This is a genomic window from Stenotrophomonas sp. INTA L402-1, from assembly GCF_059295135.1.
This window is the reverse complement of sequence record NZ_JCAFWP010000017.1, coordinates 1-51,909: the sequence shown is the minus strand read 5'-3', so window position 1 is coordinate 51,909 and position 51,909 is coordinate 1. Positions and strand designations below refer to the sequence as shown.

Genomic DNA, 51,909 nt, shown 5'->3' with positions numbered 1-51,909 from the left:
ACATTCATGGGCGGGTTACTCGATTGGAGACGGGGCGGCGACGGCGGCGCACCATCTGCGCCATGGACGAAATCAACTCAGGGAAGAAAGGGGCCGCTCTCCAGCTCCGGGCCCGCGGTCACCACACGCGCGGGATGGTTGGAGAGCGGCCGGGACCGAGATCACGCTGCCGCCTCTCGCCGGTCGTCGTTGGCCGCCGGTGGGCCGAAGACGTCCGGGCGCAGCAGATGGCGGGATACCCCCGTCGCTGCCTCGATGGCGAGGACGTGCTCTGCAGGGACCTTCCCGCGCTTGCGCCAGTTGCTGACCACGTTCTGGGCGACGCCAATGGAGGCTGCGAGCTTTCCGACGCCTCCAGCTGCTTCGACTGCCTGGGTTAGTGTGTTCATGTCCGGCACTATCACATATCGTGATCCTTCAATCAACACGCATCGTGTTAGACGGGTATCACGCCCCGTGAAGAATGGCCGCATGGCCTTCTCCGACAACCTCAAACGTCTGCGCCTGGCGCGCGGAATGACCCAAGAACAGCTGGCCCTTGCCTGTGGCTGGTCTGGCCAGAGCCGCATTGCGAACTACGAGTCGTCAGCGGCCAGCGCCCGCGAACCGAAAGTTTCTGAAGTGCCATTGATCGCTTCTGCCCTCGGCGTTCCCGTCGCAGAACTGTTCGGAGAGTCCGCTGCCACGTCTCAGGTTCAGCGACTGGACTTTGAAAGGATCTCAGCCGCGGTCACTGTGCTACGGACCTACCTGGAGCTGATGGGCAAGCCCATCTCCATGGTCGAGGACCCGCTGCTACTGGAGATCGCGCATGAGGTGGTTCAGGAGTTCGGAGGGAACAACCCGGCGGACAACGTTCTGGACCTGACAAAGGTGCTTGCCGAGAGGATGAGGGGTGATGGGATTGAGCAACGATCGATTCGGAGAGCTGGCGCGACGTCTGGCCGCTAGGACTGCAGAAATTGAATCCCAACACGTGGCTAGGCCTCGCCTGCAAATCGTGAAGCGCCATCCCACGCCGGGGATGGACGCGATAACCAGGGAGTCACATTGCAAGATGATCCGTCACCTGCGGCGACGCTGGGGTTTCCCGATGCAGGTCATCATCGACCAAGCTACCTTTGGCCTTTCTTCCATTGATGCTTTGGAGGACGACGCACTGATGCAGCTACACCGTGACTTGGAAAGAGCGCAGGACTGCATGCGCGAGGGCATCAGCTTCGAAGACGCGGGCCTGCTGCGTTCGCAGTTCGGCTAGGAGGACACACGGATGAAACTCAAGCTTTTGCTATGCACTGCGCTACTCACTGGCTGCACCAGCTCGCATGAACCACCCGCGCCGGAAGCAATCAACGAGAGTTCAGCTCACGACATCCTCGGGATCAAGCTCGGTGCAGATGTCCAGGCCATCGCAGAGTGCAGCAGGCACCGCGAAGGGGGATTCAATGTGTACTCGATACCCTACGGTCCGCGCCCATGCACGGCGAATTCACACCTATCTCTGAACGCGCCGAACCCTCCCGAGGCTGATCCGAGTATCAAAGCAGGCGCATCAGAGATCGAGGTCCAGATCGCACCGCCCTTCGGAGTGAAATCCCAGGCTAAAGTCAGCGTAGTTGACGGTCGTGTCGAGCGGGTCCTGATTTCGACGGCGCCGGTCGACGCACAGCGAAACGTGCTCGATGCCCTTACTGAGAAGTACGGTAAGCCAACCTCCTTGCAAGTAAGGCCGATGCAGAACGCGTTCGGTGCGAAGCTGGATTCCATTGAGGCAAGCTGGAATCTACCGATCATTGAGATCTCCTTCATTGGCGCAGTTAGCTTGGATGAAGGCGTGATAGTCGCCGCCATTCCAGGTAGGCCTTCTCCTTCGAATCCCGCGAAGTTCTAACCTCTGGCCCCCCCCTTCCCGGGGCCCCTCTTCCGCGCTGTAGAACCTGCGCCCCAGCCGCACCCAGACCGCCTGCAAAGAAACATCACATACCGTGTTGACACACAGCATCACGCTATGTGATTCTAGCCCCGTCGCCCAGCAACCCGTGCTGGACCGCCGGAGCCCGAGATGGACCACACCGCCCTCAATTCAGCTTCCCACCGTGCCCAGGCAACCTGGGAAAACCGCGAAGACCCGCGAATCGCCGCTGAGGCTGCCGTCGACAGCACGGCGCTGGAGGCCCTTCGTGCCGCTCCGACCATGCTGGAGCAGACCTTCGGCTTCCAGTCTCCGGCCTTCTGGGCCAAGGCTGCCCGCCTTCTCGATTCCTGCCAGGACGCTGCCTTCGCGGCCCTAATCCGCGATGCCCGCGACGCCTACGTCAACGAGGAAGTCGAGGACACGGCCGACGACAAGGGCCTTTCCGCCAACGGTGCAATCGACCATCTGCTGGCGCAGGTGGCGGCATGAGCGCCCCTGTCGATGTGCTGGCGGTGCTGGACACCCTTTGTGAACGGGCGGCATCCGGTGACCCAGCCGAGTATCGCGAGGTCAACTCGCTGCGCTATGCCGTATCCGAGCTGATGGAGGCCGCTCAGCGCCTGCGTGACCGTGCTGAGTTCGAGTCATTTGGACGCGATGCGTCAGCCGAGTTGGAGGCAGTAAGTGCCGCCCTCGCCCGCGTCAAAGGCGGTGCCGCATGAGCCCCGTCCTCCAGATCCTCGACGACGAAATCGAGGTCATCAGCCAAAGCCTCTCCCGCCACCGCAGCCGTGCTGACCGCACCGCCGCACGTAAGGGCGAGCGCGACATCCACGCCGACCGGGTCTGCGATTGGGCGGAGTACCGCCGCGACCGGTTGCGCGCCGCACGGGCCGAAGTTGCCCGCCTCATCGCCAGCAACCAGCACGCACCCGAAGGAGCAACCGCATGAACACCAACGTTCGCCAGATCCGCGAGTTCCAGGCCGTGCGCGATGCGATCGCCTGCACTGGCCTGAGCCCGGCGCCGCTGTACCAGCGCCTCAACGAGGCACAGCGGCGGGGCCTGCGCGGTCTGTACGTGATCGACAACGCGCTGAAGCTGCACCGCCAGTTTCAGGACGAATTCGCCAACCAGCCAGACCCGGAGGCCGCATGAGCTTCGAACAGGCCATCCGGAAGGAGACGGTGCGCATGTCGCTGGAGTTCATCGCCTATGGCGCGTTGATCGGCTTCATCGTCGGCGCGGCCGCCGTGCTGATCTTCCAGGACATGTTGCAGGCGGTGATGTCGTGAGCCGGCGACTGACCTACATCCTCGCGCCGCTGGCCATGTGGGCGCTGATCTGCGGCTTTGCGGCAGCAGGCGCTGGCCTGGCGGTTGTGCATGGCAACTACCTCTCACTGCTGATGGCGCGCGCCGTGTTGGCCGGTGCCGTCTACCAGACCGCACTGGAGTGGTTCCACGCCGAGAAAGCGCTTGCCGAACGCCGCAGCAGCATCCAGTCCCCGACCTCCGCCATGCCGGTACCGGCGGAAGACCTGCAGTAACCCACTGCCGGCCCGGCCGGCTCAACCGACGAGGTCGCAATGTTCAAGATCGAAAAGAAGGTCGCCACGATCACCAACCTCAACGTGCGCATCGAGAAGCACGGCGAGGAGAGGAATCTGGCGGTCGACATCAGCTTCTCCGTCAGCACCAGCAACCAGGTGCTGGACTACTTCGACAAGGACCTGCGCAAGTCGCTGTTCCGCAAGGCCGCCAAAGGCGAACAGCAGTCCCTGCCGACCATCGGCGAGCCCCTGACCGAGATCAAGCATCCCGGCTTGGAGCCCATCAAGCTCAGCCACGAATACAAGGGCTACGAGCTGCAGCTGGACGGTGAACTCGACGGCACCCAGCCGATCTTCCTCACCGACATGAAGGTCAAGAAGTTCGGGGTGGCGGCAAAGGAAGGCGGCAGCGTGGACCTGACCTTCAAGGCCTCCGGAAACGTCACGCCCGACGAAGTCGCCGAGCTGACCGAGGCGCTGATCCGCCAGTCCGTGGTGCTGACCCTGCAGCAGGGCCAGGCAAACGAAGCCACGCAGCAGGACGACCTCGCCGCCTGATCCCCCTGCCCTGCGCCTTCCCCCTGTGGCGCAGGGCTGACAGCCCGGAAAGCACGGGCACCTCTCTACCCGCCCAGGAGAACACCCATGACCCGCACCATGCCGGAACGGAATCACATCGCGCTGTACGACGTGCAGTCGAGCCAGATCCACAGCATCGGCCACGACGCCGACACCAACACCCTCGCCATCCGCTTCACCAGGGGCTATGGCGACAAGCGCGGCCCCGGCTCGCTTTACCACTACGCCAACTTCAGCGCTGAGGAGTTCCTGGCGTTCAAGGACGCCGACTCGCTGGGCAAGCACTTCGGCGCGTACATCAAGCCGTTCCCGGAGAAGTACCCGTACCACAAGGTCGCCGAGCAGCAGCAGGCGGCCTGACCGAATTCTGGGCGGGTTGTGGGCTCCTGCAGCGGAACAAAACGCGGAGAGAACCCTCAGTGCTGGCATGCCCTCACAGCATGCCCGGAAGCCGACGCCGTGACGGAGGCCCCAGCGCAAGCTCATGGGTAAACGAGTGGTGCGGATGCAACGCCGCTGACAGTCGGGAAAGACCGGCACTGAACTCATCGCGCAGGGATCGATCGTTCCCTCCGTGGCCCCGGGATGACGGGGCACCCCATTCCCACATCGCCGGCCATGCCGGCCGGAGACTTCATTCCATGAATGCCCAGGTACAGGAAGGCCAGCTCGTCCCCGAGGAAGGCATGGCCGCGATGATCAACCGCTCGGAAATCGAGCAGCAGATCAGCACCGCCCGCCGCTTCCCCCGCTCGCTGAAGAAGTTCCGCGACGAAGCCATCCAGATGGTCACGCTGAGCCAGAGCATCGCTGAGCAGTGTGTCTATGCCCTGCCGCGCGACGGCAAAACTATCGAAGGCCCTTCCGCCCGCTTCGCCGAGGTGATCGCCTCTGCGTGGGGCAACAACCGCGCCGGCGCCCGCGTCATCGATGACAAGGGCGAGTTCATCATCGCCCAGGGCGTGTTCCACGACCTGGAGCGGAATGTCGCCATCACCTACGAGGTGCAGCGCCGGATCGTGGACCGGCAGGGGCGCCGCTTCAAGCCCGACATGATCGGCGTGACCGCCAATGCTGCCTGCTCCATCGCGCTGCGCAACGCGGTGCTGAAGGGCGTACCCAAGGCCTTCTGGGAGGACATGTACGTCGAAGCCCGGAAGGTGATCATGGGCGACATCAAGACGCTGGCCAACCGTCGAGCCGATGCGCTGGCACTGTTCCAGCGGTTCGGAATCTCTGCCGAACAGGTGTGCGCAAAGCTCGGTGTGGCCGGCGTGGAAGACATCGGCCTGGAGAACCTGGTGGTGCTGCGCGGCATCGTCACCGCAATCAAGGAAGGCGACACCACGCCGGAAGATGCCTTTGCCACCGAAGGCGCGCCGACCGCCCAGAAGAAGACTCCGGCGGCCTACACCGATGAAGCGTTCGCCGCAGCGCTGCCGCAGTGGGAAGCCGCCATCAAGGCAGGCAAGAAGACGCCCGAGGCCATCATCACGATGGCGCAGACGAAGGGCACGCTCAACGACGCGCAGAAGAAGCAGATCCTCGGCTTGGGCGAAAAGCCCGAAGGTGCGCAGCAGACCGGCCCGGCCGTGGCTGAGGAGGTTACCGAATGATCACCGTCGACTACATCCAGGGCACGCAGGAATGGCATGCGCACCGCGCGCAGCACCTCAATGCCAGCGACGCGCCGGCGATGCTCGGTGCCTCCACGAACCACTCACGCACCGACCTGATCCGCGAGCTGGCCGCAGGCGTGCCGCGCGAGTTCAGCGACTTCGTGCAGGAGCGCGTCATCGACCCGGGCCATGAGTTTGAGGCACAGGCCCGTGCTATTGCCGAGGAGCTGATTGGCCAGGAGCTGTACCCGGTCACCGGCGTCTCGGGGAAGTACTCGGCCAGCTTCGACGGTCTGACGCTCCTCGAGGACATCGCCTGGGAGCACAAGCGCCTGAACCAGACGCTGCGCGATGCCATGTTCGACGGCTGCACCGGTACCGACCTGCCGCTGATGTACCAGATCCAGATGGAGCACCAGTCGATGGTCTCCGAAAGCGAGCGCGTGTTCTTCATGGCTTCCGAGTGGCGCCAGAGCTCTGGCGGATGGCAGCTGGTGGAGGAGCGGCACTGCTGGTACACGCCGAACCCGGAGCTGCGCGCGCGCATCGTCGCAGGCTGGGCCCAGCTGGAAGCCGACGTGGCATCTTTCGAGCCCGGCCCGGCGAGCGAACCTGCGCCGGTTGGCCGCGCTCCGGAGACGCTGCCCGCGCTGAGCATCCAGGTCACGGGCATGGTGACCGCTTCCAACCTGGCTGAGTTCAAGGAGAACGCACTGGCGGTGCTGGGCTCGATCAACCGGGAGCTGCAGTCCGATGAGGACTTCGCCAATGCCGAGAAGACGGTCACCTGGTGCAAGGGCGTCGAGGAACGGATCGAGGCCACGAAGCAGCAGGTGCTGGGCCAGACGGCAGATATCGATGCGGTGTTCCGCACGATGGACGATGTGGCCGCCGAAACGCGCAAGATCCGCTTGGAGCTGGACAAGCTGGTGGCGAAGCGGAAGGAAGAACGGCGCACGGAAATCGGCAACACCGCCCGCCGCGGGGTGATCGACCACATCCACGCGATCAACGAGACGCTGGGTGCGCACGCTGTCCCGATGCCCGCGACGCTGATCGCAGATCTGCAGGCCGCGATCAAGGGCAAGCGCTCCTTCTCCAGCATGCAGGACGCCGTCGATACGGTCGCCAACAACGCAAAGATCTCCGCCAGCCAGGCGGCCGACCGCATCCGGGCAAACATCCGGGTCATGGACCTGGAGATGGGCAGCTATGCGGCCCTGTTCCCGGACGCAGTGCAGCTGTGCTCCACGAAGTCGCCGGAAGACCTTCGGAACCTGATGGACGTGCGCATCACCCAGCACAAGAAGGCCGAGCAGGACCGTCTGGACGTCGAGCGCGAGCGGATCCGCAAGGAGGAAGAGGCCCGCGCACAGAAGAAGGCGGCCGACGACGCAGCGGCAGCTGCAGCTGAGCAGGCCGCCCAGGCACCTCAGGTGGTACAGCCGGCAGCGGCCGAGCAGCAGACCGGGCCGGAGGCAGCCGCGGCGGCAGCGGCAGCGGCAGCGGCGCCGGTGCGCACCGCGCCGACGGCAGTGGCCAGCTCGCCGGCACCGGCCGCCGCGCCGTGGGAGGTGGTCAAGATCAAGCTCGGCGACATCAACGCGCGCATCGCCCCGCTCTCTATCAGCGCCGACGGGCTGGCCCTGCTGGGGTTCAAGCCGATCAACGCCACCGGCGCGGCCAAGCTGTACGACCAGGCGCAGTTCCCGGCCATGTGCCGGGCCATGATCGACGGCCTGCAGGACGCGGCCAACAGCTACCCGCTGGCCGCCTGATGGAACTCTGGCGCACCAGCGAACTGCGGGTTCTGCGCCAGATGGAAGGCCGCGACGCGATGACCGTCGCGGCTGCCCTCGGGCGCTCGCCCCGCGCGGTCCAGGACATGGCCCGCTGCCAAGGGATGCAGGTACCGCGCCAGCCTCACGCCCGGTACTGGCCGGTCACAACCAAACGCCGCGCCCGGCAGCTCCGGGCCAGCGGCAACACCGTCAACCAGATCAGCGCCGCGCTGGGTGTCCCGTTCGGGACGGTGCGCCGCTGGGTCTACGAAGGAGCAGCAGCATGACCAGCATCCACGTGAAGCCCGTCTTCAGTGGCGCGACCGACCGCGAGAAGGACTTGGCCCGGCAGAAGCTGGCCAGCGACATGGCGCGCTTTGCCGCCGCTGGCGGGCAGGTCCAGGTTCTCGGCACCACCGGCATCGACAAGAGCACCATCAGCCGCCGGCAGGTGGTCGAAGGTGGCCACGGCCGCCGCGCTGGGAAAAAGGCGGCCTGACAATGCGAATTCAAACCATCGCCGCCACGGTCTACCTGGCACCCACCAAGGGCCGCCGCTACCTGTCGAAGCGCTCAGCAGTGCGGGCTGAAGCGCGTGCACTGCTGGACCGTAAATACCCCGCTGAAACGGGTGACGAGTCGGATGGCTTCCACAGCTGGCATTGGTCTAACGATGAGCACCTGCAGCGGGTCTATGAGCGGCTGGCGCGGTTCATCGGTGCTGCCGGTCGCCGAGAGGTGCAGTCATGAGCCGTCACATCGCCCGTCGCGCGCCCAAGGAGACCTTGGGCTTCGCCTGGGGCCGGTTCCCGACCACGGACGGCAGCGCCGTTACCTGGCGCCTGTACCGCCGCGACCACCGCCGTGCGCTGCACATGCACGTGCTGACCTTTTTCGCGCATGAGGACCGCCCGGTGATCGCTGCCCACCTGCGCCGCGCACGGCGCTACCTGCGGGAGAAGGTGGACGACATCGACCTGTTGGCGATGGGGGTGGCCGCGTGACGCCTCTACATCACGCCGCCAAACACCTCGCGTTCGGGATCAGCTGCGGTGAGCCCCGTCAGCTTGGCGACATTCTCTTCCGCCTGCACGAGGTACTGCCTCAGCGACTCCAGACCAGCCCGAAATTGGCGCACATGGCCGGCATTCAGCCCAACTGCTTCGTAGTCGCCGCGCAGCGCTTTGAGGATCGGCAGCTTCTGCAGTTGGCGAGCGATCCAGATCGCATCAGCGATGGGTGCAGCCCCATCGCCCAGGTCATGGAGCTGGTCGTACAGCGCAAGAAGATCGTCCGGCACGGAAACATGGCTGACCGAACTGGCGGACCTTTCGCCCTCGTCGTCGTCTTCGCACAGCAGGAAATAGAGATCCGGATCACTCGCACGGCACGCAAATGTCACGCGGCCACGCCAGGCAGCAAGAACCTGTCGCAGCTCGAGCGCAACCCATCGCGCACGCGATCTCTGTGCTGCGTTGTCCTTCTTTCCTTGCCGACTGGCGAGCACAAGAGACACGACGACCGCGCCCACCGTTCCAACGGCAGACAGAGCCTCCCAAATCAAGGCCATTTCTCACCCCCTATCAATGCCATGGAGCTGATTCTGCCATGACCTATATCCATCCGAACGACCGGGTCTACGCGCTGGAGCGCGCTCTGGCCGCCGCAGTCGCCCAAGGCGAGGACCGCAAGGTGCAGGACGACCTGCGCGAGATCCTGGCCGAAGCCCGCCGCGAGGCCCGGGGGTGAGCGGCCTGGTGCTGGTGCCGGCGCCGGAGGTCCCGGGCATCCCCGCCCGGATGCGGCAGCCGACGAAGGACGCCTATCGCCAGTGGCTGACCCAGGCCAACGACCGCATCGAGCAGCTGCAGGCCGAGGTGGCCGAGCTGCGCGCCGGCGGCGGCACCAGCACCACGCGGCCGGCCCTGGTCGATGACCTGGTCACCGCGGCCACCGCCCTCGGGCACCACGAAACGCTGCGCAGCAGCAGCGACGACACCATCGACTACTGGCGCACGCGCGTTGAGCAGCTGCGCGCCGAACTGACAGGAGCATCCCATGACTGATACCGCACCCATCAAGATCTTCGCCGTCACCGAGTCCGAATGGTGGATGGGCACTGACCTCGCTTCCGTGGTGAAGGCCGCCCAGGAGGAGTATGGGCTGGACGATGAAGACGTGGCCAATGCCATCGAACTGGTCGATGCCGACCTCGACTCGCTGAACTTCTCCGATAGCGATGAAGACGGCCAGCCGACTGGCCAGAAGCGCACCTTCCGCGAGCAGCTGGCTATCGAGGTGGCCGCCGGCGGCGCCTTCCCGCGACTGTTCGCCATGGAGGACTTCTAATGGCTGACGGCTCCCGTTCCTTCAACTTCCCCGCGCCGCAGCGCTCACGCCTGCGCCAAGGCGAAATCGTGGTCGACCTGTTCGCCGGCGGCGGCGGCGCCAGCGAAGCCATCAAGAAGGCGACAGGCGTCGATCCGCACCTCGCGTACAACCACGACGAGCTGGCTATCGGCATGCACGCTGCCAATCATCCGCTGACCCAGCACCACCGCGAGGACATTTGGCACGCCGACCCACGCGTGGACGTGGCCGGTCGTCCCATCGGCTGGTTCCATGCTTCACCGGACTGCACGCACTTCAGCCAGGCCAAGGGCGGCCAGCCGCGCAGCAGGAAGACGCGCGCCCTGTCGTGGGTGGTGCTGAAGTGGGTGGGCCAGCTGCTGCGCGCTGATCGCCTGCACGGCACCAACACCGCGCCGCGCATCATTTCCATGGAGAACGTCTGGCAGATCCTGACCTGGGGCCCGCTGGTCGCGAAGCGCTGCAAGAACACCGGCCGCGTCATCAAGATGGATGGCACCGTTGCAGCGCGCGGCGAGCGCGTGCCGGTCGAGAACCAGCAGCTGGTGCCGGACAAGCGCCACAGCGGTCGCACCTGGCAGCAGTTCGTGGCAGCGCTGCGTGCGCTGGGCTACGCGGTCGAGTGGCGCAAGTTGGTGGCCAGCGACTACGGCGCCGGCACCAGCCGCGAACGCCTGTTCCTACTCGGCCGCCGCGATGGGCAAGCCATCGTGTGGCCCAAGCCGAGCCACGGCTCTGCTCCGGGGCAGAAGCCGCGCGTGACCGCCGCCGACTGTCTCGACTTCAGCGATCTCGGCCGCTCCATCTTCGGGCGCAAGAAGGACTTGGCAGACGCGACGATGCGCCGCATCGCCAAGGGCGTAAAACGCCATGTGATCGATTCGGCCTCTCCGTTCATCGTGCCGGTCACGCATCAGGGTAGCGACCGCGTGCACAGCGTCCACGATCCGCTGCGTACCATCACCGCCGCCAACCGCGGCGAGCTGATGCTGGCCATGCCCGAGCTGGCGCCCTTCATCGCAGAGCATGCGAACGCCAGCAATCAGCGGACCATGCCTGCTGACGAGCCGCTGCGCACAGTCTGCGCCGGCGTGAAGGGTGGCCACTTCTCTATGGTGACCCCGATTCTCGCCGGGGTTGGTGGCCGCGCCGGACAGTCTGAACCGCGATCTGGCGCCGATCCCCTGTACACGATGACCACCAAGGCCGATACGGCACTGATCGCACCGGTGCTGGTCCAGACCGGGTACGGCGAGCGCGAGGGCCAGGCTCCGCGTGCACTGGACCTGCAGCAGCCGCTGGGCACGATTGTCGCGGGCGGCGTGAAGCACGCTGTGGCCGTGCCGCACCTGGTGAAGTTCCGCGGCGACAGCATCGGCACGGCAGTCACCGAGCCATTGCCGACGATTACTTCTGGTGCTGGTGCGTCGAGGCCGGCCGGTGCTGCGCATGCGCTCGGCGTAGCGACCGCATTCCTTGAACAGGCCAACGGCGGGTTCTACCAGGGCGACGGCAACGATGCCCGCGCCCCGGTCAGCACTATCACTGCCAGTGGCAGCCAGCAGCGGTTGGTGAGCGCAGACCTTGCACAGCTGTCGCCCGACCAGGAGGCCGGCGCACTTCGCGTGGCTGCTTTCCTAATCAAGTACTACGGCACAGGGACCAACGCTCCCAGCCTCACCGCCCCCGTGGACACGATCACCACCAAGGACCGGTTGGCCCTGGTCACGGTGGTCGTCCAAGGCACTCCCTACGTCATCGTGGATATCCGGCTGCGCATGCTCAAGCCGCCGGAGCTGTTCCGTGCGCAGGGCTTCCCGGTGACCTACATCATCGACCGAACCGCTGACGGCACAGTGCTGAAGGTCACAGCGCAGGTCCGCATGTGCGGGAACAGCGTCAGCCCGCCACCGTTCTACGCCCTCATCGATGCCAATCTGGACCCAGTGGCAATGCCGCTGGCGGAGGCGGCATGAGCATCCGACGCCAGCACGCCAACAACGGCATGGCCGCCGGCGGCCGTCCGATCCGCATTCCCCGGTCGATCGACAGCGTGCGCTCGCACCTGAAGCGCCACCTGCTGGAGGAAGGCAAGCGCATGCAGGACCTAGCCGACGTGTGGGGATGCTCGAAGCACAACGTCTACGACCTGTTTTACCGCGACCGGCCCATCTCCCCGCAGCACATCGAGCTCGCCGCGAAGCTGCTCGGCCTAGACGAGTTCGACACCAACGAACTGCGCCTGCTCGGGGCCCGCGAGGCCGGTTGGCAGATCGACCCCAACTTCCTTCTGGAGAAGAACGCATGAGCACCAACAACAAGACCATGGCGGACGTGCAGCCCGGTGGGAGGGTGAGGCTGGGGGGTCAGGCCGAGCGGGCGCGGTTTGAGGCGTGGTGCGCGTCCCAGCGGTTTCCGTTGGGTACGAGTCGAATGCCTACCGACAGCAACGAGTATCGCAGCCTGAAAACCCGCGAGGCGTGGCGAGTATGGCAAGCCGCCCTCGCAGCCCAGCCCTCCCCGGCCGGTCAGGGGGATGCGCTGCAGCTGGCGAACGAGTGGAGGCACGTGTTCAGCGGTGACGGCCACGACATGGCAGGCGCCAACAAGAACACCATGCGACGGTTCATCAAGGCAATCGAATACCTCGCCGCCCGCCAGCCGGTGGGGGAGCAATGAACAAGATCCCTATCGAGCGTCTTCGCCAGTTCGTGCGCCTTGATCCGGCGACCGGCCTTATTCACTGGGTCGTTGATAGGCGGCGCGGAGCACGATCTGGAGATGTGGCGGGATCAATTTGCGGGAATCGGTACATCCGGCTGGAGGTTGATGGCGCCAGGCTTGCTGCCCACAGAGTCGTGTGGGCACTGCACACCGGCTACTGGCCGCCAGATGACATGCAAATTGATCACATCAACGGAATCAAGACCGACAACCGACCGGAAAACCTGCGGTTGGCTAACAACAGCGAGAACCAAAGTAGCGCTAGGTCTCGTCCGGGTCGGTCCGGATTGCGTGGGGTCTATTGGGTTCCTCAGATGGGTCGATGGAGGGCAAAGATCATGAAGGGCAAGCGCACGATCCATGTCGGCTACTTCCACGACAAGAACGAAGCCCACGCAGCCTACTGTCAGGCAGCTGCCGAGATCCATGGCCCGTTCCGTAACACCGAGTCACGGAAGGTAGATAGCCAGGCGGTGGGCAAATGAGCCGCGTCCCTGTCGTCTACCGCACCATGCGCTGCTCGATCCCCGAGGGGGGCGAGGTGGTGCTGCATGTGCCCGAGCATATCGGCGTCGAGTCTCTAGACATGGCAGCCGAATGCATTGCGCTGCAGATGCGCATCTTCAAGCGGCACGCCGAGATGGCCCAGCCGGATCCGTCGCAGGAGCCCGAAGCCCATGGCTGACCAGCTGCTCACCGCTGCAATGGAGGACCGCCGCCCGAGCGCCGACATGCTGCAGGGCACCGACGCGCCCGACTTCCGCGAGGTGGGCCACGTCCTGGCCAGCCTGTCGGGCGTAGACCTCGGCAAGGCCAGCAAGGCCGCCGTGCGCGCGTGGGAGGCCCGGGGCCTGGCCCTGATCGAACTGTCCCGAGGGGACCGGGCCGAAGCCGAGCGGATCATGGCTCCCGTATCGAAACGCCGCCACCGCGGCACCAATCTGGCCGCCACCGGCGTGCCGAAGGAGGAAGTATGAGCGACAACATCCTGGCGAGCCCGACCCCGCTCGTCTTCATTCGGATGCCGGAGGTTCGGCGCCGCACTGGCTTGAGCAAGACCACCATCTACAAGCGGATCCATGAACGGACGTTCCCGGCTGCGGTTCCTCTCGGAGAGGGCATGGTCGCCTGGGTCGAAGCGGAGGTGGACGCCTGGCAGGCCGAGCGTCTGGCAGAGCGGTCCCCGCCCGACCCGGAGGAATCGAACCTGTTAAAGGCGGCGTAGGCGGGGGCATCATTGGGGGCATGAGTCTTCAGCGACGTACCAAACCACTTTCCCTATCAACAACTTGCGGGCTTCGTGGGATAGAGCCCACCTCCACCAACGAACGGTTCGTCAAGGACCGGATAAGCCCGGAAACCCCCGAATCACAAGGGTTTCCGGGCTTTTTTATTGTCCGCAGCAGACCGGGGCAATCCGTTTCAATCCATGAGACGGTGGGGGTATATCAAGGGGTATCCGACCGCACCCACTGAAGCGATACCCCCAATGCCTCTGACCGACGCAGCCATCAGGCGCGCCAAGCCGCAGAAGATCACCGACGGCGGCGGCCTGTACCTGTACCTCTACCTCACCCCGACCGATGCACGCAGCGGGCGCTGGAAGTACCGCATCGCGGGCAAGGAGAAGCTGCCGTCGATTGGCCTGTAGCCGGACCAATTTCTGAATCGGTTGCCCGCCTCCAGCTGGTCAATCCCTACGACCATTGCACCAGCATCGGTCGCTCTCACGCACCCTCCCACTTCACGCCCGGCGGGAGGTCTGCACTTCGTTAGCCGGGAAGATCCAGTACCCGACCCCGTCGTTGTACACCACGGCATAGTTCAGCTCGAAAGTGACGTCTTTGGCCCAGACTGGCCGGACAATGTCGCTGAAACTCATGATCTCCGATATCAATTCTGACCCAAGGCGCGCCTACTAATTGGGCTGCAGAACAATTTGGTGTCGCCTTCAACCACATCCACCCTGCCGCCCAAACGAGGATTCAGCACTAAAGTCGCTGCATCTCGAATTCCATCGAGCATCGTAGAACTGGAACTCGCCCCATGTTCTGAAGCCATCGCTGCGGAGATTTCAGATCATTTTCTTGGCGAAGTTAACGTCTCGGCGGCGGCGCTGCGAGAAACGAAATCTCACAACACGGTTGACAAGTCCAGAGGGGGCTCGCAAGGATGACCACCCCAACAACGGGGAAACAAGGATTCCATATGCGTGATCTAAATAGAACTGAAGTTGCAGAGATTTCGGGTGGTTCGGGTAGCATTCAATTCCAGATTGGTCAGAGCAACGGCACTCACGTGCGTGGAAACTTCCGCGACATCGGAGAGATGGCGTATCGCTATGGAAGAATCGCGCCCTTTAGCGGAGTCGGCGCCGCAGGCATGATCTGGAAGCACATCATGATGAGGTAATGAAACAGCCCCGGCCAAGGCTTTCGCCTGGGCCGGGGTATAGGAGAACGAAATCTGTGCTCAATAGAATGACTCGCTGGAAGCCCCGCCCCGTCGCAGAAAACAAAATATTCGCGGCGGCGATCGCAATAGTTAGCGTCGGTGCGGCGCAAGGAATTCTAAACCATTTCGACGTTTTCGGCTCGAAAGCCATGACCGAACTGCTTGCCTTCCTTGTCTGCGTTTGGCTTTTCCCAAATGAGCCCGGGAGAAAATGGACATTCCCCCTTGGATTGAGCTTGATGACTATCGGGCTATTGGGGGGGGCAATTTGGATTTTCTTCATTGGATTTCCCCAGAGGCACGAAACCAACTTCCCCCACCTATCGGACGTGCCCTTGAAGTTCTATATCCTCGGTCTAGTGACAAGCTGCATCGTAGCTCCACTATTTGAGGAGAAGACTGTGAGGCATCTCCTTTGGGATGGAGCCTCCCACTACTTTGGGAGACTGGCAGCCACCATCGGCGTAAGCGCGCTATTTGCAGCGGTTCATGTCGATGGAATGATTTCGGCCTTCCTCGTCTCGTTAACCCTCTGCATCGGAACGCAATTCTTCAATCTCAACTCAGCGCAGCGATCAATAATTCACGGCATCATCAATTTATCTATGCTGCATTGGGTTCTTCTGTATCCGACACTCCGTGAATTTATTCAGTCAACTTTTGGTTCGTCATCGTAACCGCAGGAGCGGGGTTGGCGCATTTTTAGAGTAATTTAACGCTAACGCTTGGGGAACGGGAACCAACAATTGCCCTCCCTGCTTCTGCCCGCTTGGCGATTCTGACAGCACCATCGCTTTGCGTCTCCGCTGCCTTCTCTTTCCATCCCAAGATCACATTATTGAGGGCCTAGCCCATTGAAGTCGTGATTCAATCCGAGGCAGCTGAATGCGGACTCGCCTGCCTGGCCATGGTCGCCTCGCATCATGGCAACAACATCGGACTCCGGGAGCTTCGCCGCCGCCATGCACTTTCCCTCAAAGGTGCCACCCTCGCCCAAATAGTAGAGATCGGGGGAAATCTCGGATTCCGTTGCCGGCCCCTGCGCTTGGACCTGAAGCACCTGAGCCAACTTCAGTTGCCGTGCGTCGCGCACTGGGATCTCAACCACTTTGTTGTAATCAGCAAAGTTCATCGCAACGGCGTCACCGTTCTGGATCCCGCTTTTGGCAAACGCAGGCTTTCCCTGGACGAGGTCTCACATCACTTCACCGGGATTGCTCTGGAGTTGCATCCAACTGCCGAGTTCCAAGTAACCCCTCGCCCGCCAGCAGTCTCGCTTGCACAGCTGACAGGCAGGATCGAGGGGCTTTGGCGGGCTCTTGGGCTACTGCTGCTCTTGTCCGTGGCACTTCAGGTATTCGTCCTGATAGCACCGTTCTTCATGCAGTGGACCGTGGATCAAGCCCTCGTCGCATATGACAGAGATTTGCTGACTGTGCTGGGCGCTGGATTCGCCTTGGCGCTTCTGCTGCAGGTATGTATTGTGCAGATTCGAGGCAGGGCGGTCATCTATCTGTCAAACCGGCTCAACCTGCAATGGACCGGCAACGTCTTCCGCCACCTCCTGCATTTGCCCTTGAACTATTTCGAGAAGCGCCATCTAGGTGATGTCACGTCACGGATGGGAAGCATCCAGGCCATCCAGAGAACACTGACAACCAGCTTCGTAGAAGCACTCATTGACGGCCTCATGGCGGTTGTGACCCTGGGAATGATGCTGCTGTACAGCTGGAAGCTGGCGCTGGTCACGCTGTTTGCGGTTGCCCTGTATGCAATTGCACGCGCCTGCGCATTCGCGCCCCTCAGGCGAGGCACGGAGAAGCAGCTGATTGCCGGGGCACGACAGGAGAGCCATCTTCTTGAGTCGATTCGGGGAGTTCAGTCGGTGAAAGTCGCTGGCCGCGAATCAGTTCGTCAGGCGGGCTACTTCAACCTCATGAACGAGACCGTCAATCAAGACATTTGGCTCTCGAAGTTCGGGCTGAGCTTCGGTGGTGCGAATCAGCTGCTGTTTGGCCTGGAGCGCATTGCGGTCATCTGGCTGGGGGCACTACTGGCCATGGACAATGTGTTCTCCGTTGGCATGCTGATTGCTTACCTTGCCTACAAGGACCAGTTCTCGCAGCGCGTCGGAGCGTTGATCGATAAGTGGATAGAGTTCCGCATGCTTCGCCTTCACGGCGAGCGACTCTCCGACATTGTTCTCTCCGAGCCAGAGGACAACACCTACAACGGGAACGCCCTGTTGCCAGACGGGCTTCGCATTGAGGTCGAAGATCTTGGCTTCCGCTACTCCCCTGGGGAGCCATGGGTGCTGAAGAACTGCAGCTTTGTGGTGGACGCCGGTGAGTCGGTCGCAATCATTGGCCCTTCGGGCTGCGGGAAGACTACGCTTGTCAAGATACTCCTTGGGCTCCTACAGCCGACCGAGGGTCAGATCCGCATTGGCGGCGTACCCCTATCAAGGATCAGCATAGGCGACTACCGCCGCATGATCGGAGCGGTGATGCAGGATGACCAGCTTTTCGCAGGGAGTGTCAGTGACAACATTGCATTTGAGGACAATCATCACGACGAGGAACGAGTGCGTGAAGCCGCGGAGTTGGCCGCCGTGCATGACGACATCGCGGCCATGCCCATGGGCTACAACAGCCTGATCGGCGATATGGGAACGACCCTCTCTGGAGGCCAGAAACAACGGGTGATCCTCGCTCGCGCCCTGTATCGCAAACCTCAATTACTCTTCCTCGACGAGGCAACCAGCCACCTTGATGTGGAGCGCGAAAGACTGGTGAATGAGGCCGTAAAACAGCTTGAACTTACTCGGGTGATCATCGCCCATCGGCCGGAAACCATCGCCAGCGCCGACCGCGTGCTGATCATGCATGCGGGAGGAGTAGCGCACGTGCTGCCCCAGAATACATCCAGCTCCCTGGCGCCGGAGCGAGGTGGTGCAGCGGAGCTCACTGCATGAGCGGCCTCTTCCGCAAGGAGGCGATTGATGCCCAGCGGCGAAGCTGGCTGGGCGGGATATCCCTCGTACAGCCACTCCGGTTCTGGCTTCTGGCGGTGTTCACAGCGATAGCGGCCGTAGGCATCGTCAGCTTCTTCTGTATCGGCGAGTATTCGCGTAGATCGCGAGTTACTGGTGAGCTTGTGCCCGACCTCGGGCTTTCCACGGTCGTCGCCCCATCCGCTGGAGTGGTCGCAAGACTGGACGTCGAAGAGGGTGATCATGTGCAACGCCAGGACGGGCTGCTGACGATCAACGTGCCTCGAGTAACGTCCTCGGGCCAGGATGCCGTATCAACATTGCTCGACGCACAACGCTCCCGCATAGCCAGCGTGGATGCGATGAGCGAATCTCAAGATAGACAGCTGGCAGCTCAACAGGATGGCGCCGAGACCCAGCGCGCTGCGATGTGGCAGGAGCTTTCGCAGATCGCCGCGGAGATCCGTACCCGCGGCGAGCAGGTGAGAATCGGACGCGAGACCCTCGCCCGCTATCGGAGCGTCGAGGATGAGCGCTACGTAAGCCTGATTCAGATCAACCAACAAGAGCAATCGATGCTTGAGGCGGTCAATGCGCAACAAGCCCTTCAACGCCAAGCGACCTCGATTCGGCGGAACCTGGCCGAACTTGAGCAGCGGCTTGCAGAAATTCCCCATCAAAGGCTATCCGCCAAGGCAGTGTCTGAGCGTGACCTTGCCGCGTTGAATCAGGAATTTATCCGGATGGAGGCCGACGGAGAGCTGCTCCTTCGAGCCCCGGTAACTGGACTGGTGGCAAATCGACTCGTTGAGGCTGGCCAGGCGGTGCAGCCTGGCCAACCCATTCTCAGTCTGCTTCCCAAGGGGTCCGAGCTTCGAGCACAGCTGCTGGTGCCCAGCTCGGCCATAGGATTCGTTAAATCAGGCGACAGGGTTCTGCTGCGATACCAGGCCTATCCCCATCAGAAATTTGGAGCCCACGAAGGAACGGTCATCCGCATCTCTCGCAGCGCCTTGACGGGGAACCAGAAGGACGGCGACACGAAGCAGTCTCTATATCGAGTCCTGGTCTCGTTGGATCAGCAGGGAGTGCTGGCATACGGGAGGATGGAGCCGCTTCGCCCTGGCATGCAACTCGAGGCAGATATCATGGGGGAGCGTCGCAAGCTTTATGAATGGCTGCTGGAACCGCTCTATTCTGTGTCCGGAAGGCTGAAGGGCTAGTACGCGATGGCTCGATTGGACCGGCAGCAGTAAACGGTTCGTCACGAACCGAAGAAGCCCTGAAATTCCACCAGTGTGGGTTTCCGGGCTTTTTCATTTCCCGACCAGCTTCGCTGTGAAACTCCCTGAAAAGGCACCACATAGATCGAAGTCCGACAGGACATGTCGGCAACCGCCATCTTCTCTCGCTTTCGACATCACTAAACCACTTCAGAAATTTCCCACCCTCTCCTTGGGGGGGATGTGTCCGCGAAGCCGTTCGTCCTTGGTCGCCATCAAAAGGAGACCACGGGACACCTGCACCCTTCACATCCAAGCCGAGCCCGAAGGGCACGGCCTGTTCGACACATCTTCCACAAAGGAACTGTATCCATGCGTACGTCGCTTCGGGTTTCCCTTGCCAGCGCCATCACCCTGGTCCTGGCCAGCGCCCCCGCCTTCGCCCAACCCACCGAACGGGTATGGACGCGAGGCATGGCCAGCAACGAGCAGTACAGCAGTTTCATCGTCAAGTACCGGGACGGCAGCAGCAAGCGCGTCTCCGCCACCACCGCGCAGGATGCGCTGAAGAAGCGCCTCGGCGTCCAGCAGCGCAGCAAGCGTTCGATCGGCAACGCACCGCCAGCAGCCGCGTCCGTAACCCATCAACGCCGCATGGGCGGCGGGGCCGACGTGGTCACCACGGACAAGCCACTGGACCTCCCGGAAGCGCAGATCCTGATGCAGCGCATCGCCGACGATCCGGACGTCGAGTATGTGCAGCCGAACTACATGATGAGCGCATTCGCCACACCGAACGACCCACGCTACGGCGAGCAGTGGCACTACAGCAATCCGACCAGTGGTGCGCGCCTGCCCGGCGCGTGGGATCGCTCCACTGGCCAGGGCGTGGTGGTGGCTGTGGTCGATTCGGGCTACCTCAACAACAACGACCTGCAGGCCAACCTGCTGCCGGGCTACGACATGATCTCGTCGACCCGTCCGTTCAGTGATTGGCAATGCATCATCGGCGGAATGAATCCCGGCTGTGGCGGCTCCGACGATGGCGATGGACGCGACGCGGATGCCTTCGATGCCTCGGGCATCGCACACGGCACCCACGTCGCTGGAACGGTCGCTGCGGTGACCAACAACCAGATCGGCGTGGCCGGCGTGGCCTACAACGCGAAGGTCGTGCCGGTGCGCGTACTCGGCAACCAGGGCAATGGCGGTTCCGCCGACATCATCGATGGCATGCTCTGGAGTGCCGGTATCAACGTGCCCAACGTCCCGGCCAATGCGAACCCGGCCGAAGTCATCAATCTCAGCCTGGGCGGCCGCCGTGCCTGCTCGCCGGCCGAGCAGGATGCAATCGACGACATCACCGCGCAGGGCACCATCGTGGTGGTCGCCGCCGGCAACAGCAATCTGGATGTGTCCGAGTTTGCTCCGGCGAACTGCAAGGGCGTGATCGCGGTGGCTGCCAACGATCAGGGCGGGCGACGCGCGTTCTACTCCAACTATGGCGCAGGCATCCATATCACCGCACCCGGTGGTGAAACCTGGTCCTGCCGCGCGTCCGTCGGCGAGTTCCTGCCGCTGGCCACGCCGCCTAGCCAGGCCAACTGCGCCCCGACCCGTCAGCATCCGGCGCAGGGCATCCTGTCCACGGTGGGTAACAACGCCTTCGACTTCATGTCCGGCACTTCGATGGCGGCGCCTCACGTCGCTGGCATCGTCGCGCTGATGCAAGCGGTGGCGCCGGTGCCAAAGACCACCGACCAGGTCAAGGACATCCTGCGTCGCACTGCGCACCCGATCGCCGCAGCGAACTGCCCGGGTGGCTGCGGGCCAGGCATCATTGACGCGGCCGAAGCCGTGAAGGCAGCCAGCAACTGATGGCATGGCGCAGCGGCCCGGCAAGGTCGCTGCGCCCTCCTCCGTTCCTCAGTTCACGTCTGCCGGAAAGCGGCATCGCTTCACCAGCAGCATGCCCAGCATCGGCGCCAGCGCGAAGGTGGCAAACAGCCACCGGGCCGCACGCGCGGTTCCCTCGGCCCCGCCCGGCTCGATCAGTCCCGCTGCATTGGCGACCATCCCGGCAAGCGCTGCCCCGGCCGCGGTGGCGAACAGCTGGATGGTGGTGATCGACGCACCGGCGCGCTCCTGTTCCTCCGGCGGTGCAGAGGTCAGAACACGTGTCAGCAGGTGAGGCCAAGCCAGACCCACGCCGATCCCGATGACGGCCAGCGCCACGCAGATCGGCACCATCTGCAACCACGTACCGCTGCCCGCAGCCGGCACCCGCAGCGCCAGCCCGATCATGCCCACCCACCCCAGCGCCGGGCCGATCATCAACGCCCGGTCAACGGCGCGCCCGCTGAAGCCGGAGCCGACCAACGACCCGAGCGTCCAACCGGCCGCCATCAGCGCCGCGAGGTAGCCCGCAGCAAGCGGTGATTGCTGATGCAGCACCTGCAGGAACAGTGGCACGAAGACCTCGCCGCTGGTGATCATCACCACCAGCAGCGACATCAGCCCATACAACGCGGCCAGCCGCGAGCGGAGCCGGAGAGCGCCGGAAGGAAGCAGCGTCTGCTTCGCTCGGGACTCGATCCTCACCAGCACCACTGCGAGGAACACGGCCATCACGATGCCGATGAAATTGTTGACTGCGCTCGAGGATGTACTGCCAAGGGAGACGCTGATGACGGCCAGGGTCAGCAGCAGGATCTGCAGCCACGGGACCGAAGACCTGGCCGCAGCTGAAGACGATGCCTCCCTCTGCGGAAGGACGTTCGACGCCAGCAGCGCGAACAACACGGCAACCGCGGTGACCGACCAGAATGCGGCCCGCCATACGCCCCATTCGGCGAAGACGCCGCCCACCGCAGGTCCGATCAACGTCGCCACGCCCCACATCCCCGAAACCAGGGCCATCGCGCGGGGCCAGAGCGGCTCTTCGAACGCGAGCCGGATCATGGCGTAGGCCAGTGCGAACAGGAAGCCGCCGCCGACACCCTGCACCAGCCGCCCCACCAGCATCATCGGCATCGAGGTCGCGAGCGCGCAGATCACGGCACCGGCTGCGAAGATGAGCGTCGCCATTGCATAGCTTCCACGAGGCCCGGCACGTTCAAGCAGCTTGATCGACAGTGCCGACCCCAGGATGGACGCGACCACGAAGAGCGTGGTGTTCCATGCGTAGAGATCCAGGCCACCGATGTCCTCCACCACGGTTGGCAACATGGTGGTGGCGATGTAGACGTTGACCGCATGCAGTGCGACCCCGCCCGCCAGGGCAAGTGAGCGCACTGCATTGCGGCCGGACAGGAGATCGCCCCAGCGGGTGCCGGGGACGGCGATGCCTTGCTGTTCCATTTTCGTTCAAACCTATGATTCATGACCTGCAGCCCAGGGTTCACATGCAGGAAAAAGGGAACTGCCTTATAAAACCTCATGTATTGATGAGGTCAAGGAACCCCGGCCATGAAGATCGATGTCAGCGTTCCGCTTTCCGTGGGCGAAGTCGCGCGTCGCAGCGGGGTCAGCATTGCCACCGTCCACTTCTATGAAGCCAAGGGACTGATCCATGGCTGGCGCAACAACGGCAACCAGCGCCGCTACCGCCGCGACGTGCTGCGGCGCATTGCCGTGATCAAGGTCGCACAGCGTGCAGGCGTTCCCTTGGCCACGATCAAGATCGCGCTGGATGATCTTCCAGCCGAACGGGCGCCCAGTTCGAAGGACTGGGCAAGGCTGTCCAGCAACTGGCGCGACATGCTGAACGAGCGCATCCGCAGCCTGGTCCAGCTGCGCGACCAGCTTGACGGCTGCATCGGCTGTGGTTGCCTGTCACTGAAGGACTGTCCGTTGCGAAACCCTGGCGACCAGTTGTCACAACGCGGCGACGGCGCCGTCTTGCTTGAATCGGACGACGGCAGCCGGAATGGGTCATGATCCATTGCTGCACGCGGCACTGACTGGAACATCGCACAATGAGGCGGCATCCTCCGTCCGTGTTGCTGCCCACTACCTACAGAAGGACCTGCGATGAGAATCGTGATCATCACCTCTGCCCTGCTCCTGGCTGCTTGTGCCGCGACCCCGGCTGCGCACGCGGCTGCACCCGCCATCGCGCCGCCCGGCACCGCAACACTCGAAGCCCTGCTGGCCTGCAAGGCAGGCTCGACCTTCAGCGAAGCCGAGGCCATCGATGCCCTGCAGGCAGCCGGCCTGGCCAGGAAGCCTGGTGGCACGTTCGAGCCGGAAACCACGCCGGTCGCCCTGTTCGGCGGTACCGTCACCCATGCCGACGTGAATGTCGCCGAGGGCGAGAAGAGCATCTTCGTCTACTTGAACGGTGTCGACCCCAAGCGCCTGGCCAAGACCTGGTCGGTGACCACGGTCAACGAATACGCCAACACCGAAGCACCGTCCTACGTGAAGCGCATCGACAAGCACCACACCCTGCACGTGATTGCCGGTGATGATTACGAAGGCTATTCCGCTGCCGTGAAGTGCCAGATCACACCGTGACGGCCTGACCCGCGCTAGAGCCAGCGCCGTATCCGCTGGCGGAAGGCTGCGTATGCCTCGGGAAAGCGGGCCGACAGTGCCCGCTCTTCCGGCATGATCTGCCATCGGTTGATGTACAGCACGAACAACGGCACGGCCAGCAGTGCGGTCAGGTTCTGCAGGTACAGCATGGCACCTGCCAGGACAGTGGCCTGGCCCAGGTACATCGGGTTGCGCGTATAGCGGTACACGCCGTGCGTGACCAGCATGCTCGACGTCGCTGGCCGCAGGGGGTTGACCGTGGTGCCCACGCGCCGGAAGGCCAGCTTCGGCAGCAGGTTCAATACCACGCCGAAGGCCATCACCAGACCCGCAAGCAACTCCGGCACGGGTAGCTGCAGCGCCCCGCCCGGCTGCCATCGGCTGCCCATGTAGCCGATGGCGGCGCACAACAGCATCACAAGAGGCGGAGGAACACGGGTCTCAAGCCATCGCATCGCAGCCCCGCATTCATCCTGTTCACCCCAGTGTCACACGGGAATGCCTGAATCGCCCGGTTGGCGGCATTTCCGCGCTCCAAACCGACCGCCCGGTATCTTCCGCTTTGACATGCCGACCGCTAGAGTGGCGCCACCGCGCAGGAGGATCGTATGGCAACCACGGGCTTGGGCTTCATCGGCCGCACGACCCTCATCATCACCGTGCTGCTCACCCTGGGCGGCTGCGCGACGTTGCGCCAGTTCGGGCCGTCGGTGCAGGTGGCCTCGGTCACCCCCGGCCAGTACATCGCCCTGAAACGCGGCGACATCCTGACCACCGGCAAGCTCAGTTCGGCCACCATGGAGACGCTGCGCGTCGCCGGCCTCGACGAAGGCGTCTGCGCCAAGCCAGGCCTGCCCTGCATCGAGGCGATGGAAGGCAGCATCGTGGTGCGCGAGGAGGACAAGCGCTCAAGCCTGGCCGAACTGTGGCTGCAGTATGCGATGACCTTGCCCGCGCCCAAGCGCGAGTACTCCACGTCAGGCCGTGCCAAGAGCGCGATCACCGAACTGGATGCGGACTTCCAGCCGCGCCTGGACGCGTGGATGCAGGTCGCGCGGCAGGCCTACGCCTACCTGTTCTTCACCGAGCGCACGGCCAACCAGCGCGGTTTCGAAGACCGCCAGACCCAGGTGCGCGACTACTACAACCTGGCCGTGCAGGAAGCCTCGGTACAGTTGTACAACGCCTATGCCACCGGGCGCGTGCATGGTGAAGCCAGCCACTTCCAGCTGGGCCGCTGGACGTTCGTGCTGGCGCCGTCGGGCCAAGCATCACCGCTGGATACGCGTACGCCCACCGAACTGGTACCGGCAGCCTCGCTGTCGTTCACCGGCACGCTGCGCAGCGTGCATCGCCGCGATGGCTTCGGTGCCGAACTGGTGGCCGTGATGGATGATCCAGCCGCCACTACGGCCACCACAGCCGCCGCGCAGGCCACCACGCCCGTCACGCAGAGCTGGAGCGAGATGCCGTCGCCATCGATGACGGTGCTGCTGCGCTTCTCCGGAAAGAACCTGTGGGAAGTACTGCACGACGACGAGCCGGAACTGGAGATCCACGATCCCTACCAGGTCACGGAAGTCACCCTGCATGGGCAGCAGGTGCCATTGGCCGCGAACTTCACCGCAGGCTACGCACTGTGGCTGGCGCGCTCCAATTTCAGCCACCAATCGCTGCGTTCGCTGTTCGGTGGCAAGGGCGGCATCGACACGCCGCATCTATACATGATGCAGCCCTACGACCCGAACCGCCGCGTGCTGCTGATGATCCATGGCCTGGCCAGCAGCCCGGAAGCCTGGGTCAACGTCGCCAACGAGCTGATGCGCGACGACGAGATCCGCCAGGACTTCCAGGTCTGGCAGTTCTACTACCCGACAAACATGCCCATCGCGATGAGCCACGATGCGATGCGCCATACGCTGGATGAGGTGTTCAAGCACTTCGACCCCAGCGGCAAGGCGCAGGCCTCTCATGACATGGTGCTGGTCGGGCACAGCATGGGTGGGGTGATCTCACGGCTGATGGTGTCTTCTTCCGGCGACCACCTGGTAGAGACCCTGCTGGCGACCGCACAGATGACGCCTGCGCAGCAGGAGCTGCTGCGCACCAAGGGCGCGCCGGTGCTGACCTTCCTGCCGGAACCGGAAGTATCGCGCGTGGTATTCATTGCCACGCCGCACCGCGGTACCGATGTGGCGAGCACCCGCCTCGGCCGCTGGATCGGCCGCCTGGTACGGCTGCCACTGACCGTCCTGGAGGACGTGGCCACCATCGCCAACGACGGCAAGATCGATCGCAACGACGGCAAGCATGGCTACCAGATGAACAGCATCCAGAACCTGGACAAGGACGATCCCTTCGTGCGCGCCGTGGCCGACCTGCCGATGGCACCGAAGGTGCGTTACCACTCGATCATCGCGCGCGCCAAGGCAGATGGTCCGCTGGAAAAGACCGACGACGGGCTGGTGCCCTACTGGAGCTCGCACCTTCCGCACGCGGATTCGGAGAAGGTGATCGTGTCCGGGCACAGCGTGCAGGAAGCCACGCCGGCCATCGTCGAACTGCGGCGGATCCTGCATGAAGACATGCAGGAGCACGACCGGCAGAACAAGTAACGCAAGCGTGGCGGCATCACGGCAGCAGTGCTCTGGCGGGCCGGGACACCGCCACTGAGGCATGACCGGCGTACTCAGCCTTGTCCGTGGGCCGCAGCGTCGGTGATCAGTTCGGCCACCGCTACCGGCTGCGATGCCAACGAAGCATGACTGGCGTCCAGCGTAATGCTGGCACGTGGCTGCATGCGGGCCGCCATGCGCCGCTGGTTGTCAGGGTGGATCATGTGGTCAGCGCTGGAGACCTGGTACCAGCTCGGCTTGTGTCGCCACGCCGGGTCACTGACGGCATCACCGAACGTGCTCGCCATCGGCGCCTTCTGCGTGACCGCCATCACCCGCGCCTCGTCGGCCTGCAGGTCCTGGCAGAAACTCTCGTGAAATTTGCCGGGCTGCAGCCACAGATAGCCGTCGCTGTCCGGCGCCAGATTGGCCGCCGCCTGCGGCAGCTGTTGCTCGGTAATGCCACCGGGACTCTCACCCGCATCCGGCGCGAACGCGGCGATGAACACCAGGCCGGTCACGTTGGGTTCGTTTCCGGCTTCGGAGATCACCGCGCCACCATAGGAATGACCGACCAGCAGCACCGGCCCCGGGATCTGGCGGATCATGCGCCGGGTTCGCTCTGCGTCGTCGGCCAGCGACGTCAATGGCAGTTCCACGGCATGCAGGTCGTGGAAACCCCGGCGATCGAGCTCCAGGATCACCTTGGACCAATGCGCGGCGCCACCCCAAAAACCATGAACCAGAACGATGCTTGGCTTGCTCATCTTGCAGAACTCCTCACTTGGATGGGATCGTTGCCCGACAGCCACCAGCGCTGCCTGAAGCCACCCGACCAGACTACGGATCGCCACTGCCAGCGGCGATGCACGGACTCCTGAAAACCATGCCAAGGCTCCACACCACCGAATCGCTCCAGGCCGGATCCGATGCCTTGTTTGCGATCTTCCAGTCCTCGCGCATGCACGGCGGCGACATCACCCGCCACGTCGTGCAGCCCGATGGAACCCGCATCATTGCCGAGGGGCGCGGCTGCTTCCATTTCATCGAACAGGGCACGGCACGTCTGCATGCGGATGCAGCGGTCGTGCCACTGCAGGCCGGCGAGCTGCTGTTGATGCCGCATGGCCGGACACATCGCATCGACTGTGCCGGCGAAGCTCTGCGGCCCGTCCATCTGACCACGGCATCCTTTGGATTTGACGGCCCAGGCAGCCAGTTGCTGCTTGATGCCCTGCCCGGCTGGCTGCATGTCCCCGGGGTGGACCGGATGCCAAACGGATTTCCCGCCAGCTCGGCCGATTGGGTGGCGGTTACCCTGGGCGCGATCCAGGTTGAAGCGGCCCGGCCCACCCTGGGCAGTGGGCTTATGCTGTCACGCCTGCTCGACCTGTTGTTTGTCTGGACGCTGCGCTACTGGCTGGGAACCTCCAGTCCACACAACTGCCAGCGTCTGCATGCGCTGGCCGACCCATTGATCGGGCGGGCACTGGCGTTGATGCAGGCACACCCCGCACAGGCATGGACGGTCGAGTCTCTGGCGGCAAGCCTGAATCAATCGCGCTCGAATTTCGCGCAGCGGTTCAGCCTGGCCACTGGCATGTCACCCATGCGCTATCTCGCTGGATCGCGGCTGCAACTGGCCGCAGAGCTGCTGCGCAGCGGAAACCGGCGGGTTTCTCAGATCGCCGGAGACGTCGGGTATCTCTCCGAACCGGCATTCAGTCGTGCTTTCCGCCGCGCCTTCGGTATGAGCCCGAATGCCTGGCGCCAACAGGTGGCAACGTCGCGCGAATGAGGGGAAAACCCTCATCGCCTGTACGCATCCGCCCTTCTATGCTGGCTCCACTACCCCACTGGAGGTCCGCATGAACACGCAAGAGCCCAGCCGCCACCCCAGCCCCGATCCGGCCGAGCGCGACGCCTTCTTCCCGTCGCCGTACTCGCTGTCACAGTTCACATCGGCGAAGAGCGACCTGTCCGGCGCCGACTATCCCGACGCGCGCCGCGATGGCCGCTGGAAGGTGCTGATGATCGCTGCGGACGAACGCTATCTGCCCACCGCCAACGGCCACCTGTTCTCCACCGGCAACCATCCGGTGGAAACCCTGCTGCCGATGTACCACCTGGACAAGGCCGGCTTCGACATCGATGTGGCCACGCTGTCCGGCAACGCCGCCAAGTTCGAGTGGTGGGCGTTCCCGCATGAGGACAAGGAGATCGGCGGACTGTACGACCGCTACGAAGCCCGCTTCCGCCAGCCACTGCCGTTGGATGAGGTGGTGGCAGGCCTCGATGCCGCGTCGGACTATGCAGCCGTGTTCATTCCCGGTGGCCACGGCGCCCTCATCGGACTGCCGCAGAGTCGCGCGGTAAAGGCAGCCCTGCACTGGGCGATGGCCGAGCAACGTCACATCATCACCCTCTGCCACGGCCCGGCCGCATTGCTGGCCACAGGCGTTGACGAGGCCGACGGTGGTTCGCTGTTCCGCGGCTACCGCATCTGTGCCTTCCCCGATGCGATGGACCGGCAGACGCCGGAGATCGGCTACATGCCCGGGCAGCTGCCGTGGTTCTTCGGTGAGCGCCTGGCGCAGCAGGGCGTGCAGATCGTCAACGACGGCATCGATGGCAGCGTGCTGCAGGACCGCCTGTTGCTGACCGGCGACAGCCCGCTGGCCGGCAATGCGCTGGGCAAGCTGGCCGCGCGCACGCTGCTGGACGCATTGGCCGGGCGCTGACTGGCGTGAGCGATCTGGTGCAGGCGTTGCTGGAACTGGATCGCGCCCGCTCACTGAGTGCGGTGGGCGCGGTACTGCGCGGCATCTTTGCACCGCTGGGCTACGACCGCGTGCTGGTGTTCGCCACCGGCACGGGGTTGGAACGCGGTACCCAGCGCGTGTACTGGATCGAGGGCGACTGGTTCGGCGACGGCAGCACTACCGACCTCGCGCGCTACCTGCACGCCTGTCCGGTCAATCGCCACGTTCTGGACAGTGACGCGCCGTTCTTCTGGAGCAAGCGCCAGGGCGTTCGCGGCGAACGCTATCAGGTGGTAAAGCAGCCACGTGGTGAAGGCCTGCACGGTCTGCAGGTGCCGGTGTTCGGCACCACAGGGCTGGAAGGCGCGATCAGTTTTGCCGGGACAGCGATCGATGCATCGGCCAGCGCGCGACTGCTGCTGGATGCTGCTGCAGCTGCAGCATTCCGTGCCGCACGCCGGCTTTCCGAGACGCCCACCGAGCTTTCCGGAAGTGCGTTGAGCACGCGCGAACGCGAGGTGCTGCGCTGGGTCGCCGCCGGCCGTCGCCAGGCGGAAATCGCGGCCACGCTGGGGCTTTCCGCCCGTACAGTGGAGAATCATCTGCGACGCGCGCGCCAGCGCCTGGGCGTGGCAACCACCGCGCAGGCGGTGCGTGCTGCCAGTCGGCGCGGCGAGATCGAGGACTGATCCGGGCAAGACACTTCCGGCGCTCTGGTTCGCGTGTTACACACGCCATGCGCATGTGCGCGATTGCAGAAAGCAAGGACGATGCTTATGAAACTGCAACTGGCCGCGATGGCCGCGTTGGTGATGGCAACGGCAACCCTGGCTCCGGTGGCGGACGCCAATGCCGGGGGACCGAAAGAAAATGTTTCGTGCGTGCCGGTGAAAGTGGACCACAACCGGGTCCACCAGCACTGCACGGAAACCTACACCGATGAGTTCGGCAACGTGTACGAAGCCGAGTACTGGATCGACGAGTACGGCAACCCTTACCTGCGCGACTGAGCCGGCAGGGGACTGCGCCGGGCCGCCCGCCGGGCCGGCGCGCATGCAGCAGCTGACGCTCGGGCGCATGCTCTACCCGGGGGTAGTTGCACGACACCGCGCAGATGCGCGATTGCAGACACAAGGATGATGCCCATGAAACTGCACCTGGCCTCGATGGCCGCACTGATGTTTGCCGTGGGAGCTCTCTCCACGCCGTCCCAGGCCACCGCCGGCGGTGGTGGCGGTGGTCCGGAGAACACGAACTGCGTCCGGGTCAAGATGGGGCCCTATTACCATCAACGTTGCGAAGTGACGTACTTCGACGAGGACGGCACTCCCTACATCCAGGTGTACTGGATTGACCAGAATGGCCAGTGGTACCTGCCTGCCGACTGAGCACCCATGACCTTCTGATCGCGCCCTCGCGATCCGCCGGGCGGGACCTTCACCGCCCGCCCGGCATCTTCCATCCGCCCATCCCGGCATATCGCCGACCCCACCGTCCATGGCATGCTTCATGAAACCGTTTTCATGGAATGGAGGGATTCCACGATGTTGTCGCGTTTCCGTCGCCCTGCGCTGTGTGCGCTGCTGGCGCTTGCTCTGCCCGCCGTCGCCTGGGCTGCTGCGCCGGCGCCACTGAAAGTGATGTCGTTCAATGTCCGTACCCCGGCCGATACCGAACCGGGCAAGCGCTGGCCGGACCGTCGCGATGCCATGGTCAAGGTCATCCTCGATGCACACCCGGCCGTGATCGGCACGCAGGAGCTGGTGAAGGAACAGGCCGACTTCCTGTCCGGGCATCTGCCCGGCTACCGCTGGTTCGGTGAAGGCCGCCGCGGTGGCAGCGGCGATGAACACATGGGCGTGTTCTACGACAGCAAGGTGCTGGCCATCGAGGAATCCGGCAACTTCTGGTTATCCGATACGCCCGAAGTACCCGGCAGCATCACCTGGGGCAACCTGTACCCGCGCATGGTCACCTGGGCCCTGTTCCGGCGCCTGGACGATGGCCGCCGTTTCTACTTCATGAATACCCACCTGCCCTACCGCGACGAGGACGAACCGCGCAGGGTGAAGGGTGCCGAGCTGATCGGCAAGCGCCTGCAAGCCCTGCCTGCCGACCTACCGGTGGTCCTGACCGGTGACTTCAACAGCGAGCCCGGCGGTGACACCTACAAGGCGTTCACCCGCCTGCTGCAGGACACACGCACGCAGGTGAAGGCACCGCAGGGACCACGCCTGACCTTCCACGACTTCACCGGCAAGGCCACCGTGCAGCTGGACTGGGTGCTGGTGCGGGGCTTCCATGCCCGCAGTTTCCTCACCGATGACCGCCGCATCGACGGCGTGCTGCCGTCGGATCACTTCCCGCTGGTGGTCGAGCTGGACTGGCCGACGCACTGAATCTCTGCGGCAGCCGTGGCTACCGCGGCGGCTGCCGCGACAACAGCCGGTACAATGCCAGGTGCTGGTTGCGCGCCTGGCAGATGCGGGCGCCGACAGCAAGGAACACGGCAACGCCGATCAGGCCCAGCCCCAGCATCGGATCAGGCAGTCGCAGGAAACCGATCGCAGCGGCCATCGTCGCCAGCACCAGCAGCACAACGACCGCCACCGAAAGGCCCGCGCCGGGTGGCCCCGGGTCGCCAAACAGCATGCGCTGGGTATCCCGCCTGTCATCACTCATCGTCTTTACTCCCTGGAATCTGCCCCACTAGTTACACGGCGGACACGGCTTCCGGCAGAGTCAGAAACGTCACGACTGTGACAACGTCCACAGCACACACCGCGCTACCCTGCCCCCGTTCCCGAACTGTGGAGAAAGGCATGGCACACCAGAGCCGCCTGGCCGGTTTCATCATCGATTGCGAGGGCATTCCCGCCGACGAAGGTGCCCGCTTCTGGTCCGCCGCGCTCGGCCTGCAGGCGCAGCCCGCCTATGCCGAAGACGGCGCCGAGTACGCCGACCTGCAGGGCGCGCCCGCAGGCCTGAACGTGGAGGTGCAACGCGTCAATCACCCTTCACGGGTGCACCTGGACATCGAGAGTGACGACATCGACGCCGAGGCCGACCGCCTGGAGAAGCTCGGCGCGCGGCGGATAGGCTTCGTCAAACGCTGGTGGGTGATGGAAGCACCGACCGGCCATCGCTTCTGCATCGTGCGCATGCGCGAGCGCGAGGTACCGGCCAATCGCTGGCCCTGAAAGAAGAAAGGGACGGAAGCCACTGCTTCCGTCCCCTGCGGTTACTGCACCTGCGCCACACTCGCCGGCTGCGGTGATTGACCCCAACCACCCAGCGCCTTGTACACCCCCACCACGCTGACGTTGACCTCGGACTCGGCCGCGGCCAACGCATCATCGGCTGCCAGCTGCGTACGCTGCGCATCCAGCAGGGTCAGGAAGTCCTCCGAGCCCTCGCGATAGCGGATCTGCGCCAGCGACTCGGCACGGCGTGCCGCCTGCGCCTGCTCGACCACGATCGCCAGCCGCGCCTGCTGCTTGGAATAGCGGGTCAGCGCGTTCTCGGTGTCTTCCAGTGCCAGCAGCACCGTCTGCTCATACTGTGCAGCCACGCCTTCGGCCTCGGCCTTGCTGGCACGCAGGCGTGCACGTACGGTGCCGAAATCGAAGGCCGCCCAGCTCAGCGACGGCGTCAGCGACCAGGCCTTGTTGTTGCCATTGACCAGGCCACTGGCATCGCCACCGAGGAAGCCGACGAATCCGGACAGCGACAGCCGCGGGAACAGATCCGCCGTGGCCACGCCCACCCGCGCGGTAGCGGCGGCAAGACGACGCTCGGCCACGCGCACGTCGGCGCGTTGGCGCAGCAGCTCGCGGGTATCGCCCAGCGGCAGCGCCTTGGCGAATGCCGGCACTTCGTGCGGCGCAAGCATGGCGGTCAGCGTTTCCGGACGCTGGCCCAGCAGAACCGCCAGGCGGTTGCGCGACTGCGTTTCGGCCACTTCCAGCAGCGGAATGTCGGCCTCGATCGCCTTCAGCCGCGCACGACTGCTCTGCACGTCCAGCTCGCTGCCGGCGCCCAGCTCCCAGCGTGCCTCGGTCAGCTTCTGCGTCTCGCGCAGATTGACCAGGGTGTGCTGGGCCACAGCGATGCGCTTCTGCGTGCCGCGCAGCTCGAAGTAGTTGCGTGCCACTTCGGCGGCGATCAGTACCTGTGCGTCGGCCAGGTTGGCCTGCTCGGCGTCGAGGTCGGCGCGTGCGGCTTCTGCAGCACGGCGCTTGCGGCCGAACAGATCCAGCTCCCAGCCCGCATCGAAGCCGAGCTGGTAGCTTTCACTGAACACCCGCTGCCCACCCAGCTGCGGATCGGGTTGCTTGCGGCGATCGTAGCTGCCGCCTGCGGTGACATGCGGGGCCTGGTCGAAGCGGCTCTCGACGAACACCGCACGGGCCTGGCTGACGCGGGCCACGGCCACGCGCAGGTCCAGGTTGTCCGACAGTGCGCCGTGCACCAGCTCTTCCAGCACCGGATCATCGAACTGCGCCCACCAGCTGGCCACCGGCGAGGTGGTGCTGAACACCGGCTGCTGCGCACCCTGCAGCACCACCGGATCCTGCACCGGCGCCTTGTAGTTCGGGCCGACGCTGACACAGCCTGCCAGCACCAGGCTGGAGACGGCCATCGCCAACGTGCGGATCACCATGGCAGCACCTCGCCCAGGTAGGTGAAGCTGCCGTTCGGACCTTCATGGCCGATCAGTGCCATCTGCACGCTGGAGCGCGCGCCTTCGCTGATCTCAATCTCGCCGTGGCCGCCGTTCATATCGGTTTTCACGTAACCCGGATGCACGGTATTGACCTTGATCTGGGTGCTGCGCAGTTCATGCGCCAGCGCCAGCGTCCAGCTGTTCACCGCTGCCTTGGAGGCGTTGTACGCGGGAATCTTGAAATCGTAGATGCCCGAGGTCGGATCAGCGTGCAGGGTCTGCGAGCCGAGCATGCTCGAAACGTTGACGATGCGCCCGGACTTGGCCTGCCTGACCAGTGGCAGGAAGGCCTGGGTCACCGCAACCAGTGCGTACACGTTGGTGTCGAAAGTGCGCTTCCAGGTATCCAGCGACTGTTCGGACGGCGCTTGCGCCGGGTTCTCGATCATGATGCCGGCGTTGTTGACCAGGATGTCCAGGCGCCCATGACGCTGGCGTACCTGCTCGACCGCTTCGGCGATGCTGGCGGCATCGGTCACGTCCAGCTGGATGGCTTCCACCGGCAGGCCCTCGGCCTGCAGCTTCAGCGCCTGCTCTACGGCGGTCTCGCGCTTGCGGCCGGCCAGCAGCGTATGCACGCCGGCCTGGGCCAGCTGGCGCACGGTCTCGGCGCCGATGCCGCGGGTGGCGCCGGTGACCAGCGCGATCTTGTTCTGATGAGAGTTCATGGATTCTTGCCTCGTGAGGGGGAAGCCGCCGCCGGCCAGTGACCGGCGGCGACGGGGTTCCATGTCAGTGGTGGATGGTCGGCTCGCCGTGCTGCACCAGCTGGCCACCACCGTTGCGGGTGACGAACTTGCGCAGGGCCACGTAGAACACCGGGGTGAGGAACAGGCCGAACAGGGTCACGCCCAGCATGCCGGCGAACACGGTGATACCGGTCACCGAGCGCACCTCGGCACCTGCACCGTGCGACAGCACCAGCGGTACGGTGCCGGCGATGAACGCGATGGAGGTCATCACGATCGGGCGCAGGCGCAGGCGGCAGGCTTCCAGCGCAGCTTCAACGATGCCCTTGCCGCCCATCTCCAGCTCTCTGGCAAATTCGACGATCAGGATCGCGTTCTTGCACGCCAGGCCCATCAGCACCACCAGGCCGACCTGCACGAACACGTTGTTGTCACCACCGGTCAGCCACACGCCGAACAGCGCGGACAGCAGGGTCATCGGCACGATCAGGATCACCGCCAGCGGCAGCGACCAGCTTTCGTACAGCGCGGCCAGCACCAGGAAGGCCAGCATGATCGCCACCGGGAACACGATGAAGGCGGCCTTGCCCTGGGTTGCCTGCTGGTAGCTCAGGTCGGTCCATTCGGTGGTCATGCCCACCGGCAGCACCTTGCCGGCGATCTCGGTCAGCTTGTTCATCGCCTCGGCCGAAGACAGCAGGCGCGGGTCGGCTTCACCGGCCAGATCCGCCGCCGGATAGCCATTGAAGCGCAGCACCGGGTCCGGGCCGAAGGTCTGCTTGATGGTGACCATCGAACCGATCGGCACCATCTCGCCGCGGTCATTGCGGGTACGAAGCTTGCCGATGTCCTCGACCGTTTCGCGGTACGGACCGTCCGCCTGCGCGATGACCTGCCAGGTACGGCCGAACTGGTTGAAGTCGTTGACGTAGGCCGAGCCGAGGTAGGTCTGCAGCGTGTCGAACAGTTCGGTGAGCTGCACGCCCTGTGCCTTGGCCTTGACGCGGTCGACCTCGGCATCCAGCTGCGGCACATTGGCCTGGTAGCTGGAAATCGGGAAGGCCATGCCCGGCGTCTGCGCAACGGTGCCCTGCATTGCCTGTACAGCATTCTGCAGTGCGCCGTAACCCAGGTTGCCACGGTCCTCGATGAACATCTGGTAGCCGTTGCCGTTGCCCAGGCCGAGGATCGGCGGCGGCATCATCGAGAAGGCGAAGCCTTCCTGCAGGCCGGCGATCTTCTGGTTGATCTCGGCGTTGATCTGCGCGGCGGTACGGCCATGGCGCTCGGCGAACGGCTTGAGCGGAATGAACGCCACACCGGTGTTCGGCGTGTTGGTGAACTGCAGCGCGTTCAAACCCGGGAACGAGATGGTGTGGGCCACGCCATCGGTTTCCTGGGCGATCTTGGCGACCTTGCGCAGCATTTCATCGGTACGCGCGATCGACGAACCTTCCGGCAGCTTCACACCGGCAATCAGGTACAGCTTGTCCTGGGTCGGGATGAAGCCCGGCGGCACCAGCTTGAAGATCACACCGGTACCGACCAGCAGGATCGCGTAGACCACGAACACCGCACCACGACGGCCGAGGATGCGGGCCACGCCACGCTCGTACTTCTCCGAACTGGACTTGAAGAAGCGGTTGAACGGACGGAACACCCAGCCGAACAGGCGGTCGATCAAGCGGCTCGGGCCGTCCTTCGGCGCACCATGGGCCTTCAGCAGGCGCGCGGCCAGGGCCGGCGACAGGGTCAGCGAGTTGATCGCCGAGATCACCGTGGAGATGGCGATGGTGACCGCGAACTGCTTGTAGAACTGGCCAGTGACACCCGACAGGAAGGCCATCGGCACGAACACGGCACACAGCACCAGCGCGATCGCGATGATCGGGCCGGATACCTCACGCATGGCCTGGTGGGCCGCGGCGGTGGGCGACAGGCCTTCTTCGATGTTGCGCTCGACGTTCTCCACCACCACGATCGCGTCATCCACCACGATGCCGATCGCCAGCACCAGGCCGAACAGGCTCAGCGTGTTGATCGAGAAGCCCAGCAGGTACAGCGCGGCGAAAGTACCGACCACCGACACCGGCACCGCGATCAGCGGAATGATCGACGCACGCCAGGTCTGCAGGAACAGGATCACCACCAGCACCACCAGCGCGATCGCTTCCAGCAGCGTGGAGACCACGGCCTTGATCGAGTCGCGCACGAAGATGGTGGTGTCATACACGGCTTCGTACTTCACGTCGGCCGGCATGGTCTTCTGCATCTCGTCCATCGTCGAGATGACCTGGTCGCGGATCTCCAGTGCATTGGCACCCGGCGACTGGAAGATACCGATACCCACCGCGTTCTTGCCGTCCAGCTGCGAACGCAGGGTGTAGTCACCGGCACCCAGTTCCAGGCGGGCCACATCGGCCAGGCGCACGATCTCGCCATCAACACCGCTCTTGAGCACGATGTCGCCGAATTCCTTTTCAGTCTTCAAGCGGCCCTGGGCATTGATCAGGGTCAGGAACTGGCTGTTCGGCAGTGGTTCGGCACCGAGCTGGCCGGCCGAGACCTGCACGTTCTGCTCACGCATGGCGCGCACTACGTCACTGGCGGTCAGGCCGCGCGAGGCGACCTTGTCCGGGTCCAGCCAGGCGCGCATGGCGTAGTCACCACCACCGAAGATCTGCGCGTCACCCACGCCCGGAATACGCGCCAGCGCATCCTTGACGTGCAGACGGGCGTAGTTGCGCAGGTACAGGGTGTCGTACTTGCCGTTCGGCGAGGTCAGGTGCACCACCATCAGGAAGGTCGGTGACTGCTTCTGCGTGGTCACGCCCTGCCGGCGCACGTCCTCGGGCAGGCGCGCCTGCGCCTGCGCCACGCGGTTCTGCACCTTCACCGCCGCCGCATCCGGGTCGGTGCCCGGGCGGAAGGTGACGGTCATCTGCAGCACACCGTCCGAGCCGGCGACCGACTTCAGGTACATCATGCCTTCGACGCCGTTGATCGCCTCTTCAAGCGGCGTGGCGACGGTCTCGGCAATGACCTTGGGGTTGGCGCCCGGATACACCGTGCGCACGACCACCGACGGCGGCACCACTTCCGGGTACTCGCTGATCGGCAGGATTGGAATCGTGATCAGGCCTGCGGCGAAGATCACGATCGACAGCACCGCCGCGAAGATCGGCCTGTCGATGAAGAAACGGGAAAAGTCCATGGAGGAATTCCTGGGAAAGGCGTTCGGCGGGCAACAGCCTCCCCGCCCCTCGCCGAGATGACGAAGGCAGGGAAGGCTGCTGCTGGCGCCGGCAGCTAAGCGGGGACGCGGATCAGGAGACGGCGGATCAGTGGTTCAGCGCGGCGGTGGCATCGCGGCCCGGTGCCGGCGGCGCAGCCTGCGGCTGCATCGCCACGGCCTTGGCCTGCACCGGCATGCCCGGCATGAAGACCTTCTGCACGCCGTCGATGATCACCTTGTCGCCGGCCGCCAGGCCATGCTCGACAATACGCAGGCCGTCGGCGGTGCGGCCGAGCTGGATGTCACGGCGCTGGGCCTTGCCATCCTTGTCGACCACGTACACGTACTTGCGATCCTGGTCGGTCAGAACAGCCTTCTCGTCGATCAGCAGGGCCTGGAACTGGCCGCTGCCGAGCAGCTGCACGCGGGCGAACAGGCCCGGCGTGAACTGGCGGTCGGCGTTGTCCAGCAGCGCGCGGACACGGATGGTGCCGGTGCTGCGCGCCACCTGGTTGTCGAGGAAGTCGACCTTGCCGGAGTGCGGGTAGCCCTCTTCACCGGACAGGCCAACCTTCACCGGCAGGTCGCTGTCACGCTCGCTCGGCCGCTCGCCCTTGCGCGCCATCTGTGCATAGCGCAGGAAGGTGCTTTCATCGGCATCGAAGTAGACGAACACGGTATCCAGCGAGACCAGCGTGGTCAGCACGCTGGCGCTGTCGCCGGCGGTGACCAGGTTGCCGGCGGTGACCATCGCGCGGCCGGCGCGGCCGTCGATCGGCGCACGCACCTTGGTGAACTCCAGGTTGAGGCGGGCCGCATCCAGCGCAGCCTGGGCCGCCTGTACGGCGGCACCGGACTGGTCAGCCGCAGCGCGACGCTGCTCGGCCGTCTCGGTGGAAATGGCCTGCTGCTCGGACAAGCGCTTGGCACGCTCGGATTCACTGCGGGCCAGCGTGGCCTGGGTGCGGGCGCGGGCCAGTTCGGCAGCGGCGCGATCGTACTCGGCCTGGTAGCTGCGCGCGTCGATGGTGAAGAGCACTTCGCCCTTCTTCACTTCCTGGCCTTCGACGTAGTTGACCTTGTCGATGTAGCCGGACACGCGCGGGCGCAGTTCAACGCTCTGTACCGCTTCGACGCGGCCGCTGAACTCGTCCCACTGGCTGACCTGCTTGACCAGCACCGGTGCAGCACTGACCTGCGGCGGCGGCGGTGCACCGGCTTCTTCGGCGTGGCCGCCGCTGCAGGCCGCCAGCACGGCTGCGGCGAGGATCGACACGCCGACCATCGCGATGCGATGGCCGAAACGATGTGGGGTGGAATTGGGGGAAGTCATGGCATGCATCCGTACGGAGGGGTGGTACAGCTAGATGAGAACGTGTTGCAAAAACAGGCGGCGTATCCTGCGACCTCAACCATGGTCGAGGTCAAGCGACGCCTGCGGTATCGCGCCACAGGGGAGGAACGTCCAGGTGCAGCAGGCCGCGCGGCAGTTCGGCATCACTGCTGTCGCAGCGGACGATGGCGCGGTTGTCGCGGCAGCCATCAAGCAGGGAGACCACGCGACGGCCGACCAGCAGTGAGCTGGGCCACTCGATGCAGGCATTGGCCGCGTTGGCCGGCGTACACACCGGGCTGCAGACTTCCAGCATCTGCGCGCGCACGCCCAATGCCTGGGCTTCCTGGTGCACCACCTGCGCGTACATGCGCAGCGCCGCAGTGGTGATCGAGGTTTCGCCGTAGCCCGCCCATGGCTTGGCATTGGCCGGGCTGCCGATCATCACGTAGCGGCGCGCATGCACGTTGTCCTGCAGCAGCGGCAGCAGATGACGCACTGCGTGCACGTGCGGCATCAGATCGGCCTGCATCGCGCCCAGCAGTTCATCGCCGTTGCGGTCAGTCACCCGGCCGCGACGGTAAGGGCCGCCCATTGCGGCGATCACTGCCGCCAGCGGACGCGGGCGATGCGCGATGCGTTCGGCCAGTGCGCGCGCCGAGCCGTCATCGCTGAGCGAACCCAGCAGCGTCTCCAGGCCCGGCTCATCGGCGAACTGCTCATGCAGCGCCGCCAGCCGGCCCGGGTCGCGACCGACTACCAGCACCGGGCTGCCGGCTTCCAGCAGTGCGCCAACCACGCCCTGGCCGACGGCACCGGTGCCGCCGAGGACCAGGACTTCGGGCGTCAGCATCCCATTCACGGGACATTTCCTCCCAAATCCGGGATAGTCCCGATTCGACGCAGCCGGTCGCCCTTGTGCGGGGCCAGGCGGATGGCACCGCCACGCTGCTGACGCATCGGCGCGGTAAACTCACGGAAGTCCTTGTGTACCAAGGAACTCGGGCGGACTTCAACGGTCATTGCCAGGTCCAGGGTGCTCTGGCCGGCGTTCCGGAGACGGGCAAGAATGTTGCGCAGGCTCATGGCGGACGGGCTCCAAATAACGAATGGCGCCACGATAGACCTCAAACCTTTACTTGATTAGTCCTGATTAAGGGGAATAATCATCCCGCTCCCGGTCCAATCGTTCTGTCACGATTGTCCCATCCCCGACGTCCAGGATCCCAGACCATGTCCCACGATCTCAACGAGACGCTGATCTTCGTCAAAGTGGTCGAGCAAGGCAGTTTCATTGCCGCTGCGAAATCGCTCGGCCTGCCCAAGACCACGGTCAGCCGCAAAGTGCAGGAGCTGGAAACGCGCCTCGGTGCGCGCCTGCTGCACCGGACCACCCGCCGCCTCGGCCTGACCGAAGCGGGTTCGATCTACCACGAACATTGCCAGCGCATCGCGCGCGAGCTGGAAGAAGCCGAGAGCGCGGTGAGCCAGCTGCAGTCCGGTCCGCGCGGCTGGCTGCGCTTCACCGTGCCCTACTCGATCGGCATCACCTGGATTGCACCGCTGCTGGGCCAGTTCCATGCGCAGTACCCGGAGATCCGGCTGGACATGCACATGGGCAACGAGAAGCTGGACCTGATTGCAGGTGAGGCGGACCTGGCCCTGCGCGTGGGTGCCCTGCCCGATTCCAACCTGGTGGCACGCAAGCTGGGCAGCCTGCGCACGCAGGTGTTCGCCAGCCCGGCCTACATCGAACGCTATGGTGAGCCGCTGCACCCGGAAGAGCTGCAGTTCCATCGCATCCTGGCGATGCGCAAGCCGTACCACACCGGCAACTCGCCGCGCTTCACCTGGCAGCTGGGCGAGAACGGCGGCGAGCTGCGTGACTTCCCGGTCACCCCGCTGATGACCGCCAACGACATGTCTGCGTTGAATGGTGCATTGGTGTGCGGCGAAGGCCTGCTGCTGACCGGCGATGTGATGGCCAAGCCGTTCGTCGAGTCGGGCATGGTGCGCCGCGTGCTGGCTGGCTGGACCGGGCCGGAAGTGGACTTCAACGCCGTGTTCGCCGGTGGCCGCCTGGTCTCGCCGAAGGTGCGTGCATTCGTCGACTTCCTGGTCGAGAAGCTCAACTTCGACGCCAATTACATGCTGGCGCAGTGCCCGGGCGCGAAGCTGGCGCAGCAGCAGAAGGAAAAGGAAGACGCGGCGCTGGAAAGCAGCGGCAAGCGGATCCTGGAGAAGGTGGCCGCTTCGGCCGCATGACCGGAAGCATCCACGCATGGCGTGGATCTACCGGCATTCCGTAGAGTCGAGCTTGCTCGACTGCTCTTGCGCTTCAGTCGAGCAAGCTCGACTCTACGGGCGCTATCGGTGTGCCGAGCAAGCTCGGCACCTACAGAAAATGCCGCCTGCAAGGGCGGCATTCTCGTTCCGGCAGCGTAGCTTTCGGTAGATGCCGACCTTGGTCGGCGTCGTTCGGAGAAACCGCGACCGGGAGCGCTATCGGTGTGCCGAGCAAGCTCGGCACCTACAGAAAATGCCGCCTGCAAGGGCGGCATTTTCGTTCCGGCTGCCTGGCTTTCGGTAGATGCCGACCTTGGTCGGCGCCGTTCGGAGAAGCCGCGACCGGAAGCGCTATCGGTGTGCCGAGCAAGCTCGGCACCTACAGAAAATGCCGCCTGCAAGGGCGGCATTTTCGTTCCGGCTACGCCGGAACCGTAACGCTACGCGTTACTGCTTCAGGGGAATCACGCGGATTTCGACGCGGCGGTTCTTGGCGCGGCCGGCATCGGTGCTGTTGTCGGCAATCGGGTACGACTTGCCGGCGCCCAGGGTTTCGATGCGCACGCTCTGCACGCCCTGGCCGATCAGGTACTGCGCGACCGAGTCGGCACGTTCCTTCGAAAGGCGGTTGTTGACCGCGTCACTGCCGATGCTGTCGGTATGGCCGACCACTTCGATCATGGTCTGGTTGTAGTCGCGCAGGGTGCCTGCCACGCCATTGAGCGAGCCGTAGAACTGCGGCTTCAGGGTCGCCTTGCCGAAGTCGAAGGTGATGCCGTCCGGCAGGTTCAGCATGATGTTGTCGCCCTGCCGCTGCACATCAATGCCGGTGTTGGCAGTGCGCTCGCGCAGTGCGCGTTCCTGGCGATCCTGGTACTGGCCGACCGCGGCGCCGCTGAGCGCGCCGATACCGGCGCCGATCAGCGCATGCTGACGACGCTCCGTGGCGCTGTCACCGGTCAGCAGGCCGGCGGCTACGCCGATGGCGGTGCCGATCAGCGCGTTGCGGCCGGTGCGGTTCTGCTGCTCGGTCGGGTTTCCGTACTGGTCACTCTGTACGTAGGAGCCGCCGGTGGCGCAGGCCGACAGGACGGCCGCACTCATCAGGGCCAGTGCGACGTTGCGGGTGGTGTTGCGGATCATGAGGTTCTCCTTGGTTTCCGGTCGGCCGGCGGCCTGCGGGCGCAAAGAGAATAAACAGCCCGATGCGATGCCGGAATGATGATCGGGCACACCGACAGGGCCGCGTTCAGCTAACTGACCGGATCGCTCAGCCCGCACTTTACCCCGCCCCCGACTGGCGGTAAGCCGCCAATGCGGCGTCGCGGCCCGCGGCCAGGTCCACCAGCGGCGTACGCGGATAGCCCGGGGCATGCGCGGCCAGCAGCAGCGGATGCTGCCAAGGCGCGAAGCGCGCCTTCACCGGCAGCGCGGCCAGTTCGGGCAACCAGCGGCTGATGTAGCGGGCCTGGGGGTCGAACTTCTCGGCCTGGGTGACCGGGTTGAACACACGGAAGTAGGGCGCGGCATCGGCACCGGTCCCGGCCACCCACTGCCAGCCCATCGTGTTGTTGGCCAGGTCGGCATCGACCAGGGTGTCCCAGAACCAGCGCGCGCCATGCAGCCAGTGCGCGCGCAGGTGCTTGCACAGGTAACTGGCCACGATCATCCGCACCCGGTTGTGCATGTAGCCGGTGTGCCACAGCTCGCGCAGGCCTGCATCGACGATCGGCACGCCGGTGTTGCCGCGCTGCCAGTCGTGCAGCTGCGCGGCACTCGGTGTGGCCCACGGGAAGCGATTGAAACGCGGGTTGAGGTTGTCGGTCGGCGTCTTCGGGAAGTGATGCAGCAGGTGGTAGGCGAAGTCACGCCAGCCCAGCTGGCGCAGATAGCTGTCGATGTCGGCGTCGGTACCGGCACTGCGCAGGCCTTCCAGCACATGGGCAATGCGCCACGGTGCGATCTCGCCGAAATGCAGGTGCGGCGACATCCGCGAGGTGCCCACGCGATCTGGCAGGTCACGCTGCTCGCGGTAGCCGCGCAGCGCACCGTCCTCGAACACGGACAGCGCTTCCAGCGCACCGGCTTCACCCGGCTGCCAGTGCTCCCAGAAGCCGGTATCCCAGTCCAGCGTCGGTGCCAACTGGAGATCATCCAATGCCAGGCTGTCGACCGCGTGCGTCGCCAATGCTTCCGGTGCGGCCTGCAGCGCGGGCAGGCGCCAATGACTGAGTACATTGCGCCAGTACGGCGTGAATACCTTGTACGGCTGACCCTGCTGGGTGGCGATATCCCACGGCTCGAACAGCAGGCTGCCATTGCAACTCTGTGCGTCGATGCCCTGCTCGCGCAACGTGCGCTTGATGGTGGCGTCGCGTGGCTGGGTGGCCGGTTCGTACTTGCGGTTCCAGTACACCGCCCCGGCGCCGGTCTGCTCGATCAGCAACTGCAGGGCCGGCAGGCTGTCACCACTGCGCAGCACCAGCGACGAACCGCGCACGCGCAGGTCGGCGTCCAACGCGGCCAGTGAACGGTGGCGCCACGCATCGGAGGCGGCACCCGGCACCCACTCACCCTCTTCGTGGGGCGCATGGATGTAGATCGGCACCACGTCGTGACCGGCATCCAGCGCGGCCTGCAGGGCCGGATTGTCCTGCAGCCGCAGATCACGGCGGAACCATACCAACGCTACCGACACAGACACCGCCTTCGTTGTTGAAGGCGGACATGATAGCCAGCGGCGGTGAAGGCGCTGCACGCAGACGCCGTCTGCTAGGCTGCTGGGCCGCTCCTCGTTGGACCCCGCCATGGATGATCTGTACGCCTCATTCGCCCGCTTCGGGCTGCTGCGGGCCCAGTACGAAGGTGACTGGCAGGGACCGTTCCCGTTACCTCCGGTGCTGGCGCGCTTCTACGCGCAGGTGGGACCGCTGGGTCATGAGATCAATGCGAAGGTGGGCAACTCCGGAATCACCATTCCGGGCCTCGATGTCTGGATACCGCCGCTGCGACGCGTGTGGAGTCACCAGGCCGGCTATCGCTGGCATGGCATCAGCGGCGATCCGATCGACAACTGGCCATCGAACTGGCTGGTGATTACCGATCGCGGCGCCGATCCGTTCATCCTCGACCTGGATGACGGCCGTGTGCTGTTCAGTCACCACGGTGCGGGCCTGCTGGATGCCGGCGAGGTCACTACCGATGTGCCGACCTTGATGGCGGCTCTGGCTGCTGCAGGCACGGTGTACCTCGATGCAGGCGACGACCTCTACAACGACGATGACGATGGCGGTATCCGTCCTGAACACCAGGAGGCAGCCGTACAGGCGGTGGCCCGGGTACTGGGCGACCGCCTGCAGGCCGAGTCGTTCATCGAGACGTTGCTGGACTGAATCCACGCATGGCGTGGATCTACTTTTCGAAGCGCTTCATCGCTTCGCTGATCAGTACCCGCGCCTCGGCGGCGTTGCCCCAGCCATTGAGCTGCACCGGGTTGCGTCCCGCCGGCAGGTCCTTGTAGACCCGGAAGAACGCCTCGATGCGCTGACGCTCGACCTCCGGCAGATCCTTCAGGTCGCGGATGCTGGCGTAGGTCGGGTCGACCTTGTCGGTGGGCACGCCGATGATCTTCTCGTCGTGCTCGCCGCCATCGATCATCTTCAGGTAACCGATCGGCCGGAAGCGCACGATCACGCCCGGATGCAGCGGTTCACGGGTCAGCACCAGCGCGTCCAGCGGATCGTTGTCGCCGGCCAGAGTGCGCGGCATCGAGCCGTAGTTGGCCGGATAGGCGACCGGCATCGACTGGAAGCGGTCCACATGGACCAGGCCGTCTTCCTTGATCTCGTACTTGGTGAAGCTGCCGGCCGGAATCTCCACCGCCAGATTCACCTCCTGTGGGGCCTGCTTCGGCTGGGCCACCAGGAACGGATGCAGTACGGTATCGGCAGCGGTCACCGCACTGGCCAGCAACAGCAGGGCGGCACCGATGGCGGCGAGCGGAAGGATGCGCCGGGGCGTGATCATATGCGTCTTCTCACTCCCAGCAGCGGTCGGCACGACCCTTGGCGGTCTGTGCACGCGGGCAGTCGCGTGGCCTGATGCGACCTTCGGTCAGCTCCGTGCGCTGCTTGCCACCCTTGGCATCACGGCGCAGTTCGAAGGCATCGTAGAGACGGCCGGTCACCGTGCGTGCTTCATAGCGCAGGTGCTGCGGGTCGATGTTCAACACCTGGAACAACTGGGTGTCCTCGGCCACCGGATCCATCGTCCTGCGGGCTTCGTCGGAAAGGCGGTACTGCTTCGGCCCGGCCACGGTCACCACGTACTGCGGCGTGGCGGCCTGCCCTTCACCGCGACGGCCATAGGTGTGATCGTGGCCCTGCAGCACCAGGTCGACGTTGTGGCGGCGTACCACCGGCAGCAGCACGTCACGCAGCGCAGCGTTCTCGCGGCCTTCGCGGGGTGAGTAGAACGGCTGGTGCAGCAGCACGATGGTCCACGGCTGCGGGTTGCCGGTCAGAACCTTGTCCAGCCACTGTGCCTGCGCCTTGGCGGTACCCAGGTCGAGTGCCGAGGTGCCATCGACCACCGCCACGCGTACACCCTGCGCATCGAACCAGTAGCTGGTCTGCTGCGCGGCGGTGGCGCCGTTGCCCGGCAGCGCGAAGGTGACCGGCCAATGCTTGCCCAGCACGCGCCGCTCCTGCGGGGTATCCTCGAATTCCTCGAAGTACTCGTGGTTGCCGATCGCCGGGGCCAACAGCGTTTCCTGCGCCAGCCAGCCGGTGGCAGCAAACCACTCGCCCCATTCGCTGTCATCCATGTTGTCGCCGCCGCTGACCAGGTCACCGGCGAACAGGCTCATGCGTGCCTGCGGTGCGGCCTTCTGCGCGGCGCGCACTACACGGCTGACATGGCTGACGTTCTTGTTCTGGGTATCACCGAAGTACAGCAGGGTCAGCGGCTGATCGGCCGCGGCCAGCGTGCGCAACTGGTTCCAGGCGCTCCAACTGCCGTTGCCCTGCACGCGGTAGACGTACTGGGTATCCGGCTGCAGGCCGCTGATGTCCGCGCGATGATGATGCGACAGCCCGTTCTCGGTCTGCAGCGCGCGGGTCGTTGCGCGCACCTGGCGGATGCCCTCGATCGCCGGCGAATCCCCGGCGAGGGCAATCTCGAGCAGCGGTGCCTGCACGCTGCCGTCAGTACGCCAGGCCACGGCGAAACCGTGGCTGGGATCCACCGCCGGCGAGGCGACGATGCGATCCGGCACCGGCGTCGCTGCGTAGTGGCGGCTGCCCGCTGGCACCTGGGTGTTGGGTTCGGCCGCTGCGAACGACAGCGACGGCAGTGCCAGCAGCAGGCCCAACGCCAGCGTGCGCATCACGCACTGCCGGCTCATGCGCCACACTCCAGCGGCAATGCCAACTGCTTGGCGATGCTCTCCCAGTCGAACGCCACCACGCCCCGGTCGTCATGCACTGCATACAGTGCGCCGTGCGGGAAGCGCGCACTGGGTTGCTGCATCATCCAGATGCCGTCGGTGTTGGCCACGGTATTCCCCTGGAACGCGCCCACCGGCTTCAGCGTGTGCCGGTCGAACAGATGGAACACGCTGCGCTGCTTGCCCTGTTCGGTGGTGATCCACCAGCCGTCCTTGCCGCAGGTACGCAGGGTCACACCTTCGGCCTGCGCCTTGAACACGTCGCGACCGAATGTGGTGCCGGTGAAGCGTCCAGCAAGGGTGTAGACCTTGAACTCGCTGGCGTAGCTTTCATCCTCTTCGGCGATCAGCAGGCGATCATTCTCCGGGTCGCCCCAGATCGACTCGACCACGCGCAGCGCACCGGCTTCGCTGGTGTCACCGATGCTGGCCACCAGCTTCGCCTCGACCTTCGCACCGTCGCGGGTCACGTGGTACTGGCGCACGCGCTTGTCCAGCTCGGCCAGCGGCGGCAGGATGTCACGCCCCTGCGCATCCTCGCCGTTGTCCCAGGAGTCGGTGACGTAGACGCTGTAGCCATCGGCACGGCGGTCGACCCACAGCCCATACGGCTTGCGCAGGTCGTCCGCAGCGAACGTCGCCAGCGGCGCGAAGTCCGGCAGGCTCAGCACCTGCACGCGGTGATTGTCGCGCTCCACGATCCACAGCAGGTCGTCGATTACCGCGATGCCGTTTGGGCGGTCGAACTGCCCCGGTGCGGAGCCGCTGCTGCCGACGTCACGCAGGTGCTGGCCGGTGCTGCCGTCGTAGACCACCAGCTTGTCGGTGGCCTTGGCGGTGGCGATCAGCCACAGCGCGCCGTCCGGCGCGCGCCAGGCCGCCGGCGAGTCGATGTTGTCGGCCGGGGTCATCGGTGACAGGAAGGCTTCGGCGATGGTGGTCACCGTGCGCGCGCCCCCGGCTTTCGCTGCCGTAGGGGCCGCGGCCGGATCGTTGCCGGTCGCCGGCGTGCAGCCGGCGGCCAGGGTCGCCGCGAGCGCGACCGCCAGGACGTTGATGCCACGCCCCATCACAGTGCCACCTTCAGGCCGAGCGCGTAGGTACGACCGTATTCTTCCATCTGCAGGGTGCGCGAGCGCGTGCCCTGGTACAGCTCAAGCGGCTTGTCCAGCAGGTTCTGTGCTTCGAAATACATGCTCACCCGCGGGGTGAACTTGTAGTCCAGCGAGAAATCGAGCTGGGTGTTCGGTGCAACGTAGATGTCGAACGCCCGGCCCTTGCCGATGCTGTCCAGGTACTCGCTGCGGTATACCGCCGCCAGGCGTGTACTCACACCGTACTTTTCATAGCCGATGTGTGCGCTGTAGACATGCTTGGAGGCGCGCGGCAGTGTGAAGTCCTCGCCTGCACGGTCCTTGATGCCGGCATCGAACTTGGTATCCAGCCAGGTGCCACTGGCACCGACCAGCAGGCCATCCAGGCCGTCCGGCAGGAAGGCCAGCTGCTGCTGCCAGTTGAATTCCGCACCGCGCACGGTGGCCTTGCGGCCATTGATCGGCTGGGTCACGTCAAAGCCGCCATAAGCGGGATCATTGGTCCGCACCGTTTGCACGATGTAGCCATCGATCGACTTGTGGAACAGGCCAAGTGAAACGATACCGGTGCTGCCGATGTACTTCTCCACCGACAGGTCGATGTTCTTCGACTCGTACGGATCCAGTTCCGGATTACCCAGGCGCACTTCCTCGTCGCCGCGGCTGTAGCCCACGCGCGGCGAGATGTCACCGAAGGACGGGCGCGATACGGTCTTGTTGGCCGAGGCGCGCAGCACCCAGTCATCGGCCGCGTCGTAGCGCAGGTGCAGGCCCGGCAGCACGTTCGTGTAGCTGCTGTTGGCCACCCTCGGGGTGACGGTGAAGCTGCGGCCGTTGGAGGCCACGTCCACCTGATTGCCGACCGCCTTGAACTGGGTGTTTTCCACGCGCACACCGCCGATGATGCGCAGCGCGCCCACGTCCCAGGTGCCCATCGCATAGCTGGCGAAGATGTCTTCGCTGGCCACGTAGTCCTCTTCCAGCGATGTCATCGCGTTGCCACCGGCATCCTGGGGACGGGCGCTGTACTGGCCGCCATTGGCCGCCCAGAAGGCACGCATCGCGGCCGAATCCATGCCGTCACCGAGGTTGCCGTGGCGGTGCTCCGGCGAGGAGGTGCTCCAGCTCGACAGCGCCACCTTCGGGCCGACACGCAGTTCGCGCTCGTCCACATTCACGTCACGGTCGCGCCAGCGACCCAGCAGGCCGAACTTGATGCTGCTGCTGTCGCCGTCGAAGCGCACGTTGACCTGCGCGCTGTGCTCCTTGTCGTTGACCTGCTTGGGTGAGAGCACGAAGCGGTCGAACGCGTAGTTGCTGTTGTCCAGCCACTGCGGGTTGTCGAAACTGTAGCTGGGCAGGCGGCTGCTTTGGTCCAGGGTGCCGTTGAAGGCCTTGCCGTTGAGCTTGAAGCGCGCCTCCATCTCGTCGTTCACGCGCTCTTCGGTACGGCTGTAGCCGATCCGGTAATCGACCACGGCGTTGGTCAGCTTGTTCTCGCCACCGAGACTGGCCGCGAAGGTGTTCTCCTTCTTGGTGCGGTAGCGCATGCGCTTGTCGATGGAATCTTTCGGCATTCCATCCAGGCGGTACTGGTCGGTGCCGGTCTTGACCATCTTCGCGTCGTCGAAGTTGAAGATCACGCGCTGGCGGGTCTCCGCATCGTCGAACTGGCTGTACAGCGTGCGCAGGTAGTACTTGCTGTCTTCATTCGGGCGCCAGTCGAGGTTGAGGTTGGCACCGATGCGCTTGCGCTCGATCTCGTACTTGCGGTGCTGCAGGTTGATCGCGGTGACATCGCCGGGGACGGCATCGTCCTTGCCGTCATACTCCACTTCGGTGTTGTCCGACTCGAACCTGCGCTTCTGGTAGTTCACGCCCAGCGCCACACCGAAGGTGTCGTTGAACACCTCGCTGTAGTTGAAGGCGGCCTTGGGGCTGGTCTCGCCGGACAACTGCTGGTGGCTGCCTTCGATCTTGCCACGCAGGCTGCGACCGTCACGGTCGAAGGCCGAGGCCGATTCCACCAGCACGGCGCCGCCGATGGCATCACCGGGCATGTCCGGGGTCGGCGACTTGACCACGCGCAGGCGCTCGGTGGAGTCGGACGGGATCACGTCCAGCGGTGCGGCGCGGCTGGAATCCTCCGGCGTACCGATGGCGATGCCATCCACGCTGACGCTGTTGAGGTTGGCGTCCAGACCGCGGATGACCACGAAGCGCCCCTCGCCCTGGTCGCGGGTCACGCTGATGCCCGGCAGGCGCTGCAGCGACTCGGCCACGTTCTTGTCCGGGTACTGACCCAGGGCATCGGAGGACACCGCATCCTCGATGGCGTCGCTGCTGCGCTTGAGGTCGACCGCGCGGATCTGCGATTCGAGCTGGGCGCGCACTTCGATGCGGTCCAGGTCGACCGCATCAGCGGCCACGGCGCCGGTGGCGGCTACCGCCTGCTGCCCGGCCGCCTGCAGCGGGGCTGCGGCCCCCATCGCCAGGGTCAGGGTGATGGCAACGGCCAACGGAGTCTTGATATGCACTGGGAATCCCCATTCCTGTTAAGAATGGGTCTGCACGGTATGTCCGCAAGGTTGCATGGCCGTGACATGCGCCTGCACATTTCATGTAAGGACGCTCCAGGCCAGGTTTGGGTTCGGCCCGCCAATCCGGCAAAATGGCGCCCTCTCTCCTTCTCCCCCCTTCCGACCATGAAGATCGTCGAAGTGCGCCACCCGCTGGTGCAGCACAAGATCGGCCTGATGCGCAACGCTGCGCTCAGCACCAAGGATTTCCGCGAACTGGCCAACGAGCTGGGTACGCTGCTGGCCTACGAGGCCACCGCCGACCTGGACACCGAGCCGCACACCCTGCCCGGCTGGGCCGGCCCGGTCACCGTGCAGCGCATTGCGGGCGCCAAGATCACCGTGGTGCCGATCCTGCGCGCCGGCCTGGGCATGCTCAGCGGCGTGCTGTCGCTGATCCCGGCGGCCCGTGTCAGCGTGGTCGGCCTGCAGCGCGATGAGGAAACCCTGCAGCCGGTGCCCTACTTCGAGCGTCTCACCGGCCGCCTGGAAGAGCGCGACGCGCTGATCCTGGACCCGATGCTGGCCACCGGCGGCACCCTGATCGCCACCATCGACATGCTCAAGCGGGCCGGTGCCCGCCGCATCAAGGGCATCTTCCTGGTGGCCGCGCCGGAAGGCATCGAGGCGGTCAAGGCCGTGCACCCGGACGTGGAGATCTACACCGCGGCCATCGATGCCCAGCTCAACGACAAGGGCTACATCCTGCCGGGCCTGGGCGATGCCGGTGACCGCATCTTCGGTACCCGCGTCGGCTGATCCGAAGAACCGGGGTCAGAGCCCTTTCGCCGCGAAAGGGGTCTGACCCCAACAGCGCAGGCCATCGCGGCCGCGTTGCGATTCTTCACGTGCTCTTGGCGCCGGGAAGCGAATGCTCCGCGCACCCGCCACCCTTGGAGCTCCCGATGAAAGCCTCTTTCCTGCTGGCCGCCGTCCTGCTGGTCGGCCTGCCCCTGGCTGCCAATGCCACCACTCCGCAGCAGCAGCGCATGGCCGACTGCTCGGCCAAGAACAAGGGGCTCAAGGGCGACGCCTACAAGACCGCGCAGAGCTCCTGCCTCAGCGGCCACGCCGCCGACGCCAAGCCGGTCAATACGCAGCAGGAACGCATGCGCAAGTGCAACGCTGACGCGGGCGCCAAAAAGCTGGCCGGTGATGCGCGCAAGACCTTCATGAGCAGCTGCCTGAAGGCCTCGTAGCAATCACGTCCGGGTAGAACGCCATCCACGCATGGCGTGGATCTACCCGCACACGAAGGCCGGGCATTGCCCGTAATGCTGTTCACTTAAGCGGTGCAGCCTTGCGATCGACGGGATAACGGGTTTTGGAGATCTTCACCGTCCTCGGAGTTGTTGGCCGGGGACGGTGCTCCAGGAAGAGGCTGGCGACGCCGGAT

Annotated in this window: 66 protein-coding genes (1 of these 66 only partly in view); 46 read left to right on the top strand and 20 right to left on the bottom strand. The window is 64.7% G+C overall.

Translation table 11 applies throughout. The features are described 5' to 3' along the window. Both AC5O77_RS11675 and AC5O77_RS11670 read right to left on the bottom strand, forming a co-directional pair. On the bottom strand, positions 1–8 hold the 5' end (the start) of the coding sequence (locus AC5O77_RS11675) for a phage regulatory CII family protein (protein ID WP_164116145.1). It extends 436 nt beyond the left edge of the window; the window shows 8 of its 444 coding nt (coding positions 1–8); the start codon lies at positions 6–8; the stop codon falls past the left edge of the window. A gap of 153 nt (positions 9–161) precedes the next feature. Next, a complete protein-coding gene (locus AC5O77_RS11670; RefSeq protein WP_478448188.1) occupies positions 162–389 on the bottom strand; it encodes a transcriptional regulator in 228 nt (75 codons plus the stop codon). 82 nt (positions 390–471) lie between these two features. On the opposite strand from AC5O77_RS11670, the gene AC5O77_RS11665 reads away from it, so the two are divergent. The 17 genes from AC5O77_RS11665 to AC5O77_RS11585 all read left to right on the top strand — a co-directional run bounded on the left by AC5O77_RS11665 (position 472) and on the right by AC5O77_RS11585 (position 8,450). Then, a complete protein-coding gene (locus AC5O77_RS11665; protein ID WP_478448186.1) occupies positions 472–951 on the top strand; it encodes a helix-turn-helix domain-containing protein in 480 nt (159 codons plus the stop codon). Between the two features lie 106 nt (positions 952–1,057). Further along, positions 1,058–1,258 (top strand): hypothetical protein, encoded by a 201-nt coding sequence (locus AC5O77_RS11660; protein ID WP_478448184.1) that lies wholly within the window; start codon positions 1,058–1,060, stop codon positions 1,256–1,258. Positions 1,259–1,270: 12 nt separating this feature from the next. Further along, complete coding sequence (locus tag AC5O77_RS11655; RefSeq protein WP_494506845.1) at positions 1,271–1,891, top strand: hypothetical protein; 621 nt, start codon at positions 1,271–1,273, stop codon at positions 1,889–1,891. Positions 1,892–2,062: 171 nt separating this feature from the next. Further along, a complete protein-coding gene (locus AC5O77_RS11650) occupies positions 2,063–2,404 on the top strand; it encodes a hypothetical protein (RefSeq protein ID WP_494506844.1) in 342 nt (113 codons plus the stop codon). Then, the gene (locus AC5O77_RS11645; protein WP_494506843.1) at positions 2,401–2,637 is read left to right on the top strand and encodes a hypothetical protein; all 237 of its coding nucleotides are present in this window, start codon (positions 2,401–2,403) and stop codon (positions 2,635–2,637) included. The genes AC5O77_RS11650 and AC5O77_RS11645 overlap by 4 nt, the downstream gene beginning before the upstream one ends. After that, positions 2,634–2,867, top strand: coding sequence for a hypothetical protein (locus AC5O77_RS11640; protein WP_494506842.1), 234 nt, complete (start codon positions 2,634–2,636; stop codon positions 2,865–2,867). Before AC5O77_RS11645 ends, AC5O77_RS11640 begins: the two co-directional genes overlap by 4 nt. Next, a complete protein-coding gene (locus AC5O77_RS11635; protein WP_494506841.1) occupies positions 2,864–3,073 on the top strand; it encodes a hypothetical protein in 210 nt (69 codons plus the stop codon). The genes AC5O77_RS11640 and AC5O77_RS11635 overlap by 4 nt, the downstream gene beginning before the upstream one ends. Next, a complete protein-coding gene (locus AC5O77_RS11630) occupies positions 3,070–3,210 on the top strand; it encodes a hypothetical protein (RefSeq protein ID WP_478431920.1) in 141 nt (46 codons plus the stop codon). The genes AC5O77_RS11635 and AC5O77_RS11630 overlap by 4 nt, the downstream gene beginning before the upstream one ends. After that, on the top strand, positions 3,207–3,464 hold the full coding sequence (locus AC5O77_RS11625) for a hypothetical protein (RefSeq protein WP_494506840.1): 258 nt from the start codon (positions 3,207–3,209) through the stop codon (positions 3,462–3,464). Before AC5O77_RS11630 ends, AC5O77_RS11625 begins: the two co-directional genes overlap by 4 nt. A gap of 39 nt (positions 3,465–3,503) precedes the next feature. Next, positions 3,504–4,025, top strand: coding sequence for a hypothetical protein (locus AC5O77_RS11620; RefSeq protein ID WP_164116128.1), 522 nt, complete (start codon positions 3,504–3,506; stop codon positions 4,023–4,025). Positions 4,026–4,112: 87 nt separating this feature from the next. Then, positions 4,113–4,406 (top strand): KTSC domain-containing protein, encoded by a 294-nt coding sequence (locus tag AC5O77_RS11615; RefSeq protein ID WP_494506839.1) that lies wholly within the window; start codon positions 4,113–4,115, stop codon positions 4,404–4,406. Between the two features lie 281 nt (positions 4,407–4,687). Then, the gene (locus AC5O77_RS11610) at positions 4,688–5,662 is read left to right on the top strand and encodes a hypothetical protein (RefSeq protein ID WP_494506838.1); all 975 of its coding nucleotides are present in this window, start codon (positions 4,688–4,690) and stop codon (positions 5,660–5,662) included. Continuing rightward, the gene (locus tag AC5O77_RS11605) at positions 5,659–7,443 is read left to right on the top strand and encodes a YqaJ viral recombinase family protein (protein WP_494506837.1); all 1,785 of its coding nucleotides are present in this window, start codon (positions 5,659–5,661) and stop codon (positions 7,441–7,443) included. The genes AC5O77_RS11610 and AC5O77_RS11605 overlap by 4 nt, the downstream gene beginning before the upstream one ends. Further along, positions 7,443–7,733 carry a hypothetical protein gene (locus AC5O77_RS11600; protein ID WP_494506836.1) on the top strand — a complete coding sequence of 97 codons (291 nt, stop codon included), beginning with the start codon at positions 7,443–7,445 and terminating at the stop codon, positions 7,731–7,733. The genes AC5O77_RS11605 and AC5O77_RS11600 overlap by 1 nt, the downstream gene beginning before the upstream one ends. Beyond that, complete coding sequence (locus AC5O77_RS11595; protein ID WP_414492026.1) at positions 7,730–7,945, top strand: hypothetical protein; 216 nt, start codon at positions 7,730–7,732, stop codon at positions 7,943–7,945. Before AC5O77_RS11600 ends, AC5O77_RS11595 begins: the two co-directional genes overlap by 4 nt. A gap of 2 nt (positions 7,946–7,947) precedes the next feature. Continuing rightward, positions 7,948–8,196, top strand: a complete 249-nt coding sequence (locus AC5O77_RS11590; RefSeq protein ID WP_414492025.1) for a hypothetical protein — start codon at positions 7,948–7,950, stop codon at positions 8,194–8,196. Continuing rightward, positions 8,193–8,450: a hypothetical protein gene (locus tag AC5O77_RS11585; RefSeq protein WP_494506835.1), complete on the top strand. Its 258-nt coding sequence runs from the start codon at positions 8,193–8,195 to the stop codon at positions 8,448–8,450. The genes AC5O77_RS11590 and AC5O77_RS11585 overlap by 4 nt, the downstream gene beginning before the upstream one ends. A 5-nt stretch (positions 8,451–8,455) precedes the next feature. Here AC5O77_RS11585 and AC5O77_RS11580 read toward each other — a convergent pair whose 3' ends face one another. Beyond that, positions 8,456–9,016 (bottom strand): hypothetical protein, encoded by a 561-nt coding sequence (locus AC5O77_RS11580; RefSeq protein ID WP_494506834.1) that lies wholly within the window; start codon positions 9,014–9,016, stop codon positions 8,456–8,458. Between the two features lie 38 nt (positions 9,017–9,054). Between AC5O77_RS11580 and AC5O77_RS11575 the strand changes: the two genes are divergently transcribed. The 11 genes from AC5O77_RS11575 (at position 9,055) to AC5O77_RS11525 (ending at position 14,191) form a co-directional block, all read left to right on the top strand. Next, on the top strand, positions 9,055–9,195 hold the full coding sequence (locus tag AC5O77_RS11575; RefSeq protein ID WP_154583161.1) for a hypothetical protein: 141 nt from the start codon (positions 9,055–9,057) through the stop codon (positions 9,193–9,195). Next, complete coding sequence (locus AC5O77_RS11570) at positions 9,192–9,512, top strand: hypothetical protein (RefSeq protein ID WP_494506833.1); 321 nt, start codon at positions 9,192–9,194, stop codon at positions 9,510–9,512. Before AC5O77_RS11575 ends, AC5O77_RS11570 begins: the two co-directional genes overlap by 4 nt. After that, entirely contained in the window at positions 9,505–9,795 is a 291-nt protein-coding gene (locus AC5O77_RS11565; protein ID WP_494506832.1) for a hypothetical protein, read from the top strand. Before AC5O77_RS11570 ends, AC5O77_RS11565 begins: the two co-directional genes overlap by 8 nt. Next, positions 9,795–11,792: a DNA cytosine methyltransferase gene (locus tag AC5O77_RS11560; protein WP_494506831.1), complete on the top strand. Its 1,998-nt coding sequence runs from the start codon at positions 9,795–9,797 to the stop codon at positions 11,790–11,792. Before AC5O77_RS11565 ends, AC5O77_RS11560 begins: the two co-directional genes overlap by 1 nt. Continuing rightward, the gene (locus AC5O77_RS11555; RefSeq protein ID WP_494506830.1) at positions 11,789–12,124 is read left to right on the top strand and encodes a hypothetical protein; all 336 of its coding nucleotides are present in this window, start codon (positions 11,789–11,791) and stop codon (positions 12,122–12,124) included. The genes AC5O77_RS11560 and AC5O77_RS11555 overlap by 4 nt, the downstream gene beginning before the upstream one ends. Continuing rightward, positions 12,121–12,495 (top strand): phiTE_015 family protein, encoded by a 375-nt coding sequence (locus tag AC5O77_RS11550; RefSeq protein WP_494506829.1) that lies wholly within the window; start codon positions 12,121–12,123, stop codon positions 12,493–12,495. The genes AC5O77_RS11555 and AC5O77_RS11550 overlap by 4 nt, the downstream gene beginning before the upstream one ends. After that, complete coding sequence (locus AC5O77_RS11545; RefSeq protein ID WP_494506828.1) at positions 12,492–13,025, top strand: HNH endonuclease; 534 nt, start codon at positions 12,492–12,494, stop codon at positions 13,023–13,025. Before AC5O77_RS11550 ends, AC5O77_RS11545 begins: the two co-directional genes overlap by 4 nt. Beyond that, complete coding sequence (locus tag AC5O77_RS11540) at positions 13,022–13,225, top strand: hypothetical protein (protein WP_494506827.1); 204 nt, start codon at positions 13,022–13,024, stop codon at positions 13,223–13,225. The genes AC5O77_RS11545 and AC5O77_RS11540 overlap by 4 nt, the downstream gene beginning before the upstream one ends. Further along, the gene (locus tag AC5O77_RS11535) at positions 13,218–13,517 is read left to right on the top strand and encodes a hypothetical protein (protein WP_494506826.1); all 300 of its coding nucleotides are present in this window, start codon (positions 13,218–13,220) and stop codon (positions 13,515–13,517) included. The genes AC5O77_RS11540 and AC5O77_RS11535 overlap by 8 nt, the downstream gene beginning before the upstream one ends. Then, positions 13,514–13,765, top strand: a complete 252-nt coding sequence (locus AC5O77_RS11530; RefSeq protein ID WP_494506825.1) for a helix-turn-helix transcriptional regulator — start codon at positions 13,514–13,516, stop codon at positions 13,763–13,765. Before AC5O77_RS11535 ends, AC5O77_RS11530 begins: the two co-directional genes overlap by 4 nt. Positions 13,766–14,029: 264 nt before the next feature. Next, the gene (locus AC5O77_RS11525; protein ID WP_219635146.1) at positions 14,030–14,191 is read left to right on the top strand and encodes an integrase arm-type DNA-binding domain-containing protein; all 162 of its coding nucleotides are present in this window, start codon (positions 14,030–14,032) and stop codon (positions 14,189–14,191) included. A 93-nt stretch (positions 14,192–14,284) separates the two neighbouring features. On the opposite strand, the gene AC5O77_RS11520 is transcribed toward AC5O77_RS11525, so the two are convergent. Further along, positions 14,285–14,422, bottom strand: a complete 138-nt coding sequence (locus AC5O77_RS11520) for a hypothetical protein (protein ID WP_478057025.1) — start codon at positions 14,420–14,422, stop codon at positions 14,285–14,287. Positions 14,423–15,020: 598 nt separating this feature from the next. Between AC5O77_RS11520 and AC5O77_RS11515 the strand changes: the two genes are divergently transcribed. The 4 genes from AC5O77_RS11515 (at position 15,021) to AC5O77_RS11500 (ending at position 21,087) form a co-directional block, all read left to right on the top strand. After that, on the top strand, positions 15,021–15,671 hold the full coding sequence (locus tag AC5O77_RS11515; RefSeq protein ID WP_478057026.1) for a CPBP family glutamic-type intramembrane protease: 651 nt from the start codon (positions 15,021–15,023) through the stop codon (positions 15,669–15,671). A gap of 176 nt (positions 15,672–15,847) precedes the next feature. After that, positions 15,848–17,968: a peptidase domain-containing ABC transporter gene (locus AC5O77_RS11510; protein WP_478057121.1), complete on the top strand. Its 2,121-nt coding sequence runs from the start codon at positions 15,848–15,850 to the stop codon at positions 17,966–17,968. After that, positions 17,965–19,209, top strand: a complete 1,245-nt coding sequence (locus AC5O77_RS11505) for an HlyD family secretion protein (RefSeq protein WP_478057027.1) — start codon at positions 17,965–17,967, stop codon at positions 19,207–19,209. Before AC5O77_RS11510 ends, AC5O77_RS11505 begins: the two co-directional genes overlap by 4 nt. Before the next feature lie 372 nt (positions 19,210–19,581). Then, positions 19,582–21,087 (top strand): S8 family serine peptidase, encoded by a 1,506-nt coding sequence (locus AC5O77_RS11500; RefSeq protein WP_223224726.1) that lies wholly within the window; start codon positions 19,582–19,584, stop codon positions 21,085–21,087. Positions 21,088–21,135: 48 nt separating this feature from the next. Here AC5O77_RS11500 and AC5O77_RS11495 read toward each other — a convergent pair whose 3' ends face one another. Continuing rightward, a complete protein-coding gene (locus AC5O77_RS11495) occupies positions 21,136–22,569 on the bottom strand; it encodes an MFS transporter (RefSeq protein ID WP_494506824.1) in 1,434 nt (477 codons plus the stop codon). Between the two features lie 108 nt (positions 22,570–22,677). Between AC5O77_RS11495 and soxR the strand changes: the two genes are divergently transcribed. Both soxR and AC5O77_RS11485 read left to right on the top strand, forming a co-directional pair. After that, a complete protein-coding gene (soxR, locus tag AC5O77_RS11490; protein ID WP_032128280.1) occupies positions 22,678–23,148 on the top strand; it encodes a redox-sensitive transcriptional activator SoxR in 471 nt (156 codons plus the stop codon). Positions 23,149–23,241: 93 nt separating this feature from the next. Next, positions 23,242–23,727: a hypothetical protein gene (locus AC5O77_RS11485; RefSeq protein ID WP_049423592.1), complete on the top strand. Its 486-nt coding sequence runs from the start codon at positions 23,242–23,244 to the stop codon at positions 23,725–23,727. Between the two features lie 14 nt (positions 23,728–23,741). Here the strand turns inward: AC5O77_RS11485 and AC5O77_RS11480 are convergent, their stop codons facing one another. Beyond that, complete coding sequence (locus AC5O77_RS11480; protein WP_494506823.1) at positions 23,742–24,203, bottom strand: methyltransferase family protein; 462 nt, start codon at positions 24,201–24,203, stop codon at positions 23,742–23,744. Between the two features lie 153 nt (positions 24,204–24,356). Here AC5O77_RS11480 and AC5O77_RS11475 point away from each other — a divergent pair, with 153 nt between their 5' ends. After that, a complete protein-coding gene (locus tag AC5O77_RS11475) occupies positions 24,357–26,363 on the top strand; it encodes an esterase/lipase family protein (RefSeq protein WP_180836707.1) in 2,007 nt (668 codons plus the stop codon). Positions 26,364–26,437: 74 nt separating this feature from the next. Here the strand turns inward: AC5O77_RS11475 and AC5O77_RS11470 are convergent, their stop codons facing one another. Further along, positions 26,438–27,130 (bottom strand): alpha/beta hydrolase, encoded by a 693-nt coding sequence (locus AC5O77_RS11470; RefSeq protein WP_125895148.1) that lies wholly within the window; start codon positions 27,128–27,130, stop codon positions 26,438–26,440. Between the two features lie 167 nt (positions 27,131–27,297). On the opposite strand from AC5O77_RS11470, the gene AC5O77_RS11465 reads away from it, so the two are divergent. The 6 genes from AC5O77_RS11465 to AC5O77_RS11440 all read left to right on the top strand — a co-directional run bounded on the left by AC5O77_RS11465 (position 27,298) and on the right by AC5O77_RS11440 (position 31,524). After that, positions 27,298–28,161, top strand: coding sequence for a helix-turn-helix domain-containing protein (locus AC5O77_RS11465; RefSeq protein ID WP_478445686.1), 864 nt, complete (start codon positions 27,298–27,300; stop codon positions 28,159–28,161). Between the two features lie 70 nt (positions 28,162–28,231). Continuing rightward, complete coding sequence (gene hchA / locus AC5O77_RS11460; protein WP_180836703.1) at positions 28,232–29,104, top strand: glyoxalase III HchA; 873 nt, start codon at positions 28,232–28,234, stop codon at positions 29,102–29,104. Between the two features lie 5 nt (positions 29,105–29,109). After that, complete coding sequence (locus AC5O77_RS11455; protein ID WP_180836700.1) at positions 29,110–29,814, top strand: PA1136 family autoinducer-binding transcriptional regulator; 705 nt, start codon at positions 29,110–29,112, stop codon at positions 29,812–29,814. A gap of 87 nt (positions 29,815–29,901) precedes the next feature. Further along, positions 29,902–30,135, top strand: coding sequence for a hypothetical protein (locus tag AC5O77_RS11450; protein WP_032128272.1), 234 nt, complete (start codon positions 29,902–29,904; stop codon positions 30,133–30,135). Between the two features lie 135 nt (positions 30,136–30,270). Continuing rightward, a complete protein-coding gene (locus AC5O77_RS11445; protein WP_049462602.1) occupies positions 30,271–30,513 on the top strand; it encodes a hypothetical protein in 243 nt (80 codons plus the stop codon). A gap of 156 nt (positions 30,514–30,669) precedes the next feature. Further along, positions 30,670–31,524, top strand: coding sequence for an endonuclease/exonuclease/phosphatase family protein (locus tag AC5O77_RS11440; protein ID WP_494506822.1), 855 nt, complete (start codon positions 30,670–30,672; stop codon positions 31,522–31,524). Between the two features lie 19 nt (positions 31,525–31,543). Here the strand turns inward: AC5O77_RS11440 and AC5O77_RS11435 are convergent, their stop codons facing one another. Then, on the bottom strand, positions 31,544–31,807 hold the full coding sequence (locus tag AC5O77_RS11435) for a hypothetical protein (RefSeq protein ID WP_049423576.1): 264 nt from the start codon (positions 31,805–31,807) through the stop codon (positions 31,544–31,546). Between the two features lie 140 nt (positions 31,808–31,947). On the opposite strand from AC5O77_RS11435, the gene AC5O77_RS11430 reads away from it, so the two are divergent. Next, positions 31,948–32,325, top strand: coding sequence for a VOC family protein (locus AC5O77_RS11430; RefSeq protein WP_154263208.1), 378 nt, complete (start codon positions 31,948–31,950; stop codon positions 32,323–32,325). A gap of 41 nt (positions 32,326–32,366) precedes the next feature. Here the strand turns inward: AC5O77_RS11430 and AC5O77_RS11425 are convergent, their stop codons facing one another. The 6 genes from AC5O77_RS11425 to AC5O77_RS11400 all read right to left on the bottom strand — a co-directional run bounded on the left by AC5O77_RS11425 (position 32,367) and on the right by AC5O77_RS11400 (position 40,194). Continuing rightward, complete coding sequence (locus AC5O77_RS11425; RefSeq protein WP_121503706.1) at positions 32,367–33,788, bottom strand: efflux transporter outer membrane subunit; 1,422 nt, start codon at positions 33,786–33,788, stop codon at positions 32,367–32,369. Next, positions 33,782–34,519: an SDR family oxidoreductase gene (locus AC5O77_RS11420; RefSeq protein ID WP_012510730.1), complete on the bottom strand. Its 738-nt coding sequence runs from the start codon at positions 34,517–34,519 to the stop codon at positions 33,782–33,784. The genes AC5O77_RS11425 and AC5O77_RS11420 overlap by 7 nt, the downstream gene beginning before the upstream one ends. A gap of 64 nt (positions 34,520–34,583) precedes the next feature. Continuing rightward, the gene (locus tag AC5O77_RS11415) at positions 34,584–37,754 is read right to left on the bottom strand and encodes an efflux RND transporter permease subunit (RefSeq protein WP_032128264.1); all 3,171 of its coding nucleotides are present in this window, start codon (positions 37,752–37,754) and stop codon (positions 34,584–34,586) included. Positions 37,755–37,881: 127 nt separating this feature from the next. Then, positions 37,882–39,108 carry an efflux RND transporter periplasmic adaptor subunit gene (locus tag AC5O77_RS11410; protein WP_032128263.1) on the bottom strand — a complete coding sequence of 409 codons (1,227 nt, stop codon included), beginning with the start codon at positions 39,106–39,108 and terminating at the stop codon, positions 37,882–37,884. A 91-nt stretch (positions 39,109–39,199) separates the two neighbouring features. Next, complete coding sequence (locus tag AC5O77_RS11405; protein ID WP_049400332.1) at positions 39,200–39,970, bottom strand: SDR family NAD(P)-dependent oxidoreductase; 771 nt, start codon at positions 39,968–39,970, stop codon at positions 39,200–39,202. Then, positions 39,967–40,194 (bottom strand): hypothetical protein, encoded by a 228-nt coding sequence (locus tag AC5O77_RS11400; protein WP_032128321.1) that lies wholly within the window; start codon positions 40,192–40,194, stop codon positions 39,967–39,969. Before AC5O77_RS11400 ends, AC5O77_RS11405 begins: the two co-directional genes overlap by 4 nt. 147 nt (positions 40,195–40,341) lie before the next feature. Here AC5O77_RS11400 and AC5O77_RS11395 point away from each other — a divergent pair, with 147 nt between their 5' ends. Next, positions 40,342–41,373 carry a LysR family transcriptional regulator gene (locus AC5O77_RS11395; protein ID WP_005409107.1) on the top strand — a complete coding sequence of 344 codons (1,032 nt, stop codon included), beginning with the start codon at positions 40,342–40,344 and terminating at the stop codon, positions 41,371–41,373. 468 nt (positions 41,374–41,841) lie between these two features. Here the strand turns inward: AC5O77_RS11395 and AC5O77_RS11390 are convergent, their stop codons facing one another. Both AC5O77_RS11390 and AC5O77_RS11385 read right to left on the bottom strand, forming a co-directional pair. Further along, a complete protein-coding gene (locus tag AC5O77_RS11390; protein WP_008267948.1) occupies positions 41,842–42,537 on the bottom strand; it encodes a YiaD family glycine zipper/OmpA-like lipoprotein in 696 nt (231 codons plus the stop codon). Positions 42,538–42,676: 139 nt separating this feature from the next. Then, positions 42,677–44,092: a cryptochrome/photolyase family protein gene (locus tag AC5O77_RS11385; protein WP_478057034.1), complete on the bottom strand. Its 1,416-nt coding sequence runs from the start codon at positions 44,090–44,092 to the stop codon at positions 42,677–42,679. Between the two features lie 109 nt (positions 44,093–44,201). Between AC5O77_RS11385 and AC5O77_RS11380 the strand changes: the two genes are divergently transcribed. Further along, on the top strand, positions 44,202–44,786 hold the full coding sequence (locus tag AC5O77_RS11380) for a hypothetical protein (RefSeq protein ID WP_494506821.1): 585 nt from the start codon (positions 44,202–44,204) through the stop codon (positions 44,784–44,786). 19 nt (positions 44,787–44,805) lie between these two features. Here AC5O77_RS11380 and AC5O77_RS11375 read toward each other — a convergent pair whose 3' ends face one another. From AC5O77_RS11375 to AC5O77_RS11360, 4 genes are read right to left on the bottom strand one after another with little or no spacing between them, the layout of a single operon-like run. Continuing rightward, the gene (locus tag AC5O77_RS11375; protein WP_478057036.1) at positions 44,806–45,420 is read right to left on the bottom strand and encodes an inorganic diphosphatase; all 615 of its coding nucleotides are present in this window, start codon (positions 45,418–45,420) and stop codon (positions 44,806–44,808) included. A gap of 10 nt (positions 45,421–45,430) precedes the next feature. Further along, complete coding sequence (locus AC5O77_RS11370; RefSeq protein WP_478057122.1) at positions 45,431–46,780, bottom strand: purple acid phosphatase family protein; 1,350 nt, start codon at positions 46,778–46,780, stop codon at positions 45,431–45,433. Between the two features lie 14 nt (positions 46,781–46,794). Next, positions 46,795–47,910 (bottom strand): phytase, encoded by a 1,116-nt coding sequence (locus AC5O77_RS11365; RefSeq protein WP_494506820.1) that lies wholly within the window; start codon positions 47,908–47,910, stop codon positions 46,795–46,797. Further along, complete coding sequence (locus AC5O77_RS11360; RefSeq protein WP_494506874.1) at positions 47,910–50,423, bottom strand: TonB-dependent receptor; 2,514 nt, start codon at positions 50,421–50,423, stop codon at positions 47,910–47,912. Before AC5O77_RS11360 ends, AC5O77_RS11365 begins: the two co-directional genes overlap by 1 nt. Before the next feature lie 216 nt (positions 50,424–50,639). Between AC5O77_RS11360 and upp the strand changes: the two genes are divergently transcribed. Further along, positions 50,640–51,272 (top strand): uracil phosphoribosyltransferase, encoded by a 633-nt coding sequence (gene upp, locus AC5O77_RS11355; RefSeq protein WP_005409099.1) that lies wholly within the window; start codon positions 50,640–50,642, stop codon positions 51,270–51,272. A gap of 146 nt (positions 51,273–51,418) precedes the next feature. Then, positions 51,419–51,712, top strand: coding sequence for a PsiF family protein (locus AC5O77_RS11350; RefSeq protein WP_107432886.1), 294 nt, complete (start codon positions 51,419–51,421; stop codon positions 51,710–51,712). Positions 51,713–51,909: the final 197 nt, after the last annotated feature.

What these genes read in the sequence shown, in the direction of transcription:
- AC5O77_RS11350 (WP_107432886.1), top strand. Translation starts at nt 51,419, where the DNA reads ATGAAAGCCTCTTTCCTGCTGGCCGCCGTCCTGCTGGTCGGCCTGCCC.
- AC5O77_RS11640 (WP_494506842.1), top strand. Translation starts at nt 2,634, where the DNA reads ATGAGCCCCGTCCTCCAGATCCTCGACGACGAAATCGAGGTCATCAGC.
- AC5O77_RS11390 (WP_008267948.1), bottom strand. Translation starts at nt 42,537, where the DNA reads ATGATCCGCAACACCACCCGCAACGTCGCACTGGCCCTGATGAGTGCG.
- AC5O77_RS11595 (WP_414492026.1), top strand. Translation starts at nt 7,730, where the DNA reads ATGACCAGCATCCACGTGAAGCCCGTCTTCAGTGGCGCGACCGACCGC.
- AC5O77_RS11525 (WP_219635146.1), top strand. Translation starts at nt 14,030, where the DNA reads ATGCCTCTGACCGACGCAGCCATCAGGCGCGCCAAGCCGCAGAAGATC.
- AC5O77_RS11555 (WP_494506830.1), top strand. Translation starts at nt 11,789, where the DNA reads ATGAGCATCCGACGCCAGCACGCCAACAACGGCATGGCCGCCGGCGGC.
- AC5O77_RS11425 (WP_121503706.1), bottom strand. Translation starts at nt 33,788, where the DNA reads ATGGTGATCCGCACGTTGGCGATGGCCGTCTCCAGCCTGGTGCTGGCA.
- AC5O77_RS11575 (WP_154583161.1), top strand. Translation starts at nt 9,055, where the DNA reads ATGACCTATATCCATCCGAACGACCGGGTCTACGCGCTGGAGCGCGCT.
- AC5O77_RS11665 (WP_478448186.1), top strand. Translation starts at nt 472, where the DNA reads ATGGCCTTCTCCGACAACCTCAAACGTCTGCGCCTGGCGCGCGGAATG.
- AC5O77_RS11655 (WP_494506845.1), top strand. Translation starts at nt 1,271, where the DNA reads ATGAAACTCAAGCTTTTGCTATGCACTGCGCTACTCACTGGCTGCACC.
- AC5O77_RS11415 (WP_032128264.1), bottom strand. Translation starts at nt 37,754, where the DNA reads ATGGACTTTTCCCGTTTCTTCATCGACAGGCCGATCTTCGCGGCGGTG.
- AC5O77_RS11610 (WP_494506838.1), top strand. Translation starts at nt 4,688, where the DNA reads ATGAATGCCCAGGTACAGGAAGGCCAGCTCGTCCCCGAGGAAGGCATG.
- AC5O77_RS11440 (WP_494506822.1), top strand. Translation starts at nt 30,670, where the DNA reads ATGTTGTCGCGTTTCCGTCGCCCTGCGCTGTGTGCGCTGCTGGCGCTT.
- upp (WP_005409099.1), top strand. Translation starts at nt 50,640, where the DNA reads ATGAAGATCGTCGAAGTGCGCCACCCGCTGGTGCAGCACAAGATCGGC.
- AC5O77_RS11590 (WP_414492025.1), top strand. Translation starts at nt 7,948, where the DNA reads ATGCGAATTCAAACCATCGCCGCCACGGTCTACCTGGCACCCACCAAG.
- AC5O77_RS11360 (WP_494506874.1), bottom strand. Translation starts at nt 50,423, where the DNA reads ATGGGGGCCGCAGCCCCGCTGCAGGCGGCCGGGCAGCAGGCGGTAGCC.
- AC5O77_RS11435 (WP_049423576.1), bottom strand. Translation starts at nt 31,807, where the DNA reads ATGAGTGATGACAGGCGGGATACCCAGCGCATGCTGTTTGGCGACCCG.
- AC5O77_RS11410 (WP_032128263.1), bottom strand. Translation starts at nt 39,108, where the DNA reads ATGACTTCCCCCAATTCCACCCCACATCGTTTCGGCCATCGCATCGCG.
- AC5O77_RS11515 (WP_478057026.1), top strand. Translation starts at nt 15,021, where the DNA reads ATGACTCGCTGGAAGCCCCGCCCCGTCGCAGAAAACAAAATATTCGCG.
- AC5O77_RS11420 (WP_012510730.1), bottom strand. Translation starts at nt 34,519, where the DNA reads ATGAACTCTCATCAGAACAAGATCGCGCTGGTCACCGGCGCCACCCGC.
- AC5O77_RS11605 (WP_494506837.1), top strand. Translation starts at nt 5,659, where the DNA reads ATGATCACCGTCGACTACATCCAGGGCACGCAGGAATGGCATGCGCAC.
- AC5O77_RS11530 (WP_494506825.1), top strand. Translation starts at nt 13,514, where the DNA reads ATGAGCGACAACATCCTGGCGAGCCCGACCCCGCTCGTCTTCATTCGG.
- AC5O77_RS11400 (WP_032128321.1), bottom strand. Translation starts at nt 40,194, where the DNA reads ATGAGCCTGCGCAACATTCTTGCCCGTCTCCGGAACGCCGGCCAGAGC.
- AC5O77_RS11630 (WP_478431920.1), top strand. Translation starts at nt 3,070, where the DNA reads ATGAGCTTCGAACAGGCCATCCGGAAGGAGACGGTGCGCATGTCGCTG.
- AC5O77_RS11475 (WP_180836707.1), top strand. Translation starts at nt 24,357, where the DNA reads ATGGCAACCACGGGCTTGGGCTTCATCGGCCGCACGACCCTCATCATC.
- AC5O77_RS11450 (WP_032128272.1), top strand. Translation starts at nt 29,902, where the DNA reads ATGAAACTGCAACTGGCCGCGATGGCCGCGTTGGTGATGGCAACGGCA.
- AC5O77_RS11480 (WP_494506823.1), bottom strand. Translation starts at nt 24,203, where the DNA reads ATGCGATGGCTTGAGACCCGTGTTCCTCCGCCTCTTGTGATGCTGTTG.
- AC5O77_RS11445 (WP_049462602.1), top strand. Translation starts at nt 30,271, where the DNA reads ATGAAACTGCACCTGGCCTCGATGGCCGCACTGATGTTTGCCGTGGGA.
- AC5O77_RS11535 (WP_494506826.1), top strand. Translation starts at nt 13,218, where the DNA reads ATGGCTGACCAGCTGCTCACCGCTGCAATGGAGGACCGCCGCCCGAGC.
- AC5O77_RS11550 (WP_494506829.1), top strand. Translation starts at nt 12,121, where the DNA reads ATGAGCACCAACAACAAGACCATGGCGGACGTGCAGCCCGGTGGGAGG.
- AC5O77_RS11580 (WP_494506834.1), bottom strand. Translation starts at nt 9,016, where the DNA reads ATGGCCTTGATTTGGGAGGCTCTGTCTGCCGTTGGAACGGTGGGCGCG.
- AC5O77_RS11430 (WP_154263208.1), top strand. Translation starts at nt 31,948, where the DNA reads ATGGCACACCAGAGCCGCCTGGCCGGTTTCATCATCGATTGCGAGGGC.
- AC5O77_RS11370 (WP_478057122.1), bottom strand. Translation starts at nt 46,780, where the DNA reads ATGCGCACGCTGGCGTTGGGCCTGCTGCTGGCACTGCCGTCGCTGTCG.
- AC5O77_RS11470 (WP_125895148.1), bottom strand. Translation starts at nt 27,130, where the DNA reads ATGAGCAAGCCAAGCATCGTTCTGGTTCATGGTTTTTGGGGTGGCGCC.
- AC5O77_RS11645 (WP_494506843.1), top strand. Translation starts at nt 2,401, where the DNA reads ATGAGCGCCCCTGTCGATGTGCTGGCGGTGCTGGACACCCTTTGTGAA.
- AC5O77_RS11500 (WP_223224726.1), top strand. Translation starts at nt 19,582, where the DNA reads ATGCGTACGTCGCTTCGGGTTTCCCTTGCCAGCGCCATCACCCTGGTC.
- AC5O77_RS11560 (WP_494506831.1), top strand. Translation starts at nt 9,795, where the DNA reads ATGGCTGACGGCTCCCGTTCCTTCAACTTCCCCGCGCCGCAGCGCTCA.
- AC5O77_RS11635 (WP_494506841.1), top strand. Translation starts at nt 2,864, where the DNA reads ATGAACACCAACGTTCGCCAGATCCGCGAGTTCCAGGCCGTGCGCGAT.
- soxR (WP_032128280.1), top strand. Translation starts at nt 22,678, where the DNA reads ATGAAGATCGATGTCAGCGTTCCGCTTTCCGTGGGCGAAGTCGCGCGT.
- AC5O77_RS11495 (WP_494506824.1), bottom strand. Translation starts at nt 22,569, where the DNA reads ATGGAACAGCAAGGCATCGCCGTCCCCGGCACCCGCTGGGGCGATCTC.
- AC5O77_RS11600 (WP_494506836.1), top strand. Translation starts at nt 7,443, where the DNA reads ATGGAACTCTGGCGCACCAGCGAACTGCGGGTTCTGCGCCAGATGGAA.
- AC5O77_RS11565 (WP_494506832.1), top strand. Translation starts at nt 9,505, where the DNA reads ATGACTGATACCGCACCCATCAAGATCTTCGCCGTCACCGAGTCCGAA.
- AC5O77_RS11615 (WP_494506839.1), top strand. Translation starts at nt 4,113, where the DNA reads ATGACCCGCACCATGCCGGAACGGAATCACATCGCGCTGTACGACGTG.
- hchA (WP_180836703.1), top strand. Translation starts at nt 28,232, where the DNA reads ATGAACACGCAAGAGCCCAGCCGCCACCCCAGCCCCGATCCGGCCGAG.
- AC5O77_RS11520 (WP_478057025.1), bottom strand. Translation starts at nt 14,422, where the DNA reads ATGAGTTTCAGCGACATTGTCCGGCCAGTCTGGGCCAAAGACGTCACT.
- AC5O77_RS11375 (WP_478057036.1), bottom strand. Translation starts at nt 45,420, where the DNA reads ATGATCACGCCCCGGCGCATCCTTCCGCTCGCCGCCATCGGTGCCGCC.
- AC5O77_RS11485 (WP_049423592.1), top strand. Translation starts at nt 23,242, where the DNA reads ATGAGAATCGTGATCATCACCTCTGCCCTGCTCCTGGCTGCTTGTGCC.
- AC5O77_RS11505 (WP_478057027.1), top strand. Translation starts at nt 17,965, where the DNA reads ATGAGCGGCCTCTTCCGCAAGGAGGCGATTGATGCCCAGCGGCGAAGC.
- AC5O77_RS11540 (WP_494506827.1), top strand. Translation starts at nt 13,022, where the DNA reads ATGAGCCGCGTCCCTGTCGTCTACCGCACCATGCGCTGCTCGATCCCC.
- AC5O77_RS11380 (WP_494506821.1), top strand. Translation starts at nt 44,202, where the DNA reads ATGGATGATCTGTACGCCTCATTCGCCCGCTTCGGGCTGCTGCGGGCC.
- AC5O77_RS11545 (WP_494506828.1), top strand. Translation starts at nt 12,492, where the DNA reads ATGAACAAGATCCCTATCGAGCGTCTTCGCCAGTTCGTGCGCCTTGAT.
- AC5O77_RS11670 (WP_478448188.1), bottom strand. Translation starts at nt 389, where the DNA reads ATGAACACACTAACCCAGGCAGTCGAAGCAGCTGGAGGCGTCGGAAAG.
- AC5O77_RS11585 (WP_494506835.1), top strand. Translation starts at nt 8,193, where the DNA reads ATGAGCCGTCACATCGCCCGTCGCGCGCCCAAGGAGACCTTGGGCTTC.
- AC5O77_RS11650 (WP_494506844.1), top strand. Translation starts at nt 2,063, where the DNA reads ATGGACCACACCGCCCTCAATTCAGCTTCCCACCGTGCCCAGGCAACC.
- AC5O77_RS11660 (WP_478448184.1), top strand. Translation starts at nt 1,058, where the DNA reads ATGATCCGTCACCTGCGGCGACGCTGGGGTTTCCCGATGCAGGTCATC.
- AC5O77_RS11620 (WP_164116128.1), top strand. Translation starts at nt 3,504, where the DNA reads ATGTTCAAGATCGAAAAGAAGGTCGCCACGATCACCAACCTCAACGTG.
- AC5O77_RS11365 (WP_494506820.1), bottom strand. Translation starts at nt 47,910, where the DNA reads ATGGGGCGTGGCATCAACGTCCTGGCGGTCGCGCTCGCGGCGACCCTG.
- AC5O77_RS11395 (WP_005409107.1), top strand. Translation starts at nt 40,342, where the DNA reads ATGTCCCACGATCTCAACGAGACGCTGATCTTCGTCAAAGTGGTCGAG.